Origin of the sequence: Pseudoteredinibacter isoporae, from assembly GCF_011602085.1 — a bacterium.
Taxonomy (GTDB): Bacteria; Pseudomonadota; Gammaproteobacteria; order Pseudomonadales; family Cellvibrionaceae; genus Pseudoteredinibacter; species Pseudoteredinibacter isoporae.
The window spans coordinates 1,727,623-1,784,714 of sequence record NZ_JAAONY010000002.1 but is presented as its reverse complement, the minus strand read 5'-3'; the positions used below and the strand labels follow the sequence as shown (position 1 = coordinate 1,784,714).

The 57,092-nt window shown below is 50.3% G+C and carries 53 protein-coding genes and 2 tRNA genes (2 of these 55 only partly in view); 32 read left to right on the top strand and 23 right to left on the bottom strand.

Going from position 1 to position 57,092, the window contains the following annotated elements:
- Both G8768_RS16285 and G8768_RS16280 read left to right on the top strand, forming a co-directional pair.
- Nucleotides 1–233, top strand: partial view of an alpha/beta fold hydrolase gene (locus G8768_RS16285; protein ID WP_166843188.1) — the 3' portion only. It extends 181 nt beyond the left edge of the window; 233 of the gene's 414 nt are visible here — the last part of the coding sequence; its start codon lies beyond the left edge, outside the window; the stop codon is at nucleotides 231–233.
- A gap of 13 nt (nucleotides 234–246) precedes the next feature.
- Nucleotides 247–1,839, top strand: a complete 1,593-nt coding sequence (locus tag G8768_RS16280; protein WP_166843189.1) for a serine/threonine protein kinase — start codon at nucleotides 247–249, stop codon at nucleotides 1,837–1,839.
- A 64-nt stretch (nucleotides 1,840–1,903) separates the two neighbouring features.
- Here G8768_RS16280 and G8768_RS16275 read toward each other — a convergent pair whose 3' ends face one another.
- From G8768_RS16275 to G8768_RS16260, 4 genes are all read right to left on the bottom strand, one after another.
- Nucleotides 1,904–3,130, bottom strand: coding sequence for a hypothetical protein (locus tag G8768_RS16275; RefSeq protein WP_166843190.1), 1,227 nt, complete (start codon nucleotides 3,128–3,130; stop codon nucleotides 1,904–1,906).
- Nucleotides 3,130–3,732, bottom strand: coding sequence for a hypothetical protein (locus G8768_RS16270; protein ID WP_166843191.1), 603 nt, complete (start codon nucleotides 3,730–3,732; stop codon nucleotides 3,130–3,132). Before G8768_RS16270 ends, G8768_RS16275 begins: the two co-directional genes overlap by 1 nt.
- Before the next feature lie 33 nt (nucleotides 3,733–3,765).
- Nucleotides 3,766–4,929: a matrixin family metalloprotease gene (locus tag G8768_RS16265; RefSeq protein ID WP_166843192.1), complete on the bottom strand. Its 1,164-nt coding sequence runs from the start codon at nucleotides 4,927–4,929 to the stop codon at nucleotides 3,766–3,768.
- A gap of 351 nt (nucleotides 4,930–5,280) precedes the next feature.
- Nucleotides 5,281–6,402 carry a matrixin family metalloprotease gene (locus G8768_RS16260; protein ID WP_166843193.1) on the bottom strand — a complete coding sequence of 374 codons (1,122 nt, stop codon included), beginning with the start codon at nucleotides 6,400–6,402 and terminating at the stop codon, nucleotides 5,281–5,283.
- Between the two features lie 284 nt (nucleotides 6,403–6,686).
- On the opposite strand from G8768_RS16260, the gene G8768_RS16255 reads away from it, so the two are divergent.
- The 10 genes from G8768_RS16255 (at nucleotide 6,687) to G8768_RS16210 (ending at nucleotide 18,407) form a co-directional block, all read left to right on the top strand.
- Nucleotides 6,687–6,763: transfer RNA gene (locus G8768_RS16255), tRNA-Met, on the top strand.
- A gap of 176 nt (nucleotides 6,764–6,939) precedes the next feature.
- On the top strand, nucleotides 6,940–7,392 hold the full coding sequence (rimP, locus tag G8768_RS16250; RefSeq protein WP_166843194.1) for a ribosome maturation factor RimP: 453 nt from the start codon (nucleotides 6,940–6,942) through the stop codon (nucleotides 7,390–7,392).
- Between the two features lie 56 nt (nucleotides 7,393–7,448).
- The gene (gene nusA, locus G8768_RS16245) at nucleotides 7,449–8,942 is read left to right on the top strand and encodes a transcription termination factor NusA (protein ID WP_166843195.1); all 1,494 of its coding nucleotides are present in this window, start codon (nucleotides 7,449–7,451) and stop codon (nucleotides 8,940–8,942) included.
- 21 nt (nucleotides 8,943–8,963) lie between these two features.
- The gene (gene infB, locus G8768_RS16240; RefSeq protein ID WP_166843196.1) at nucleotides 8,964–11,645 is read left to right on the top strand and encodes a translation initiation factor IF-2; all 2,682 of its coding nucleotides are present in this window, start codon (nucleotides 8,964–8,966) and stop codon (nucleotides 11,643–11,645) included.
- Nucleotides 11,646–11,660: 15 nt separating this feature from the next.
- The gene (rbfA, locus tag G8768_RS16235) at nucleotides 11,661–12,056 is read left to right on the top strand and encodes a 30S ribosome-binding factor RbfA (protein ID WP_166843197.1); all 396 of its coding nucleotides are present in this window, start codon (nucleotides 11,661–11,663) and stop codon (nucleotides 12,054–12,056) included.
- Between the two features lie 2 nt (nucleotides 12,057–12,058).
- Entirely contained in the window at nucleotides 12,059–13,012 is a 954-nt protein-coding gene (truB, locus tag G8768_RS16230) for a tRNA pseudouridine(55) synthase TruB (RefSeq protein WP_166843198.1), read from the top strand.
- Between the two features lie 168 nt (nucleotides 13,013–13,180).
- Nucleotides 13,181–13,450, top strand: coding sequence for a 30S ribosomal protein S15 (gene rpsO, locus G8768_RS16225; RefSeq protein WP_166843199.1), 270 nt, complete (start codon nucleotides 13,181–13,183; stop codon nucleotides 13,448–13,450).
- 307 nt (nucleotides 13,451–13,757) lie between these two features.
- Nucleotides 13,758–15,893: a polyribonucleotide nucleotidyltransferase gene (gene pnp / locus G8768_RS16220; protein ID WP_166843200.1), complete on the top strand. Its 2,136-nt coding sequence runs from the start codon at nucleotides 13,758–13,760 to the stop codon at nucleotides 15,891–15,893.
- A 109-nt stretch (nucleotides 15,894–16,002) separates the two neighbouring features.
- Nucleotides 16,003–16,359, top strand: coding sequence for an SPOR domain-containing protein (locus tag G8768_RS16215; protein ID WP_166843201.1), 357 nt, complete (start codon nucleotides 16,003–16,005; stop codon nucleotides 16,357–16,359).
- A 95-nt stretch (nucleotides 16,360–16,454) separates the two neighbouring features.
- Nucleotides 16,455–18,407 (top strand): SPOR domain-containing protein, encoded by a 1,953-nt coding sequence (locus tag G8768_RS16210; protein WP_166843202.1) that lies wholly within the window; start codon nucleotides 16,455–16,457, stop codon nucleotides 18,405–18,407.
- Between the two features lie 19 nt (nucleotides 18,408–18,426).
- On the opposite strand, the gene panB is transcribed toward G8768_RS16210, so the two are convergent.
- The 9 genes from panB to dksA form a co-directional block, all read right to left on the bottom strand.
- Nucleotides 18,427–19,254, bottom strand: coding sequence for a 3-methyl-2-oxobutanoate hydroxymethyltransferase (gene panB, locus G8768_RS16205; protein WP_166843203.1), 828 nt, complete (start codon nucleotides 19,252–19,254; stop codon nucleotides 18,427–18,429).
- A 21-nt stretch (nucleotides 19,255–19,275) separates the two neighbouring features.
- Complete coding sequence (locus G8768_RS16200) at nucleotides 19,276–19,932, bottom strand: deoxynucleoside kinase (protein ID WP_166843204.1); 657 nt, start codon at nucleotides 19,930–19,932, stop codon at nucleotides 19,276–19,278.
- Nucleotides 19,929–20,426: a 2-amino-4-hydroxy-6-hydroxymethyldihydropteridine diphosphokinase gene (gene folK, locus G8768_RS16195; RefSeq protein ID WP_166843205.1), complete on the bottom strand. Its 498-nt coding sequence runs from the start codon at nucleotides 20,424–20,426 to the stop codon at nucleotides 19,929–19,931. The genes G8768_RS16200 and folK overlap by 4 nt, the downstream gene beginning before the upstream one ends.
- Nucleotides 20,423–21,784: a polynucleotide adenylyltransferase PcnB gene (gene pcnB, locus G8768_RS16190; protein WP_166843206.1), complete on the bottom strand. Its 1,362-nt coding sequence runs from the start codon at nucleotides 21,782–21,784 to the stop codon at nucleotides 20,423–20,425. Before pcnB ends, folK begins: the two co-directional genes overlap by 4 nt.
- A gap of 857 nt (nucleotides 21,785–22,641) precedes the next feature.
- Nucleotides 22,642–24,042: a sigma-54-dependent transcriptional regulator gene (locus G8768_RS16185; protein ID WP_166843207.1), complete on the bottom strand. Its 1,401-nt coding sequence runs from the start codon at nucleotides 24,040–24,042 to the stop codon at nucleotides 22,642–22,644.
- A 70-nt stretch (nucleotides 24,043–24,112) separates the two neighbouring features.
- Nucleotides 24,113–27,040: an ATP-binding protein gene (locus G8768_RS16180; protein WP_166843208.1), complete on the bottom strand. Its 2,928-nt coding sequence runs from the start codon at nucleotides 27,038–27,040 to the stop codon at nucleotides 24,113–24,115.
- Nucleotides 27,037–27,216, bottom strand: coding sequence for a hypothetical protein (locus tag G8768_RS16175; RefSeq protein WP_166843209.1), 180 nt, complete (start codon nucleotides 27,214–27,216; stop codon nucleotides 27,037–27,039). Before G8768_RS16175 ends, G8768_RS16180 begins: the two co-directional genes overlap by 4 nt.
- Before the next feature lie 122 nt (nucleotides 27,217–27,338).
- Nucleotides 27,339–28,226 (bottom strand): tRNA glutamyl-Q(34) synthetase GluQRS, encoded by an 888-nt coding sequence (gene gluQRS / locus G8768_RS16170; protein WP_166843210.1) that lies wholly within the window; start codon nucleotides 28,224–28,226, stop codon nucleotides 27,339–27,341.
- A gap of 41 nt (nucleotides 28,227–28,267) precedes the next feature.
- A complete protein-coding gene (gene dksA / locus G8768_RS16165) occupies nucleotides 28,268–28,714 on the bottom strand; it encodes an RNA polymerase-binding protein DksA (protein WP_166843211.1) in 447 nt (148 codons plus the stop codon).
- Nucleotides 28,715–28,934: 220 nt separating this feature from the next.
- On the opposite strand from dksA, the gene sfsA reads away from it, so the two are divergent.
- A complete protein-coding gene (sfsA, locus tag G8768_RS16160) occupies nucleotides 28,935–29,648 on the top strand; it encodes a DNA/RNA nuclease SfsA (RefSeq protein WP_166843212.1) in 714 nt (237 codons plus the stop codon).
- 27 nt (nucleotides 29,649–29,675) lie between these two features.
- On the opposite strand, the gene G8768_RS16155 is transcribed toward sfsA, so the two are convergent.
- The 3 genes from G8768_RS16155 to G8768_RS16145 all read right to left on the bottom strand — a co-directional run bounded on the left by G8768_RS16155 (nucleotide 29,676) and on the right by G8768_RS16145 (nucleotide 31,708).
- Complete coding sequence (locus G8768_RS16155) at nucleotides 29,676–30,581, bottom strand: hypothetical protein (protein ID WP_166843213.1); 906 nt, start codon at nucleotides 30,579–30,581, stop codon at nucleotides 29,676–29,678.
- A gap of 154 nt (nucleotides 30,582–30,735) precedes the next feature.
- Nucleotides 30,736–31,071 (bottom strand): Rieske (2Fe-2S) protein, encoded by a 336-nt coding sequence (locus G8768_RS16150; RefSeq protein WP_166843214.1) that lies wholly within the window; start codon nucleotides 31,069–31,071, stop codon nucleotides 30,736–30,738.
- A 349-nt stretch (nucleotides 31,072–31,420) separates the two neighbouring features.
- Entirely contained in the window at nucleotides 31,421–31,708 is a 288-nt protein-coding gene (locus G8768_RS16145) for a TfoX/Sxy family protein (RefSeq protein WP_166843215.1), read from the bottom strand.
- Nucleotides 31,709–31,921: 213 nt separating this feature from the next.
- Between G8768_RS16145 and G8768_RS16140 the strand changes: the two genes are divergently transcribed.
- From G8768_RS16140 to G8768_RS16130, 3 genes are all read left to right on the top strand, one after another.
- Nucleotides 31,922–32,575, top strand: a complete 654-nt coding sequence (locus G8768_RS16140; protein WP_166843216.1) for an HAD family hydrolase — start codon at nucleotides 31,922–31,924, stop codon at nucleotides 32,573–32,575.
- 8 nt (nucleotides 32,576–32,583) lie between these two features.
- Nucleotides 32,584–33,411, top strand: coding sequence for a serine O-acetyltransferase (gene cysE / locus G8768_RS16135; protein ID WP_243749513.1), 828 nt, complete (start codon nucleotides 32,584–32,586; stop codon nucleotides 33,409–33,411).
- A gap of 114 nt (nucleotides 33,412–33,525) precedes the next feature.
- Nucleotides 33,526–34,287, top strand: a complete 762-nt coding sequence (locus tag G8768_RS16130; RefSeq protein WP_166843217.1) for a hypothetical protein — start codon at nucleotides 33,526–33,528, stop codon at nucleotides 34,285–34,287.
- Nucleotides 34,288–34,382: 95 nt separating this feature from the next.
- Here the strand turns inward: G8768_RS16130 and G8768_RS16125 are convergent.
- A tRNA-Asn gene (locus G8768_RS16125) sits at nucleotides 34,383–34,457 on the bottom strand.
- Between the two features lie 157 nt (nucleotides 34,458–34,614).
- Nucleotides 34,615–35,151 carry an inorganic diphosphatase gene (gene ppa, locus G8768_RS16120; RefSeq protein ID WP_166843218.1) on the bottom strand — a complete coding sequence of 179 codons (537 nt, stop codon included), beginning with the start codon at nucleotides 35,149–35,151 and terminating at the stop codon, nucleotides 34,615–34,617.
- 271 nt (nucleotides 35,152–35,422) lie between these two features.
- On the opposite strand from ppa, the gene msrA reads away from it, so the two are divergent.
- The 4 genes from msrA to G8768_RS16100 all read left to right on the top strand — a co-directional run bounded on the left by msrA (nucleotide 35,423) and on the right by G8768_RS16100 (nucleotide 38,061).
- The gene (msrA, locus tag G8768_RS16115; RefSeq protein WP_243749512.1) at nucleotides 35,423–36,109 is read left to right on the top strand and encodes a peptide-methionine (S)-S-oxide reductase MsrA; all 687 of its coding nucleotides are present in this window, start codon (nucleotides 35,423–35,425) and stop codon (nucleotides 36,107–36,109) included.
- Between the two features lie 556 nt (nucleotides 36,110–36,665).
- The gene (locus G8768_RS16110; protein WP_166843219.1) at nucleotides 36,666–36,974 is read left to right on the top strand and encodes a hypothetical protein; all 309 of its coding nucleotides are present in this window, start codon (nucleotides 36,666–36,668) and stop codon (nucleotides 36,972–36,974) included.
- A 139-nt stretch (nucleotides 36,975–37,113) separates the two neighbouring features.
- The gene (locus tag G8768_RS16105; RefSeq protein WP_166843220.1) at nucleotides 37,114–37,383 is read left to right on the top strand and encodes a hypothetical protein; all 270 of its coding nucleotides are present in this window, start codon (nucleotides 37,114–37,116) and stop codon (nucleotides 37,381–37,383) included.
- Nucleotides 37,384–37,494: 111 nt separating this feature from the next.
- The gene (locus tag G8768_RS16100) at nucleotides 37,495–38,061 is read left to right on the top strand and encodes a hypothetical protein (protein ID WP_167202788.1); all 567 of its coding nucleotides are present in this window, start codon (nucleotides 37,495–37,497) and stop codon (nucleotides 38,059–38,061) included.
- Between the two features lie 380 nt (nucleotides 38,062–38,441).
- Here G8768_RS16100 and G8768_RS16095 read toward each other — a convergent pair whose 3' ends face one another.
- A complete protein-coding gene (locus G8768_RS16095; protein WP_166843222.1) occupies nucleotides 38,442–39,701 on the bottom strand; it encodes a 6-phosphofructokinase in 1,260 nt (419 codons plus the stop codon).
- Between the two features lie 221 nt (nucleotides 39,702–39,922).
- On the opposite strand from G8768_RS16095, the gene mpl reads away from it, so the two are divergent.
- Nucleotides 39,923–41,281, top strand: coding sequence for a UDP-N-acetylmuramate:L-alanyl-gamma-D-glutamyl-meso-diaminopimelate ligase (gene mpl, locus G8768_RS16090; protein WP_166843256.1), 1,359 nt, complete (start codon nucleotides 39,923–39,925; stop codon nucleotides 41,279–41,281).
- A gap of 1 nt (nucleotide 41,282) precedes the next feature.
- A complete protein-coding gene (locus tag G8768_RS16085) occupies nucleotides 41,283–41,882 on the top strand; it encodes a flavin prenyltransferase UbiX (protein ID WP_166843223.1) in 600 nt (199 codons plus the stop codon).
- Nucleotides 41,883–41,922: 40 nt separating this feature from the next.
- Here G8768_RS16085 and G8768_RS16080 read toward each other — a convergent pair whose 3' ends face one another.
- A complete protein-coding gene (locus G8768_RS16080; RefSeq protein ID WP_208020192.1) occupies nucleotides 41,923–42,888 on the bottom strand; it encodes a D-2-hydroxyacid dehydrogenase in 966 nt (321 codons plus the stop codon).
- Between the two features lie 310 nt (nucleotides 42,889–43,198).
- Between G8768_RS16080 and G8768_RS16075 the strand changes: the two genes are divergently transcribed.
- The 3 genes from G8768_RS16075 to G8768_RS16065 are packed head-to-tail and all read left to right on the top strand — an operon-like array spanning nucleotide 43,199 to nucleotide 46,905.
- Nucleotides 43,199–45,709, top strand: coding sequence for an efflux RND transporter permease subunit (locus G8768_RS16075; RefSeq protein WP_166843225.1), 2,511 nt, complete (start codon nucleotides 43,199–43,201; stop codon nucleotides 45,707–45,709).
- Between the two features lie 33 nt (nucleotides 45,710–45,742).
- Nucleotides 45,743–46,258: an exosortase H gene (xrtH, locus tag G8768_RS16070; protein ID WP_166843226.1), complete on the top strand. Its 516-nt coding sequence runs from the start codon at nucleotides 45,743–45,745 to the stop codon at nucleotides 46,256–46,258.
- Entirely contained in the window at nucleotides 46,255–46,905 is a 651-nt protein-coding gene (locus tag G8768_RS16065; RefSeq protein ID WP_166843227.1) for an exosortase H-associated membrane protein, read from the top strand. The genes xrtH and G8768_RS16065 overlap by 4 nt, the downstream gene beginning before the upstream one ends.
- On the opposite strand, the gene G8768_RS16060 is transcribed toward G8768_RS16065, so the two are convergent.
- The 3 genes from G8768_RS16060 to G8768_RS16050 all read right to left on the bottom strand — a co-directional run bounded on the left by G8768_RS16060 (nucleotide 46,877) and on the right by G8768_RS16050 (nucleotide 49,329).
- Complete coding sequence (locus tag G8768_RS16060) at nucleotides 46,877–48,220, bottom strand: ATP-binding protein (protein WP_166843228.1); 1,344 nt, start codon at nucleotides 48,218–48,220, stop codon at nucleotides 46,877–46,879. The two genes, G8768_RS16065 and G8768_RS16060, sit on opposite strands and share 29 nt — an antisense overlap.
- Before the next feature lie 12 nt (nucleotides 48,221–48,232).
- Nucleotides 48,233–48,913 carry a response regulator transcription factor gene (locus G8768_RS16055; protein WP_166843229.1) on the bottom strand — a complete coding sequence of 227 codons (681 nt, stop codon included), beginning with the start codon at nucleotides 48,911–48,913 and terminating at the stop codon, nucleotides 48,233–48,235.
- 80 nt (nucleotides 48,914–48,993) lie between these two features.
- Nucleotides 48,994–49,329 (bottom strand): hypothetical protein, encoded by a 336-nt coding sequence (locus G8768_RS16050; RefSeq protein WP_166843230.1) that lies wholly within the window; start codon nucleotides 49,327–49,329, stop codon nucleotides 48,994–48,996.
- A 670-nt stretch (nucleotides 49,330–49,999) separates the two neighbouring features.
- On the opposite strand from G8768_RS16050, the gene G8768_RS16045 reads away from it, so the two are divergent.
- From G8768_RS16045 to mltB, 7 genes are all read left to right on the top strand, one after another.
- Nucleotides 50,000–51,277 carry a glutamate-5-semialdehyde dehydrogenase gene (locus G8768_RS16045; protein ID WP_166843231.1) on the top strand — a complete coding sequence of 426 codons (1,278 nt, stop codon included), beginning with the start codon at nucleotides 50,000–50,002 and terminating at the stop codon, nucleotides 51,275–51,277.
- Nucleotides 51,258–51,968, top strand: a complete 711-nt coding sequence (nadD, locus tag G8768_RS16040) for a nicotinate-nucleotide adenylyltransferase (protein ID WP_166843232.1) — start codon at nucleotides 51,258–51,260, stop codon at nucleotides 51,966–51,968. Before G8768_RS16045 ends, nadD begins: the two co-directional genes overlap by 20 nt.
- 18 nt (nucleotides 51,969–51,986) lie before the next feature.
- A complete protein-coding gene (rsfS, locus tag G8768_RS16035; protein ID WP_166843233.1) occupies nucleotides 51,987–52,343 on the top strand; it encodes a ribosome silencing factor in 357 nt (118 codons plus the stop codon).
- A gap of 7 nt (nucleotides 52,344–52,350) precedes the next feature.
- On the top strand, nucleotides 52,351–52,818 hold the full coding sequence (gene rlmH, locus G8768_RS16030; protein WP_166843234.1) for a 23S rRNA (pseudouridine(1915)-N(3))-methyltransferase RlmH: 468 nt from the start codon (nucleotides 52,351–52,353) through the stop codon (nucleotides 52,816–52,818).
- A 115-nt stretch (nucleotides 52,819–52,933) separates the two neighbouring features.
- On the top strand, nucleotides 52,934–54,841 hold the full coding sequence (gene mrdA / locus G8768_RS16025) for a penicillin-binding protein 2 (RefSeq protein WP_166843235.1): 1,908 nt from the start codon (nucleotides 52,934–52,936) through the stop codon (nucleotides 54,839–54,841).
- Nucleotides 54,841–55,986 carry a rod shape-determining protein RodA gene (gene rodA / locus G8768_RS16020; protein WP_166843236.1) on the top strand — a complete coding sequence of 382 codons (1,146 nt, stop codon included), beginning with the start codon at nucleotides 54,841–54,843 and terminating at the stop codon, nucleotides 55,984–55,986. The genes mrdA and rodA overlap by 1 nt, the downstream gene beginning before the upstream one ends.
- A gap of 112 nt (nucleotides 55,987–56,098) precedes the next feature.
- Nucleotides 56,099–57,092, top strand: the 5' portion of a protein-coding gene (mltB, locus tag G8768_RS16015; protein WP_166843237.1) for a lytic murein transglycosylase B. 23 nt of this gene lie beyond the right edge of the window; the window shows 994 of its 1,017 coding nt (coding positions 1–994); the start codon lies at nucleotides 56,099–56,101; the stop codon falls past the right edge of the window.

The window sequence follows — 57,092 nt, the reverse complement described above, 5'->3', positions numbered from 1 at the left end:
TTGGCTATCTACCTCTTTTCCAGTCTTTAAATCCTATTCGTGACGCAAGACTTGGAAAGTTACCAGCCTTACATATTGCTGGGGCCGACGACGAGAACATCAAGCCGGAAATCATTAAGTCTTTTGTGGCAAAGCATGGGGGCGAGTTAGTATTGCTCGAAGGGGTTGATCATAACTGCTGTTGGCTGGAATACTGGCCTGAATTGCTCACAAGAATAGAGCGTTTACATTAGAGATCATGTCAATATGAGCGACGATAAAACAAAAATTACAAACGAGACGGTAGTCTCCAGCGATTCTGACAAAACACGTATAGTTGAAAAGCCTGATGATAAAACGGTTGTGCTTTCCAAAAGCGATAGTGAGGCTGAAGAAAAGACACGTATTGTCGGTGATGAAACGACAATTTTAGCTGAAGGCCCATCTGGGACTGAGGAAACCACTGTGGTGGTTTCAAATCCAGAGAGTGAAGCGACAGTGATCGCTGATCAGCAGGCAACGGTCTTGAGTGATGATTCTACCGTGGTTGGTACTTCTGCTCAGACTCTTGTGTCCGACGGCACACGTGCGCCAGGCGTGCATGGTTCTGCGCCTTCAGTCTCGCCATTGGCAAAGATGGTGAAAGGCTATGTGATCAAAGATCGTTTTGTGCTGGAGCGCAAGCTGGGCGAAGGCGGGATGGGTGCTGTGTTTCACGCGAGGGACCTGCGAAAAGAGGAAGCCCGGGACCCGAACCCTTATGTGGCTATTAAAGTTATCACAGGGCTTTTGCAAAAAAATTCCAAGGCCGTCATCGCGCTTCAAAGGGAAACCAAAAAGTCCCAGACTCTGGCGCACCCGAATATCATCACTGTATACGACTTCGACCGGGATGATGATATCTACTATATGACCATGGAGTCGTTAAAAGGGCAGACGCTCGATGATTATATCCAAGAGGGTAATGGCAAAGCGGAAGAAAAAATCCGCTTTATTAACGACATTGCCAATGGTGTTTCCTATGCCCACCAGCGAAATATTATTCATTCTGATTTGAAGCCGGAAAATGTTTTTGTCACCGAAGCCGGCGAAATAAAAATTCTTGATTTTGGTATCGCACGGGCTTTTGCCCAAGGCGAAGAACAGACAGCCGATCCCGATGAATTGGTAGGCCTGACACCGACCTATGCCAGTCATGAGATGTTTGGCGGTGAAGACCCACATCCCAGTGATGATGTCTATGCATTAGGCTTGATTGCATACGAGTTGCTTAGTGGGAGCCACCCATTTGGGCGTCGATCTGCTTTGGAAGCTGAAAAAGAAAAGCTTACGGCTAAAAAGCTTAAAAACCTGAAGAGTTATCAGTGGCAGGCGATTAGTGCGGCTTTGCAATTTAAACGCGGTGGGCGATTTGAAGATGCTATTGCGTTTCAGCGGAAGTTTTCCGGTGCAGGCCTTCTGGTTAAGCGCCTGAGCTTTGCCATGGTGGCAATGTTAGCTGGCTTTGCGGTTTATGTGGCTTTCTTCCAACCTGAAGCGGGGCCGGATATTCCATTTGCTGAGTTACCCGCCGCGCAGCAACAAAGTATTCTCGCAAAACTGGAGGAAGGACGCCAGGCGATGCAGTTTGGCGACATTAATGGTGCATTGTTTTATTTCGATGCAGCCTATCAGGAGCATCCAAGAAACAAGGAGGCGGTTACTGAGTTGCAGCGGGTAGTGGATAAATTAGTGGAGAATTTTTCGACTCTGGGCCTGTCAAAACAGGAGCAGATTGATGCCATTACCGAGTTGCTAAAGTACGAATCACTTTCCCAAAACAAGGGTCTAGTTGACTTAAAGAATGATCTGGAAAACTAGCTGATAGACGAGAAGAAAATAGAAGACTGGCGAATAAGGAGTGCTTATTCGCCAGAGAGCAGCATTACTCAGCCTGAGTGCTGACCACATTAAATTTTTGAGCGGCGTTGTCCCACTCTAATTTAACGGTGTAGTTAACGTTGTCGGCATTGACGTTATTCAGTGTCACAGTTTTCTGGTTACTGATAGAGCTGCTGCCTGCAATGTTTACGTTATCAATAAAACTATCGTTGAAGCGAGCAACGGTGAAGCTGCGATTGACGGTAACGACATTGTCATCGATGTCATGAGCTCGAACCGAGATCTGATGCTGGCCGTTGCTGAGCGAAGACCAGTTAAAGATCATGGAGAAGCCGGAGTTGCCAGATTTAGGATACTGGCTAAAGGTGCTCGCCACGTCAGAGCGTACGCTTCCATAAGGAATCGGCTGGAAGGCTCCACCATCAAGGCTAACTTCCACCAGTCGAATATCTTTCAGACCAATAGCCCAGCCACGAATGTTGCTAATGCCACTTTTAATTTGGCTATTGTTGGGCTCTTCCACTGCAAGACGAATATCCGGATCTGTACTGGCGACGGGATTAGGATACAGAATACGCATCCCTTGCAGATCGTCTGTTGTGGGGTTTGTTATGGAACGAGTCGCTGCATTGGGGTGCATGATAGAAGGGATGTTAGGTTCTTCTATCAAACCCAGAGCAAATCCGAGCTGCTTAATTGCTAGGCGTCTTGCATCAAGCGGTGTCGTAACTGAGCCAGGTGTCGCAGACGATGAGAAGCTGTTATTGTGAATGTCATACTGGAAGTTGCTATTAAAAATAATATCCGCTTCCTGATACAGGGCAGGTTGATTGGAGACACTTCTCAGTAGGGTTACTGCGTAGACATCGCTACCAAATGCGCTGCCGCAAACATCATCATCCAAGCCAATGCCATTTTGAACTGCGGTGGTGTCATCTCGAGTCGGGTTGCCAGCGTTGGGGTTAACTACCGGGCCACCAATTGTTACACCATCGGTGCCCGTATAGCCATCACAAGGGTTGCTGGTTTGGTCGACTACCGTAATTTCAAGGCCCTGTACTGGATTGTCCCAAGCGGCTACAGCTTGCTGAATAATAAAATTCCAAGTAATTGGATTATTATCTAGATCCAATGTTGGGACGGTTGCCGGAATGCCTACATACAATCTAAATTTGCCATCTTCCCACTTTGAGCCACTGACTTGATAGGCGCTAGCGGTAGAGGCAATTGCGGCACTGAGCGTGAATGCCGCTGCTTGCCAAATTTTCATTATTTCAAGCCTCGAATAGCATCCTTAAACGAATTCAGATCCATAACCTGTTTTGCACCGGCATCCATTGATACGCCGGCAGCGGTATGGTTATTGATTTTAAGTGGGCTACTGGTGTCCGCAGTTTTGCCGGTGCTAATTGACGTAATAGCCTGACCAAGGCTGTTATACATGCTATCACCAGCACTGCCGGGTTTGACGATAAAGTGCCCTTGGCCCCAGCCGCGCAGAGGGTGCACGGTATTGCCTGCCATTTTTTCAACAAAATAAACGCCGCGCTCACCAAAGGAAGGCAGTTTCATGTCGCCCACTCGCATGGTAACGCCGTTCGCGGTACCACCCAGGTAGCGCAACTCGACGGTATTTTGTGCATATTTGCCGCGAACCACATCGGCAACTTCAAAGGTCACATAGGTGAACACTTTTTTGCCAATGGTTTCAGACCGAATGCCAACAACCTGACCCTCAAAAATCATGTCGGAGGTCGAGGCCAATTCGCTAATGGATTTTTGAGCTACGCTGCTAGCAGAAGCATTAGTCGCAGGTAGGATCATGGCACATGCCAGTACGGCGGTTGCGAAAGTGCTGCGTAAAGTGTTCATTGCTTATACCTTTAATGTCCTGGAGCCTGGCTCTCAAAATAGTTTGATAATATTGATGACGTCGAACTGTTGGCTGGCAGTGTTCCATTTCAGGATTACCCGATAGGGCTTGCCTTCTACCATAACGTCGTCAAGGGTCACTTGATCTCCGGCGGTACTAACAGAGCCAGCCAGCTTCACAAGGTTCGATGAAGAAATAAAATTGGTGCCAAATTTCTTAACGATTGCCAGGCCGCTATCAGTAGCTATGTTGCCTAGCTTATCGATTGCTCTCGCAATAACAGTGTGAGGGCCTTCGTCGAATTCAGACCAGTTAACTGTCATAGAGAAACCTGAGTTACCTGCATTCGGGTAGCTTGGGTAGTTAGCTCCAACATCACTGCGAGCACTGCCGTATGGGCTATTCCCCTGAAGGTCGTTATCGATATAGATTTCTACTTCAGCGATCCCAGATGCAGCTACCGCCCAACCGCGAACATTACCAACTCCGGATGAGATTTGGTTGGTGCCAGGCTCTTCAAGATTTACGACGAGTGGGGAATTGGGCGTTGAGTAAAGAGCGTTTATACCTTCGAAATCATCGGGGGTTGGACGCTCCATATTGGCATCGTTGATGTTAATAGCATCATCGTAAAAAGGTGCCATGATGGAGAGATTGGTGGTTTCGTGGTCAAGACCAAACAAGTGCCCTAGCTCATGCACAGCGACGCGCTTAAAGTCGTAGATGTTGGTTCTAATCGGACCGCTGTACACGTCCCAGTTAACGCCTGAGTTAAACAGGATGTCGCTGTTGGTATAAAAACCGCCACTTGAGAATTGCACATTTACTGCCAGGGTGCCGGCATTCCATGCTGTAGAGCATACTGTGCCAGCAAAAGATACACCGGAAAGGTTGCCGTCATGGGGGGCCACAAAACCACCAGAACCGTTGGCAATGCCCGCGCATGGATCCGCTGTAGCGGCCACCTTGTTAATCTTGAGTCCAGATGAGCCTTGTGCCCAGGAATCAATTGCCTCTGACATGGCATCGTTCCATATGGTCAGTCCTTGGAGGGGAGCGCCTGGAACAATAGGTATATAGTTAATCGTTACTTCATTATCGCGCCAGCGAGGACCGATTAATTCGTAGGACTGGACAGGAAAAGCGATAGCGGCACCAAGTGCCCCTGCCAGCAAAACTCTAGCTGATTTCTTCATGGTCTCACGTTATCCATTTGAGCCTGAGTCAATTATAGACGTAGTTTGCAAACTTTGCTTTCTAAGCGCCTGATTTTGCGGGAGTTTCAGGGTCTGAAAATCCCAAAAAAACACAATGGTCGATTATTGGCCATCTATGCGGATAATGCAATCTTATCCAAGGCGAAAAGCGTATGTTAGTTCACTAAAAGGCCAAATTTTAATGTTTAAGTATCTATTTAGAGGGCCAATTTCGCGAAATTTGAGTCACTCTGTATTAGCACAAGCAAATTTAGCGAAATTTCAGGCCGGTTCCAGTAACTACTGATCATTGGCAGATAAATAGCCCTGGCCGGCTCGATAGGGGCATTATTAGTTAATTTCCGCGACATCCCACTTCTGGGTGGCTGTGTTCCAGCGCAACACAACCTTGTAGGTTTTACCGTCTGCCCGGACTTGGTCGAGGGTTATCGTGCGGGGGTCAGTAACCGTAGCAGAGCTGAGAATTTCAACTCGGTTGGGATCGCTGATAAAGGCGTTGTCAAAGGCATGTACTGTAAAGTTGGTGCTTTGTGATTCGACGCCGCCAGAGCTATCAAAGGCGCGAATTTCCATGGTGTGCTGCCCGGTGGACAGGTTGCCCCAGTTATAGATCATCGAAAAGCCTGACTTCGAAGCATTGGGATAATTGGAGAATGTTTGGCCCACGTCTGCACGTTCGCCTCCATAGGGGATGTCACTTACGTAACTGCCATCTATATAAAGGGCAATTCTTTGAATCGTGTTAAGGCCAACCGCCCAGCCGCGTATATTGGTGACGCCGTTGGCGGCCTGGCTAGCTGAAGGTTCTTCCAGGCTGGCTCGAATGGCTGGTGTGTTGCCACCGCCGCCTGTGGCCTGAGAATAGATGGTTCGGGCGCCAGTAAGATCATCGCTTGTTGGATCAAAAATGGAGCCAATAAAAGGAGCCATAATTGCAGCGTTGGTCTCTTCATGGTCAAGCCCAATTAAATGACCGAATTCATGTACTGCTACCCGGCGAAAATCCAGCGTTGAGCGGGTGCCGCCATCATAGACGCTCCAGGACTCATTGCTATTGAATACAATGTCAGATTCGCTATATCTCGAGCCTATGCTGCGGGAGAGGGTTACGGCGATAACGTCTGTGCCAAAGGCTTCCCCGCAGGAGTCGGTATAAAAGCCGCTCGCATTTTGGTTGTCTTCAGGGAATGCGGCGACATAGCCTGCGCAAGGATGGCCGCCATTTGTACTGTAGCTCAGATTCAAACCGTCCACTTGGTTGCCCCACTTATTGGCGGCTTCTCTCATTGCCGTTCCCCAGTTAAAGCCATTGGGGTTGTTATTGCCAGGGAATGAGGTATCAAAGCTGACATTGCCATCTTCCCATTTAGGGCCGATTAACTTGAAGGCAAAACTTGGAGTGCTGAGAGCAAGACAGCCAATAGTAAGGGGCAATAAGCAACGTTTTAACATAATTCGGATCCGCAAACTGACAAATAACCCCGGAATTGTACACCAGGGGAAAAGAATGAATCTGATAACTATATAATGATATCGTTACTTTGGCTTAATGCTTGACCGTGCGGCACCATCTATATGCCGTTAGGCGGAATTGGGCGCCCTTTTTTCACTTTGCCTTAATAATAGACAAGGCATTGAGAAATAAGACAAAACTGTCATAAAGGGCTTGACGCTACCCATGGGTCTCCCTATAATTCGCGGCCTTGGTTGAGGGCAAGCCCTTTAAACCATGTTGATGCGGGGTGGAGCAGCTTGGTAGCTCGTCGGGCTCATAACCCGAAGGTCGTTGGTTCAAATCCAGCCCCCGCTACCAAATTCAGCGCGTAGCATTACTCAATTTGGTAGTGTGGACGCCTTCGTTAGGCCCCTTATTAGGGGCTTTTTCGTATCTGAGCGTTGGCGAATTTTGCGCCAAATGATGGAAATGGGCTTTTAGGCCCATTTTTTGTAGCTGTCTTTAGGCGGTGATAGCCGCCAGGAAAAAGGTTTATGGCATCTAAACAGCAATTGGAGGAGCTGCTGCAGCCAGTGGTAGAATCCCTTGGTTGCCAGCTGTGGGGCCTGGAGTACTTGTCACAGGGTCGTCACACAACCTTAAGACTCTATATTGAGTCTCCCGATGGTGTTGGCCTGGAGCAATGCGAACAGGTTAGCCGTCAGGTGAGCGCAGTAATGGATGTGGAAGATCCCATTACTGGCGAATATACCCTGGAAGTTTCTTCTCCAGGTTTGGACCGTCCTTTATATACCTTAGAGCAGTTTCAGCAGTACGTTGGTGAAAAGGTCAGCCTGCGTTTGCGTCAAGCCTTTGAAGGCCGACGCAAGTTTCAGGGGCTGCTCAATGGCGTAGAAGGCGACGAGATTTTATTGGTAGTGGATAACGAAGAGTATGTACTGCCGATTGAGTGGATTGAAAAAGCCAATGTCGAGCCCAGTTTTTAACGGTTTCGATATTAACTAATGCGGATTGCAATTAAGTGGTGGATTAAGAGGCACTTATGAGTAAAGAAATTTTATTGGTCGCTGATGCGGTTTCCAATGAGAAAGGCGTCGACAGGGAAATCATTTTTGAAGCTATTGAACTGGCTCTGGCGACTGCGGCTAAAAAACGTTACGAAGAAGAATCCGATATCTATGTAGCGATTGATCGTCGCACGGGTGATTACGAGACTTTCCGTCGTTGGGAAGTGGTTGACGATGATACTTTGGCGATTCTGGGTACTCAGTTCACCACTGAAGAGGCGGCAGAAGTAAATCCGGAGTTGAAGATTGGCGATGTACACGAAGAGCAAATCGAAAACGTCGACTTCGGCCGTATTGCCGCACAGACTGCCAAGCAGGTCATTGTTCAAAAGGTTCGTGAAGCGGAGCGTGCTCAAATCGTGGATGAGTACCGCGATAAAGTGGGTGAGCTGATTAGCGGAACCGTTAAAAAAGTAACCCGTGACAACATCATTGTTGATTTGGGCAATAACGCTGAAGGTTTGTTGGCCCGTGATCAGCTGGTTGGTCGAGAAGTTTTCCGTATGGGTGACCGTGTACGTGCTTTCCTGATGGATGTGCGCCCTGAAGCTCGCGGTCCGCAACTCTACCTCAGCCGTTCGGCGCCGGGTATGCTGATCGAGTTGTTCAAAATCGAAGTGCCAGAAATTTCAGAAGAAGTTATCGATCTGAAAGGCGCGGCTCGCGATCCTGGTTCTCGTGCAAAAATTGCAGTGTCTACCAATGATGGTCGTATTGATCCTGTCGGTGCTTGCGTTGGCATGCGTGGCTCCCGAGTCCAGGCAGTATCGAATGAGCTGGGTAATGAGCGCATCGATATCGTCTTGTGGGATGACAACCCGGCTCAGTTTGTTATTAACGCTATGGCTCCGGCCGAAATTGAATCCATTGTGGTAGATGAGGATTCTTCTTCTATGGATGTAGCGGTTGAAGACGATAACCTGGCCCAGGCCATTGGTCGCGCAGGTCAGAATGTTCGTTTGGCATCTGAACTCACTGGCTGGGAAATCAACGTCATGAGCGTTGCCGAGTGGGAAGAGAAACAGCAGGCTGAAAGCGGGAACTACATGGAGCTCTTTATGGAAGCTCTGGATGTCGATGAAGATGTTGCCGGTGTTTTGGTTGAAGAGGGTTTCACTTCTTTGGAAGAGGTGGCTTATGTACCTCTGGAAGAAATGCTGAACATTGATGGCTTTGATGAAGATATTGCCGAAGAGCTCCGCGCTCGTGCGAAAGATGCCTTGTTAACTCAGGCTCTGGCAACAGAAGAAGCGATTGAGAGTGCCCAGCCTGCCGAAGATTTGTTGACGATGGAAGGCATGGACAAAGCTCTGGCGGTACAGTTAGCCAGCCGTGGTATTCCAACTATGGAAGATTTGGCCGAGCAATCTGTAGACGAGCTGATGGAAATTGATGGCATGGACGAAGAACGTGCCGCGGCCCTGATTTTGAAAGCGCGTGAACCCTGGTTTGCAGAAGACGCGGAATAATTGATTAACTGAGGAAAGATAATGGCTGAAGTAACAGTAAGCGAACTTGCCAAATCCGTAGGTGCCTCAGTTGAGAGGCTCCTCTCTCAAATGAAAGATGCAGGTTTGCAACAGACGTCTGCCGAGCAGACAGTGACTGATGAAGAAAAGCAGACCCTATTGGCTTTTTTAAAAAGCAGTCATGGTGATACCGGTGAAGCGCCAAAGAAAATTACTCTGAAGCGTAAAACGACCACCACTCTAAAAACCGGTAGTGGCGCTGCGCGCAAGACCGTTAACGTGGAAGTGCGTAAAAAACGCACCTATGTAAAACGTGATCCCGTTGAAGATCAGGAAGTGACCGAGCAGGCTCCTGCGGTTGAAGAAGTGGCCGTTGAAGCTGTTGAGCCTGAGTCAAAACCTGAGCCAGTTGCCGCTGCGGAACCTGAAACTCCAGAGCCGCTTGTAGAAGAGGCCCCTGTTGAAGAAGCGCCAAAGCAGGAAGAGCAAGCTTCCAGCTTTGTCGATGAAGCCGAGCAGAAACGCCTGGCAGCAATTGAGGCCCGTCGCAAAGCTGAGGAAGAAGCTCAGCGTAATAAGCAAGAGGCGGCCCAGAAGAAAAAACAAGACGGTGCTAAACAAGCGAAATCTGATTCCCAGCCCGCCGATCGCGCTGCGATTGAAGCGGCCAGTAAGGACGAAGAAAAAGGCAAGCACGGTCAGGCTCCCAAGAAGCGTGCGAAGCATGAAGAAGAGGAGCTGGAAGACATTGAAAAGCCCAAGAAGGTGGTTAAAAAGCCTACGGGCACCAAAAAGTCGCCCAAGGTTGATTTGTCGGTATTGGATGATGAGATTGAGCCGGTTCTGAAAGAATCTCCGCGCCGATCCAAGCCTGGCGGAAAGCCAGCGAAGCGCGCATCGATCAAGTTGGCGAGCAATAAACATGGCTTTAAAAGGCCAACAGGAAAAATTGTGCACGAAGTTGAAATTGGCGAGAACATCGTAGTTTCTGAGCTTGCTCAGCAAATGAAAGTGAAGGGCGCCGAAGTTGTTAAAGCGCTGATGAAAATGGGCGTGATGGCGACCTTGAACCAGTCCATCGATGGTGAGACCGCCACTTTGCTGGTAGAAGAGATGGGCCACAAGGCCGTTGAGAAAGTTGAGAACACGCTTGAAACCCAATTGGAGCAGAGTTTGTCGACCGACGATGGCGAAAAAGCGCCGCGTTCTCCTGTCGTTACTGTAATGGGGCACGTTGACCATGGTAAAACCTCTCTGCTGGATTACATCCGCAAGACCAAGGTGACCTCGGGCGAAGCCGGTGGTATTACCCAGCACATTGGCGCTTATCGTGTACCAACCAGTCACGGCGAAATTGCCTTTCTGGATACACCTGGCCACGCTGCGTTTACCGCAATGCGTGCTCGCGGTGCTCAGTGTACTGACGTTGTTATTCTGGTGGTTGCGGCTGATGATGGCGTGATGCCTCAAACCGAAGAAGCCATTCAGCACGCACGCGCTGCGGGTGTGCCTCTGGTTGTCGCAATCAACAAGATCGACAAAGAGACCGCTGACCCGGATCGAGTGAAGAATGAACTGGTTGCCAAAGAAGTGGTACCAGAGGATTGGGGTGGTGATACTCAGTTCATTAGTGTTTCTGCTCATACTGGTCAGGGTATTGACGAATTACTTGAAGCGGTTTCCTTGCAAGCTGAACTGCTTGAATTGGAAGCGCCAATTAATGTTCCAGCGCGCGGTGTGGTTGTTGAATCCCGCATGGAGAAAGGCCGCGGTGTTGTTGCAACCTTGCTGGTGCAAGGCGGTGGCCTAAAGCGTGGTGATGTGATTCTTGCCGGTCAAAGCTATGGTCGTGTTCGTGCCATGGTGAATGAGCACGGCAAACAGGTGAAAGAAGCGGGCCCATCGACTCCGGTTGAGATTCTGGGTCTGGACAGTGCACCGAACGCCGGTGATGAGTTCGCAGTTCTTGCCGATGAGCGTCAGGCTCGTGAGTTGGCCACTGAGCGTGCGGATAAAGCACAGCAAGAGCGTCAACAGCGACAGCAAGCAGCCAAGCTGGAAAATATGTTTGCCAACATGGGCGCCGCCGATAAGAAAATTTTGCCTGTGGTCTTGAAGACCGATGTGCGCGGTTCCCTAGAAGCTATTGCCGCTGCCTTGGCTGATGTGGGTAACGAAGAAGTTGAAGTGAATGTGGTTTCCTCGGGTGTAGGCGGAATCACTGAAAACGACGTTAACCTGGCTCTGACGACAGGTGCCATCATTATTGGTTTTAATGTTCGTGCCGCCGCTTCAACCCGTGCCCTGGCCGAAGCAGAGTCTATCGAAATTCGTTACTACAGCATTATTTATCAGCTGATTGACGAAGTGAAAGGCGCCCTGTCCGGTATGTTGGAGCCAGAGCGTGTTGAAGAAATCGTGGGTATCGCGGATGTGCGCGAAGTGTTCCGCTCGCCGAAATTCGGCCAGGTTGCTGGCTGTATGGTTACCGAAGGTACAGTTTATCGCAGCAAGCCTATTCGCGTATTGCGCGACAATGTTGTGATCTTTGAAGGCGAACTGGAATCCCTGCGTCGTTTTAAAGACGATGTGCAAGACGTGCGTAATGGCATGGAGTGCGGTATCGGCGTTAAAGATTACGACGTTAAAGTCGGTGATCAGATCGAAGTTTACGATGTGAAAGAGGTTGCGCGCGAGCTATAAGCTGGCGCTCTGATAATGGCAAGAGAATTTAAACGTACCGATCGGCTGGGTGATGCAATTCAGCGTAGCCTGGCTCAACTGATCCAGTTTGAAGTTCGCGACCCTCGCGTTCCCATGGTGAACGTAAACGATGTGCAAGTCAGTCGTGACCTTTCCATGGCCAAAGTCTATGTCGCCTTTGTCGGCGAAGATGATCCGGAAAAATGCGAAGAAGCCGCTACAGCGCTCAACAATGCCGCAGGCTTTTTGCGCAGCCAGCTCGCTCGCGAGTTGGATGTTCGTACTACTCCGCGTCTGCAATTTCATTACGATTCAACGGCTTTGAGCGGAAACCGTATGAGCAAGTTGATTGATGATGCGGTTGCTAAAGATCTCGCCAATAAAGGCGACGAGCCTGAAAGCGCAGAGTAGTTATGGGGCGTAAGCGATTTAAAGGGCGCGCGATTGATGGCGTGCTGGTGCTGCATAAAGATGGCGGCATGACCTCCAACGACGCCCTGCAAAAGGCGAAGCGCTTGTTCTTTGCTGCCAAAGCCGGGCATACCGGCGCCTTGGATCCACTGGCGACGGGTGTGCTGCCTCTGTGCTTTGGTGAGGCGACCAAATTTTCCCAATATCTGTTGGATGCTGATAAGCGCTACCGCAGTACATTTTGTCTGGGGGTCAGCACCGAGACTGGAGATTCGGACGGCGAAGTTCGCGCTCGTCATTCAGTATCGGGTCTGACCGAAGAGCAGATTGCCAAAGCTCTGGATAATTTCCGGGGTGATATCCAGCAGGTGCCGTCCATGTATTCGGCGCTCAAGCATCAGGGGCAGCCTTTATATAAACTTGCCCGCCAAGGCATTGTGGTTGAGCGCGAGCCACGTTCGGTCACGGTTTATGAATTGAAACTGCTGGATTACCGCAGTGCAGAACGTCTCGGTGAAGAATACGCCGAACTGGATGTTGAGGTGTTCTGTTCCAAAGGAACTTATATTCGCAGCATCGCCGAAGATTTAGGAGAATCGCTGGGTTGTGGAGCCCATGTCAGTGTTCTGCATCGTATGGCGGCGGGCCCGTTTGAAGAGACTCAGGCGATCAGCCTGGAAGCGCTTAGTGAGGAACGCGGTGAAGGTTTGGCTGAGCAGTTGGATCACCACTTGTTAAGAGTGGATGCTCCGGTGGCTCAATTACCGAGCCTGACCTTACCTGATGATTCGGCTTATTACTTCAAGCAGGGTAATGCGGTGATGGATGCCCAGGTCTACCGTCTGGGCGATGAAGGTGATATGGTGCGGGTTTTTGACTCTGCTGAGCGCTTTTTGGGCGTCGCTGAGTTAACAGATGATGGTCGAGTGGCGCCAAAGCGCTTATTGGCCAGCTAATTATTTAGGTTTAGTCGCTAAAAGCGGCTAAAATACAGAATCCAACCTCGTGTTGGTCGCCATGGCAGAGGTATCGTCAAGGCAATATGCCCTTATGGGCTTAGCCCCGCTGTAAATATGCACGGCTGGGCTGAATGACTTTTTTGCATATTAAACGAGGATATGACTATGGCACTAAGTGCTCAAGAAAAAGCTGCGATTGTTAAAGAACATGCTCGTGGTGAAGGTGACACTGGTTCTCCAGAAGTTCAAGTAGCTCTGTTGACTAGCAATATTAACAAGCTGCAAGGTCACTTTTCTGATCACAAGCAAGATCACCACTCTCGCCGCGGTCTGATCCGCATGGTAAACCAGCGTCGTAAGTTGCTGGATTACTTGAAGGGTAAGGACTTGAATCGTTACGCCGCCCTGATCAAGAAGTTGGGTCTGCGTCGATAAGACCTTCGGAAGTGCCCGCTTGCGGGCACTTTTTTATTTACCCCTCTGAAAATTGTGGCCACTAGGCCTCGTTTCGATAGAGTTGCTGAATCCTAGAGCGATCAGCAAGCTTTATCCTGAATTTCCCGACTGGGCAAAGTGCCTGGTTGGTTAATCCGACATAGTCGGTGTTCGGTGCTCAGAACTTATTTGCGGGAGGAGATATATTCCCGCCGATAAAAGCTGGTACTCGAATTGTATCAACCCCTCTGGCAATGGGGCCCGAGGGCAGAGAAGACATATATAGAAGATAAAAGAAGGAAACGTCGTGAATCCAGTAATCAAGACATTCCAATACGGTAATGAGACCGTAACTCTGGAAACCGGCCGAATCGCCCGTCAGGCGACAGGTGCGGTTATGGTAACCATTGGTGAAACCAGCGTATTGACCACCGTTGTTGGTGCTAAAAGCGCTCGTGAAGACCAGGACTTTTTCCCACTTTCAGTACACTACATTGAAAAGGCCTACGCGGCTGGCAAGATCCCTGGTGGATTCTTCAAGCGCGAAGGTCGTCCATCTGAAAAAGAGACTTTGACCTCTCGTTTGATCGACCGTCCAATTCGTCCGCTGTTCCCGAACGGCTTTATGAACGAAGTGCAGGTTGTGTGTACTGTGATGTCCACCGACAAGAAAACTGATCCGGATATTGCATCCATGATCGGTACGTCGGCTGCTTTGGCCATCTCCGGTATTCCTTTCGCAGGTCCAATCGGCGCAGCACGCGTTGGTTACAGCGAAGCAGATGGCTACCTGTTGAACCCAAGTTATGCCGATTTGGAAAGCTCCGAGTTGGACATGGTTGTGGCGGGTACCAAAGATGCTGTACTGATGGTGGAGTCTGAAGCGGCTGAATTGCCGGAAGACATCATGTTGGGCGCCGTACTGTACGCACACCAGGAACTGCAAGCCGTTATCCAAGCGGTTGCTGAGCTGGCGGCTGAAGCCGGTAAAGAAACCTGGGAGTGGACTGCTCCTGCAGTAAACGAAGAGCTGAGCGCCAAAGTGGCTGATCAGTTTGGTGGTGGTATCGGTGATGCTTACCGTATTACTGACAAGATGGAGCGTTACAACGCATTGGGCGCTCTACGCGATCAAGCGGCCGACACTCTGGCTGATGAAGAAGCTGGCGTGAGTGCTGATGAAGTTCGCTCTATTTTCAGCAAGCTGGAAAAGAAAACAGTACGTTCCCGCGTTGTTGCCGGTGAGCCTCGCATTGACGGCCGCGATAACAAAACCGTTCGTGCTATCGAAGTTGAGGTGGGCGTACTGCCTAAAGCTCACGGTTCTGCGTTGTTTACCCGTGGTGAAACCCAGGCAATTGTGGTGAGCACTTTGGGTTCCGCGCGCGATGCACAGATTATCGATGCCTTGGAAGGTGAGCGTCGTGACAACTTCATGTTGCACTACAACTTTCCTCCATACTCTGTTGGTGAAGCGGGTCGCATGGGCGGCACAGGTCGACGTGAAATCGGTCACGGCCGTTTGGCCCGTCGCGGTGTTGCTGCGGTTCTGCCAACCGAAGAAGCTTTCCCGTACACCATGCGCGTAGTGAGTGAAATTACCGAATCCAACGGCTCTTCCTCCATGGCCTCTGTATGTGGTTCCAGCTTGGCATTGATGGATGCTGGTGTACCTTTGAAAGCGCCTGTAGCTGGTATTGCTATGGGTCTGGTAAAAGAAGATGAAGGCTTTGCGGTTCTGACCGACATCCTGGGCGATGAAGATCACCTGGGTGATATGGACTTTAAAGTAGCTGGTACCTCTTCCGGTATTACTGCTCTGCAGATGGACATCAAGATCGAAGGTATCACCGAAGAGATCATGAGCATCGCGCTTGAGCAGGCTCTGGCAGCACGTTTGCACATTCTGGGTGAGATGAACAAAGTCATCGAAACTGCTCGTGAAGAAGTGAACGACAATGCACCTCGCTTTGAAACCATCAAAATTGATCCGGACAAGATTCGCGACATCATTGGTAAAGGCGGCGCGACTATTCGTGCGCTTACTGAAGAGACTGGCGCTTCTATCGATATCGAAGATGATGGCACCGTTAAGATCTACAGCGACGATGCAGATTCACTGAAAGCGGCTCTGGACAAGATTCAGGCTATTACAGCTGAAGCTGAAATCGGTGCTATCTACGAAGGTAAAGTGGTTCGCATTGTGGACTTCGGCGCATTCGTTAACTTCCTGCCGGGTAAAGATGGTTTGGTACACATCTCCCAGATCGCAGAAGAGCGTGTGAATGCTGTGACCGATTACCTTGAAGAAGGTCAAATGGTTAAGGTTAAATGCCTGGATGTTGACCAGCGTGGTCGCATCAAGCTGTCCATCAAGGAAGCGATGGCAGAAGCGGGCGAAGCCCAATCCGGTGATTCTGCCCCAGAGGCCGACGCCGAATAAGCCACTTTACCTAGCCAGTAAAGTAAAGCCCGCCGCTGGCGGGCTTTTTTATACCCCGCAGTTTTGGGACGCTTAACAATCACTGCCTGATAATCATTGAGGTTGTACGGTGCTGTTGAAAATAAACATAGGGCTCGCAGCGATACTGTTGGCATGTCTGATCAGTGTGGATCTGCAGGCCGCTCAGTATGATCGGGTTTTTACCATTCAGTTAGGTGCGTATCGTACGGCGGATGCCAGAGCTGAACTCATCGAAAAGTACCAGCAATTCCCTTTGTATTGTCGTCGAAATAGCCGAAATGCCTATGTGGTTTACTATGGGGTTTTTGAAAGCTACAAAGATGCGGCTCCACATTTGCAGGACCTGCCCGGGCAGGATAAATTAGGCGCTTATATCGTGAAATTGGATAATGTAAGCTTGAAACCCTGCATCAATTTGGAATCCAAACTCCAAAGTCTGATCTGAATCTGAGTTCTCCAAACAGCTCGGTTTGGTTCGAGGTTTCTCCATATCTGGGTCGATACCGGATGCAAGGGCTTACCAAAACATTAGGAAGGGCTATGGGGTTAGGGAAAGGCATCTGCCTGTTGGTGACAATGTTCTTTGGGCAGGCGCTTACGGGACAGGTTTTTGCTCAGCAAGATATTGAAACTGAAATCGCCCAACAGAGTGCCCCTTCACAAGAGGCCAATCAGGATCCTGAAAGCTTCTGCTTGAGTGCTGGCCTTTTGCAACATTATCGCTGCGACAGCAATTCCATCGAGGCCCAGATTGCTGCGGGCCAGCGTTATTCCATTCAACTTCTCAGTGTGAACGATGAAATGCCTGATTTGCCTGAGGCACTGTCGCTTTTCCATCGAACCCAGCTTTCGGGTGATCAGGCCTTTGTTTATGTTGGTGAGTTCACACAGCAACAGGAAGCTCTGGATACTATGACGGCTTTGGTGATGGTGGGTGCTCTCGACCCAGATCATTGGCGCCCCGGAGTTGTACAGATTGATAAAAGTCGACAAGTTCCAGGTGTCCGGCTGGTGCAAATGTACAAGGATAAAAGTTTCAGTCATCTGGCGGTTTCTGAAGTCGCCAGTGACCCGTTGAGTTTTGCAGGCGATAGCTTGGTAGAAGGCCGCTTTATGCCGAGTTATTACACGGTTCAGATTGCTAGTTTTGAAGAGCTGGGCGGGCAGAATGAATTTGTCGCCGAGCATTCAGTTGACGATATGTTGTGTCGCCAGCGTCGCAACGGTCGTTTTACGATATACAGTGGTGCCTTCAGCAGCGAATCGGAAGCAAGAAAGAGAAAACAAGAATTGGCCTCACGTTTTAATGACGCTTACGTGCTGCGTTTGAAGCAAGAAGATATGTTCAGCTGTGACGCCAGAAAAGAACGCCTTGTTCTGTCTCACCCGGATTCCATTTCAAAGGTAAAGCCTGATCATGTTGCTTATATGAGCAGCTACTTTACGGCTCAAATTGCCAGCTTTGCCAGTGCCGAAAAGCGTTTGGAGTTTATCCAGCGAGCGCCCAATGTGGATTTCATCTGCCGTACTCGTCGCAATGGCAAGCTTGTGGCATATAGCGGTGCCTTTTCGACTCGCAAAGAGTTGAGGTCCCATATTCAAGTGCTGGGCCGAAAAGGTGTGACCGCCTATGAGTTGCGGCTCAGTGAAGAGGATATGTATGACTGTGAGGATAAGCAGAAGATTGTTTTGTATTCCAAAACAAAGCCTGCGAAGATCCTGCCAGGTGAAAAACACGCTTCACCGATAAATCGGGTAGCGACCACAGTAAAGCCATTACCAGTGCAAGAAAATTCCGCCTCCAGTAAAGATGGGACAACAAAGACCGGTGTTAAACCTGGCGCTCGAATTTCAGGTTTGCAAAGCCTGGCCAATATTAATTTGGGGGATTCCTCGATCAGTCAGGCACTCTCGGCGATGGATAATTCCTCCTTTTCTGACACGGTGAGTGTGGACGAGCCAACACAGAGACGAAACAATGTCGTACAGCTGGATGTCATAGCTCCGGAGAAAAACCGTGAGAAACACTCATCCTCGGTGGTCGAAGAGGAGGCGACGGCATTACCGGCTTATTATCAGCGCCAGCAAAGCCAGCTCGCGCTGCGACAACAAAACCAACACACGGCTCAGGAACCTTCTTTAACCACAGAATTGAGCGGTGGGGCAAGTGAGGAATCAAGCGGGGAAAGTATCGCTCAGCCATCTCATGCTGAAGGACGTTTGCCCAATGATTGGCAACCCGAAGTGGGTGAAGTGTTTTACACAGTTCAGTTAGCTATTTTTAAAGAAGCCGTCAATGAAGGCCGTTTTGTGAAACAGAATCAGAACCTGGATTTGTTATGCAAACTTCGTGGTAATGGCCAGATGGCGATTTATTCCGGAAAGTTTTTGGAGTACGAACAGGCCAGAAATTACTTGCGCAGTTTGGAGCAAGATCTCGATGGCTATGTCGTGAAGCTGCAAGGGGAGTTACTGCCCCCTTGCAGTATTTGACGGGTTCCCCTATCTGGATTTACTTAAAACAATGCTCGTCAGCAGGGAAAATTTGAGCCTTCACGTCGGCTGCGTATTTGTTTAGCGCACTTGGGATATCGCCGGCTTCGATCAAAAAGTTCTTGGAAAATTTGGGCGGCTTTTCAGTCAGGCCCAAAATATCATTGATCACCAACACTTGTGCGTCGGTGTCGCGGCCCGCACCAATGCCAATCACCGGCATGGAAACGGCTTCGGTGATGCGTTTGGCCAATTCACTTGGCACACATTCCAGTACCAATAAATCGGCACCGGCTTCATCAAGCAGTTTGGCATCTTTTAATATGGCTTCCGCTTGATCGTCATTGCGCCCTTGGACTTTAAAGCCACCTAACTTATTGACTGATTGAGGCGTTAATCCCAGATGGGCGCAAACAGGGATGCCGCGTTCGCCGAGCATCTTCACTGTCGGCGCCAGCCATTCTCCACCCTCGATTTTCACCATATGGGCGCCGGCCTGCATAATGCGAGTTGCATTTTCCATGGCCAATTCCGGGGTCGAATACGTCATAAAAGGCATGTCGCCCATAATCAGCGATTTATCATTGCCACGTCTTACCGCTTCAACGTGGTAAATCATCTGTTCCATGGTGACAGGAATGGTACTGTCGTAACCTAAGACGGTCATTCCCAGGCTATCGCCAACCAACAGTACCTCAACACCACAACGCTGCGCCATCGCAGACATAGGGGCATCGTACAAGGCAACGGTAATAAATTTTTCGCCATCGGCTTTCATCTTGCGCAGCGTACTGGTGGTGACTGCCGAAGTCAGTTTGCTGTCGGCTTGGGGGCTGGCATAAGGCATGATTTACTCCTTAGCGATGTTCTACAAGGTAGGGTTCGGGTTGTAGTAATGTCGGCCTGAGTGAATGGTTTTCATGTACTCAAGCAGCTCGAAAAAGTGGTCGTCATTGTTCACCGGATCAATGTCACTGGCATTGACCATTAATAATGGTGAAGATTGATAATGGTGGAAAAACTGGGTGTAGGCGTCATTTAACTGTTGCAAATATTCCAGACTGATATTTTGTTCTTGTTCTATACCGCGCTGGTTAATGCGTTCGAACAACACCTCCGCTGGTGCTTGTAAGACCACAACCAAATCTGCAGTGGGTGCCTTGAATTTCAGGTGACTGAAAACTTGCTGATAAATCTTCAATTCATCTTCATCAAGTACCACATGGGCAAAAAGTTGGTCTTTATCGATAAGAAAATCGCAGATGGTGTTGCCTGTGAACAAATCATTTTGCTGCAAGCCTTCCAACTGACGAATGCGTTCGAACAAAAAGAAAAGCTGGGTTTGCAAGGCAAGTGATTTAGGATCGGAATAAAAGCGTGATAGAAAAGGATTGCTTTCGGTATTATCTAAAAGAGTACTTGCGCCCAAATGCTGAGCGAGTTTGCTGGCGAAGGCGGTTTTACCCACGCCAATTGGTCCTTCAATCGCGACTAGACGGCGAGAAATGTCGTCTGCATGACTCATAAAGTCTCCTCGTTCAGGCGTTGCAGCCCTTCCCAGCCTAATGCCTTTGCCAGGACTTTTAAAGATCCAATTGATGGAATTTCAAGTTCGCTGTTAATTTCCAGTAAAGGCAGTATGACAAAGTTTCGATGCTGCATCTGGGGGTGGGGGACGGTGAGACGTTCACTGTTTATATCGGTATTGCCATACAGCAGGATATCCAGATCGACGGTACGTGCGCCCCAGCGTTTCTCTCGTACCCGCCCAAGTTCGTGTTCTATGGATTGCAGCAGATCGAGAAGCGCTTCGGCGTCCAACTCTGTTGAAATTTCGCACACCGCATTTAAATAATCTGCCTGTTCCTCATCGTCGAGCGTCAGGGCTTTACTGCAATACCAGCTGGAACACTTGATGACTTTGCATTTCTGATTGTCATCGATCAATTTCAGGGCCATTCGCAGATTACTCTGCGTGTCTCCTTGATTGCCACCGAGTCCAATATAGGCTGCGATCATGAGGCAGGTTTGTCACTGTTGCCGCTGGGTTTGCGGCGCCTTCTTCTGGGGCGCTTGGGTTTGGGCAGCGCTTCAAGCATTTCGGTTTGGCGTTCTTCTGTCGCATCCTGGAATTCGGTCCACCAGCATCCCAGGCCCTGGCAGTCCTCTCCAGCGGCTTCCCTCAACAGCAGAAAGTCATAGGCGGCTCTGAAGCGTTTGTGTTCCATCAGGCGCAGCGCGCGTTTGCCGGAGCGCATAGGCAGGCGGCCCTGTAAGTCCCAGATTTCACGCATGGTAATCAAAAAGCGTTTCGGAATGGCGGTATGCTTCAACTGGGCATCAATAACTTGCTGGGATGCTTTGTGCATACGCATCGCCGGCGGGCTTTTGCTGTCCTGCTGTGCGAGTGCATCCTGGAGAGGGCCCCACAATAAGGCTGCCAGAATAAAGGCCGGTGTCACTCTTTGTTCATTGGCCAGACGACGGTCAGTGTTTTGCATCACTCTTTCGAGCAAGGCCTGGTCAATACTTTCACCATCCTGCAGGCGTTTGGCGGTTGCAGGAAACAAAGGCGTTAGAAGCTCGTATTCACACAGGCGCTTGAAGGTCGCTGTCGCGTAGCCACCTAAAAACAACTTCAGGCATTCATCAAACAAGCGGGCTGAGGAAATATTTTCCAATAGTGGCGCGAGTTCTTTAATAGGTGCGGCCGTATTGGGCTCAATATCAAAATCGAGCTTGGCGGCAAAACGGGCAGCCCTGAGTAAGCGAACCGGGTCTTCCTGATAACGAGTCTGAGGATCGCCAATCATTCGGATAAGGCGGTTTTCCAGATCGCTCATGCCATCGGTGTAATCGTGCAGCGTAAAGCCATCAAGGGAATAGTACAGCGCGTTAACGGTGAAATCCCGGCGCAGGGCATCCGAGCGTAAATCGCCGAAAACATTATCCCGCAACAACATGCCTTCTTTGGATTGGCGCGATTCAGTGCTGTTAGCGGCGCTATCATGATTGGCCCTGAAGGTGGTGACTTCAATGATTTCACGGCCAAAGCGAACATGAACAATACGGAATCGACGGCCGATAATGCGGGCACTGCGAAACAGTTTGCGAACCTGTTCAGGTGTCGCGTCTGTCGCCACATCAAAGTCTTTGGGATTGCCACCCAGTAGCGTATCGCGCACACCTCCGCCTACCAGATAAGCTTCAAAGCCGCCCTCGTTGAGGATTTTCATGACCTTCAGAGCGCTGCGGCTAATCTGCTTGCGTGAAATGCTGTGTTGATCGCGCGGGATAACCCGAGCCTCTTCAGGATATTCAAAATGATTGGGAGACTTGAAGAGATTATTAATAGAGCGGATAACGCGTGTAAACATAATGTCAGCAGGGCAGGGCCAGATTCTCGGCTATATTGGGCAATAAGGGGCTGCTCTCGGGCAAGCTTGATATTGCGTTTTTAGAATGGGGCGAAGTGTAACATGGTTATTCCGCCAGGCCCATTTTGGGGAATATCGGTAGCACCTGAAGAATTTGGGGTAAGTGGGAAATAAAACAAGCAGATAGCAAAACGGGAAGTAAAAACTTCCCGTTCAAGCAAGATGGTAATTGATTAACGAATACCTCGTTATTGTTATTAGCGGGGCTAATCCCTGCCCCCATTAGCAACTTGCTTTTCTGGCAAACCCTGTCCAGTGCAGTCAGTCAGTTTTACGCTTGTTATTGTTATTTTTTGTTGTTGTGCTTATTTTTAGAGGTCAGCAGTATCAATATGGTCACTACTGTAATTGTTTATGCATTAACCATGCATATTAACTATCGTTATTATTATTGTTGCTGTTGATTTATTTTTATTATTTGTTGTTGTTATGTGGCGACTATAAAAGCACTTACCGTGCCAAAAGTGAAAATTGCTTTTAAAACAACGGCTTAGGAAAATTCCTTGCAAAATTTAAATTGTTTGCTACTCGGATTCGTTACCTAAAGCCTCGTTGATTGTTACATCTCGGCGAAAACAGGTAACACTTTAGTCTAGTTCGGGGAACTTTTTCGTCAATTTCTGGTAGCGCTCAGAGGATTTGGCTGAAAAACGAGCGCTTCCCGGAATTTTATTGGGTCAATTGACTTAAAAATTGAGCAAGGGCATTCGTTTCCACATAAATGGAAAGGGCCAGGGTATGTGCCTGATAGATCCGATGAAATTGTTTTTAGGTGGCGCTTTTGGCAGGCGATCGTTTTACTTGGCAGCTTGCTGGTTGGCTTTTTTACGCGGAATGCCCAGGCGCTGACGTCGCTCCCATAGGCATTTGCGACTGACCCCAAGCTTACGTGCCAGTTCGGTTTCACTCATTGTATCTTGATGTTCGAGAACAAAGCGTTGGAAGTAGTCTTCCAGAGACAGGTCTTCAGCGGGTTCTTGCGATGGTTTGCGAGCTTGCAGGGTGGATTGGATGATTTTCAGATCGGTGGGGTCGTCAATTTCCACCAGATCGAGGTCAATGCCAAGCAGATCGTGGGAAATTTCGCTTTCATCTTCACAGAGAATCACACTGCGCTGAATCGCGTTTTCCATTTCACGCACATTGCCCGGCCAGGTGTAGGTTGTGATCGCCTGGATGGCTTCCGGGCTCAGGCGTAGCAATGGCTTTTTGAAAGACTCGCAATAGCGGCCCAGCATATGTTCTGCCAGTGCGACGACATCTTTACCACGCTCTCGCAGGGGCGGCAGGTTTAACTGCAACACGTTGATTCGAAAATACAGATCCTGTCGGAAGCGGCCTTCATCAGACAGCTTCCGCAGATCCCGGTGGGTAGCCGCAACGAGGCGAACATCCACCTTTTGGGACTCTATCGAGCCAATGGGCCGCACTTCACCTTCTTGTAAGACTCGGAGCAAGCGAGCCTGAGCTTCCAGGGGCAGCTCACCAATTTCATCCAGAAACAAAGTGCCGCCGTCGGCTGCTGCGATCAAGCCTTCTCGGTGGCTGTCTGCACCGGTAAAAGCGCCTTTCTCATGGCCAAACAGCTCGGATTCAATCAGCGTTTCAGGAATGGCTGCGCAATTCACGCTGATCAGCGGGTTTTGAGCGCGAGGGCTTTCCTGATGAATTGCCTTGGCGGCCAGTTCTTTACCGGTACCGGTTTCACCGTGCACCAAGACAGTGGCATCGGTGGGCGCGACTTTATGAATGCGGTTGTAGAGGGTTTTCATGACCTGGCTGTTGCCAATCATGCCGGCAATCGCCTGGCTGGATGATTTTGATTTGCTGAGGGCTTTGGCGGCGGCATTGGCCTTACCGATGGCTCGGCGAACCGAGGCCAGCATTTCATCGTGATCAAAGGGCTTGGCGATATAGTCCACGGCGCCCATTCGCATGGAATCGACCGCCGAGCGAAGGCTCGCATAGCTGGTCATAATCAGGACGGGAATATCTCCTGCCAGCTGAATCAAATCGGTACCCGGGCCACCGGGCAGGCGTAAGTCACTGATGATAAGTTCGAAGTTGGTGAGCTTGTATTTGGTCGTGGCTTCTTTGACTGAGCTGGCTTCGTTAACGGTATATTTATGGCGCTCCAGCAATTTGCGTAATGCGGTGCGGATGATGGCCTCATCTTCAACAATCAAAATGTTGCTCATAACTTAGCTGCTCGGTCGATCAGTGTTACTGTTACTTAATTCGCTAGTGTTACCTTCATGGCGCTCAGATTCAAGGCTTAAGAGGAAATTTTAAGATGAATTGCGCGCCTGAAGGGGTACTTTCCGGACCCAGATTGTGAATTTCCACGCTGCCAGAATGCTCTTCCATAATGCTGAAGACCATTGCCAGGCCTAGTCCTGTGCCCTCTCCGGGGTCTTTAGTGGTGAAGAAGGGCTCTAAAATGCGATCCATGATGGCGCTGGAAATACCTGGTCCCTGATCCGTTACCCTAAGTATCAGCTGTTGTTGGTTTTGTTCGGCATCAATAGTCACCACGCCGTCTTCCGGACTGGCATCGCGGGCATTGCTCAGCAGATTGATGAAGACTTGAATCAGTCTCTGGCTGTCCCCCTGAATTTGAGCGTCCTGTGGAACGGTATTCACAAATTGCAGGTCGGGCTTTTCCGTGTGGAGTTTCAGCAGATGAATGGCTTCTTCAACACATTCGTGAATATGGATGTTTTGCAGCTGGCTTTGATCGGCCTGGCCGGTATGGGAGAAGTTCACCAAAGATTGCACGATGCGGGTAATGCGGTCGGTTTGTGACAGAATCTGGTCGACTGTGTCCTGGGTATCTTCAGGCTCCGACTCATAACGCAGGTTTTGCGCGAGGCAGGCAATGCCCGTTACCGGGTTGCCGATTTCATGGGCAACACCTGCAGCAAGGCGCCCCACTGATGCCAGACGCTCATTGTGCATCAGCTCCTGTTCCAGTCGATGGGTTTCGGTAACGTCTTCCAACAGGATCACGGTACCTTGAGAGCGTCCCTCCATGGGGGTTTGTACCTTGGCTTTGTGAAGACTGATCCAGTGGGGGATATCACCAATTTGCACTTCCTGATTGGCCCAGTGCTCATCGCCACTGTGGTAAAAATTTCGAATCACTGGCCCCCAGGGAGGTGGCAGCTCATCCAGGTGAGAGCCATTAATCTGCTTGCCCGGCAGGCGAGTCAGGGCATCCATGGCTTTATTCCACAGAACGAATTCCAGATCCTGGCCAATGGAACAAACTGCCATGGGCAGTTCCTGCAAGGTCTGGCGATGGTAAAGCCTGAGCTTGTTGAGTTCGGCGGGCAAACCCAGCAACTCGTTTTGATTTTGGGCCAGACGTTCCTCCATCAGGGTGACGTCCGTCGAAGAGCTTTTGTGTTTTCTCAGGGGAATGTGCTTGTTGATAATGTCCTGGGCCATGTTAACCCCGAGAATGCCACTGAGGTTGGCTTCCAATTGATCGCGTAGTCGTCGAAGTGCATATGGGCGGCGTTCGTTGTCATCGATTTTGAGTTGCTGCAAGGCTTTGTTGATGGCATCTCGGCTTGGACCCCCGCCGAGTGCCAGGCTTAATCTCTTTTCAACATCGGGCACGGAAAACACATCCAGGCTGCTGCGCATAGGTTGGCTTAACTCATTTTCGGCACAGAGTTCAGCGCTGTAAATTTCTTCGGCGGTGGCTTGGCTACGCAGGGATACCCAGGCAAAAATAATGCTGTTGATGGTCAGCGACAGCAGTGCAACGGTATCCCAGTGTTCCAGTCCCAATTGCAAGTGGGGACCGTAGCCCAGGTTGATGCTTTTAATATTGAACAGGGTTGGCAGGGCCAGGCCAAATAACCAAATGGCCGCACCCGCACTTAAGCCGGCCAGAAAACCTTGACGATTGCCACTGGGCCAATAGCTAATGGCAATTAAGCCAGGAACAAATTGTGCGCCCGCAATAAAGCTTAGCAGGGCCATTTCGGTCAGGCTGTGCTGCCCCCGCCACAGACTATAAAGACCGAGAATCAACACCATCAAACCGACAATCGCCAACTGCTGCAAACGTTTTAACTGACGGCTCAGGCCGCTGCCTCTTCGGATGCCGGTTAAAGGCAGCAAGCAATGATTCACGACCATAGTACTTAAGCTGATAAGTATTGTGACCAAAGCCGTTGCCGACGCAGAAGCACCAGCGATAAACATAATCAGTGTCCAGCTTGGTCGCTCCATCGAGGCGGGTAGACCCAGGGCAAAATATTCCGGAGCCGTCAGTACTCCGCGTTCAAAGCCCGCCCATAAAATTGGAAAGATCGGTAGCGCCAACAGCAATAGCAGTGTGGGAAATGCCCAGGGCAGAATGCGTTTTATATTGCCTTTAGGTTGCTGAATTACCGCGCTGTGAAATAAATTAGGCGTAATCAGAGAGCTGGCGATAAAGACCAATAATAAGGTATGCGAAGAAGTTTCCCGCAAAGGTGAATACAGTAGTGCGACATTATCCGGGTGTTCCAGAAGCCAGGTGTCGAGCTGCTCCAAACCACCGAATACCGAAAAGATTGCGAGTAATCCAATGGCGTTAAAGGCAAAAACTTTAACGATTGTGTCAAAGGCCAGTACCAAAGGCAGTCGAGAATAATGCTGTTTGTTGGCGGCGATAAGACTAATGGCCAACACAAACGTAGCAAAGCCCAATGTCACTAGATCGTTGCTGCGCAAGCTGTCTTCATTGAAGTGTTGGCCTTGGGTAATCAGTTCGTAGCTGACTGACAAACTTTGAAGCTGTGCAGCCAGTAAGGGCATCAGTGCCAGTGCGAGAAAAATGGTGGCGAGTTGTCCGGCGCCATTACTGTGGTATCGAAAGACCAGCAAATCTGCCAGAGATTGCAATTGATAACGTCGACACAGTTCGGCAAGGGGCGCGAGGGCCAGAGGCGCAAATAAAAATAAGGTACCCGTTCCGAGGTAATACGCAAATGCACCATAGCCGTATTCCAACGCCAGTTGGCTTGAACCATACAGACTCCAGGCGCTGGCAAAAACGCCAAGTGCGAGGGTGTGAGTCAGTGGGTGCTGGCTTAAACGTTTTGCCCAGCGAAATTTTCCGGCGACAAAAAGCAGGCCCAATAAAAATAACAGGTAAGCGGCAGTAGCTGCGATAACCCAGGTTTCACTGAGAGTCATGGTTGATCGTCTTTCCGCCAGGGTTGATAAACAAATACGGCGGCCAGGATCATAAAGAACCATATGATATACGGCCTCAACCAGCTTCCTTCCGGGTTGATCATCCAGTTAAGCAGAGTGGGTGAAAACACGTAGGCAATAATGAGTACGGCGATTAAAAGTTGTTGATTGTTCATGCCGACAAAGCTCGTAGAATCGTAATCATATTTGCACTCGCCATTTTGCCTTCTTAAGGCGCAGACAGTGCTGGAATAGTACTGGATGCGGGCTGTTTTTTAAACACAACTTGGTGCAAGGTTTATGGGGCGCCAGCGCCTCTTGGCAGACTTTGTGGAACCTTGTGTATATCCCAGTGTTGTTCGGCCCAGGCCAACAATGTTTTACAGTTGGCATAGCGCAGATCTGAGGGTGGCTCTTGTCCAAGCATCTGTAGGCAGTCGTGAAGGTTTTCACTGGCTCGATTGAGTTCCAAAGCCGGCGCGTGATTTTGTTTACTGAGCTTTTGGCCCTGGTCATTCATGATGAGTGGCAGATGGCAGTATTCAACCGGGGCTTGCCCCAGACTTTGGTAGAGAAAAATTTGGCGAGCGGTGGAATCCATCAAATCGCTGCCACGCACGATGTGCGTTACACCGAAATCGATATCGTCGACCACCACAGCAAGTTGATAGGCGAACAAGCCGTCTTTGCGAAGTAATACAAAATCGCCAACGTCTTTTTTCAATGATTGCTGTTGTTCACCTTGCAAGGTATCGGAAAATTGGATCTGTCGATCTTCATAGGAGATCCGCCATGCCCAGTTTGGACTGTTCAGCGGGATATGGGCATGCTCGCAGCGACCGTTGTGAATGCCGCCATTGGCGCTGAGCATTTGACGGGAGCAGCGACAGGGAAAGAGCTTTTTCTGGTCCAGAAGTTGCTCAAGCACTTCGATGTAGCGTTCGCTTCGCTGGCTTTGAAAACAGATGTCACCATCGTGTTCCAGTCCATGCGCTTCAAGTGCACGAATAATGTCGTCTATCGCGCCGACTTGTTCTCGGGGAGGGTCGAGGTCTTCGATGCGCAGCAGCCATTGGCCTTGTTGTGATTTGGCTTCCAGAAAACTTGCCAATGCAGCGAGCAATGAGCCCATGTGCAGCGGGCCGGTGGGGGAGGGGGCGAAACGGCCGATGTATTGAGTAGGCATGGGGGTGATGCAGCCCGCAAGGGGCTGCACTGGAATTTGGCTTAACCGCCGATTTGTTTTTCTTTAATTTCGTCGAGAGTTTTGCAGTCGACACATAAAGTAGCGGTTGGGCGGGCTTCCAGACGACGAATGCCGATTTCTACGCCACATGCATCGCAAAAGCCGTAGTCATCATTCTCGATGCGCTCCATCGTGGAGTCGATCTTTTTGATCAATTTACGTTCACGATCACGGGTGCGCAGTTCCAGGCTGAATTCTTCTTCCTGGCTGGCGCGGTCGGCCGGGTCCGGGAAGTTGGCAGCTTCATCCTTCATGTGGCTCATGGTGCGATCAACTTCTTCCATGAGCTCGGTTTTCCACGCTTGCAGCAGGCCCTTAAAATGCTCGACCTGCTTGTCGTTCATGTATTCTTCGCCTTTCTTTTCTTTATAAGGCTCGAATCCTCTCAAGGTAAAGCCAGCTGTGGCCTCTTTTTTGTTACTGGGCATATCATGCGCCTCTACTTATTTCCACAGACCCGCATGTTGGGGCTGTTTTCCTTAATTCAAGGGTCCCTAAATCGAACGGTGCAAGCTACCAGAAGTCAATCCCGGGTGCCAGTAGTTTTTGGCTTAATCGGTGTTTTCTTGGTATGCATCACTACGTCGATTATGAGCCCTATGACAACAACGTTAAACTATCTACAGCCTAAACTATAGAGTGTTATTTATGTTGTTTTCTCCGCCGCTGATCCAGGGGCAGCTAATTCGCCGTTATAAACGCTTTCTTGCTGATGTTATCGGCCCAAGTGGCGAAGAATTAACCATTCACTGCCCAAATACGGGTTCCATGAAGCATTGTATGATGGAAGGTCGTCGGGTTTGGTACTCCACTTCTGACAACCCTAAGCGCAAATACCCGCATACCTGGGAGATTTCCGAGAATGAGCAGGGTGATCTTATCGGTGTGAACAGCGCCGCAGCCAATGGGCTTCTAGAGGAGGCCCTGAATGCTGGTATGGTTCAGGAATTGGCAGCCTATGGTGAATTTCGTCGAGAGGTGAAGTTGCCTGGCGGCAAGCGTTTGGATTTTCTCTTGGAAGGTAATCCAGATGATCCGCGTCCTTGTTATCTCGAGGTCAAAAGCATGACCTTGATGCGGGAGCCGGGTTTGGCTGAGTTTCCCGATGCGGTGACCAAGCGCGGTCGCGAACACGTGTTAGAGCTTAAGGGGCTGGTTGAAGGCGGAGCCAGGGCCATTCTGTTTTTTTGTGTCCAGCACAGTGCCGCCAAATGTTTTGATGTCGCGGCTGATATTGATCCAGATTATGCAGCGGCCTTGGAAGAGGCGCTGCAAGCAGGCGTTGAGCTGATCGCTTACAAGGCCGTATTCTCTGACAATGAAATTAAACTGAGCGCTGAGTCGCTACCAAGGTCTCGTTAAGCCTGAGAACAATTTGTTCACAAACCCCTAGTTTTTAGGCTTGAACTGAATCAGTAATTGCAGGGGAAGTTGCCATTGGGTGAGGATGTGTTGGGCTTCCTTCTGTTCGAGGAGTCCCTGATTGAACAGCAGGCAGCTATAGCTGGCAATCAAACATTCCTCTAATGTTTTTTCCAGTAGTGGATCTTTGTGGCTCGTTTTGTTGGGAATCAGTGCGTCGATAACCGTCGGTTGCAATTGCCAGTCTTTTGCGAACTTATGGGATAGCTCGGCAGCGTTTTGTTCAAGACAATCATAGGCCAGCCATTCAATTGCATCCGCCTGATCCGGGCGGCGTCCCAGGGAGGCGTGCAAAAATCGAAAGCAACTGATCACGCCGGCCAGTTTCATGCAGAGTATCGTGCACAGTGTGTGGCTTTCCCCCAGCTTGTGGGTGGCCAAGTGGCGACCGATACTGATTGCAAAATTTAAATATAACCAGTGTTGCTGATGCAGTTCGGGTGCAATACTTCGGCTTGTTTGAAAGCTGGTCTTCAAGGCGGGTAACAGTAATTTGCTGGCATGAAGGTCAATACTGTTTGCGCTCAGCCGGTTTGCCCCGAGCGGCGTTACTTTGCAGTTGGGATTGTAGGGTAGGATATCTTCATCAAGGCAGCGGTTTAGGCTTTCCACACGCTCTGCAAAACTCAAACGTTCCAATTGAAAAAGGACTTTGGGCCACAAAGGCTCGTAGGTTTTGCGTGCTTTGTTGGAACGCAATAGCAGATGCAAATCACGATTACTTTCTTCGATCCAGACATTGCTTTTAGCTGGAGCGGGTGGTCTGCCACGATAAAGAAAGGAACAAAAGCGCTCTTCCAGCTCCTGTTTCAGCTGTAAGCGAACTTGTCCGATAAAACTTGAAGGACTTGGATTCTGTGCATGCTGTGGCATCCTTGACTCCTGCTGCGTTACCCATCCTGGGTGAAATGTTGAAGCTCAATGGTTGAAACTCTATAGCTGAGCCTTGGCGTTAATGATTATTGTAGGGCGATGATTGCATTTGGGTAAATACTCATTTTTGCTTACAAAGTCGCCTATTATTGCTTTATCCACTTTCGACGCAGGCTTGCCACTGTTGATCTTGCTTTCGCAGCGTCAGTGCTTGCAATTGTTGGCCTGTACAGGGGCCGGCAACACATCGGCCATCCTTAATGGTAAACAGTGCACCGTGGCTGGCGCATTGAATCAGACTCTTGTCGACATCCAGAAAGGTATCAGCTTTCCATTCCAGATTGATTTGCTGATGGGGGCAGCGATTATGATAGGCATACAGTTGCCCGAACTTCTTCACTAGAAAATAGGGCGCGCCGGCCAGCTCAAAGCCTTTGCAGTCACCTTCATCAAGGGTTTCGGGATTAAAGGGGAGAGGGTGCCAGCTCATAATCGCGCTCAAAAGCCGAACTGTAACACATAAAAAAACGGCTACCCGAAGGTAGCCGACAACCGTGATTAGCCTGATAAGGAGAAGTGACTCGAAAAGCCGCTTCGTGTTGAACGTCGCCGTTCAACAGTGCTAATAATAATGATTATCACTTCTTTGTCAACTGCAAATAAGAATTATTTTTATTAAATTGATCTGGAGCAAACTGATGTGAGCGAAACCAGCAAAAAAGGCACGGTGTTGAGAGGCGTGGATACGGTATGTGGTCTAGGCGTGTGAACAAGGCGTGTAAAACGGTACCGCCTGAAACCCAAGGCGGTGCGTTGATTCTGACAGAGAAAGCGAGGCGTCAGTGGGGCGTATCTTCTTCCAAGCAAAAGTTATCCGCTTCCTGGACCAACTGATCTTTGGCTTCTTGACTGAGTTCGTTCCAGTGTCTGTCGTCTAAAGCCCCCTGGAGAGCGTAAAGCATGACTTTGGAAACGTGTATTCCACGTTGTTTTATGCGCACGTAGGCTTGCACAGGCCCCATCGCCTGCAGCTCATTTCGTGAGTGCACGCCAATGGCGTTGAGGATGTTGACCGTAGCAATCCCTAGATTTTTGAGCTGAAGTAGCTCACTATCGCGGTCGGACATAAGGCTAGATTCCCATTTTCGTTATATTTATTGTTAATAACCCAGCGGGTCTTAATGGAGAAAGCTAAGCCTTATAATACATCCTGTGCCCCAGAGCGCAAATTTTATCCTGCCGCTGATATTTGCATGGGATGACTGAGGTGTCACGGCTTGGCGCCTGTGCCTTCATGGGCTTTTCTGCAGGTGCTTCAAACGGAGAATTCGGATCTTTTTATGCTGGTGATATTTGATTGTGATGGTGTCATTGTCGACAGTGAGATTATTGCGGCTCAGGTTTTTGCTGAGCATCTACAGGGCCTGGACCTGAATGTCACGCCCGAAGAGTGTTTTGCCCGGTTTAAGGGCTATTCGATGAAAACCTGTATGAAGGAACTGGTGGAAATGCTGGGTGGGCCTATCCCGGAACACTTTCTTCGGGGTATGCAAGCCGAAACCTTCGCGCGATTTGAAAGTGAGCTGAAGGCAATTTCCGGGATAGAGCATGCCATTAGTGGTGTTGAGCGTGATGGCTGGCGTACTTGCATAGCCTCTGGAGGTAGCCATTCAAAAATGCGGGTTACCCTTGGCAAAGTGGGCCTGTGGGAGCACTTTGAAGGTCGTATCTACAGTGCTGTCGATGTGGTCAACGGCAAGCCAGCTCCCGATATCTTTCTTTATGCGGCCGAACAGGAAGCTGTTGCTCCGGAGCGCTGCGTGGTGATCGAAGATTCCCAGGCCGGGGTGGAAGCGGCGCTGGCGGCTGAAATGCCGGTGTTCTTTTACGATCCACAGGAAGAAGGGCTGAGAGACAAGGCTTTGCTGGCGCACGATAGGGTTTACCCATTTTGCCAAATGGCGCAACTCCCCGCCCTATTAAAGATGATGTAATGATTTAGATGACTGATGAGGATGGTGATTTGATGACAGCAGAGGCGACGGCCGAAGCGAGCCAAATTTGGTCCCAATTATTAAATGAAGCCCAGGCGGCCAGCGCTACGGAGCCCTGCCTGGCAAGTTACTACCATGGCGCGGTACTGAATCATCGAGATTTACCGGCGTCATTGAGTTTCCACCTTGCCAATAAGCTGGATTCCCACGCGGTACCGGCAATGATGTTGCGTGAAGTGATTGCTGGGGCTTATTGCGAAGAGCCCCGGATGATCTCGGCAGCGATTGCCGATATGAAAGCCTATTACGAACGTGATCCCGCCTGCGATCAATATCTGATGCCTTTCTTGTACTTCAAGGGCTTTCAGGCCGTGCAATCCTATCGAGTGGCCAATTATCTCTGGCGACAAGAGCGCAAAACCCTGGCTTTGTACTTCCAAAATCAAATTTCTCAGGAATTCGGTGTCGATATTCATCCTGCGGCCAGCCTGGGTAAGGGCATAATGATCGACCATGCGACGGGCGTTGTTATCGGTGAAACTGCGGTCATTCACAACGATGTGTCCATGTTGCATTCGGTGACATTGGGCGGTTCCGGCTGTGAGGGGGGTAAGCGCCACCCGACCGTTTGCGAGGGTGTGTTGATCAGTGCGGGTGCCAAGGTTTTGGGTAACATTTGCATTGGGCGACAGGCTAAAATCGGGGCGGGCAGTGTGGTTTTGTCTTCTGTGCCGGCGCACACCACAGTGGCGGGTGTACCCGCTAAACCTGTAGGAGCGTCATCCGGGCGCCCCGCTCTGGACATGGATCAGCAATTGGATGATTGTTGCGATTGAGTCTGGATGCCGACGATAAAGCGCAATTTATTGCGCTTTTGCTGAATAAGATCTAGCTTATATTTTAAGAGCAGTATAAAGCTTGTTAGAAAAGGGCTTTGTCCCAGGGTGTTTATGGCAAACGAACGATACAACTTGGTATTCCGTGGAGATATTGTGCTTGGGCATAAAATCGCCGATGTTAAGTTGCGCCTTGGAAAACTCTTTAAGGTGAATGACGCCCAGCTGGAACGCCTGTTTTCAGGCCGCCCGGTGGTAATCAAAAAGAGCCTTCCCAAAGCTGAAGCGGATCGCTATACCGAAGCCTTGCAGCAAGCTGGTGCGCAAGTTGAGATACAGGCTATCAACAAAGCAACTGCGACGCCCATTGAGCAGGCGACAGCCAAAAAGAAAAAGCCATTGGCTGAACGATTGGCTGAGCAGGCGGCTGCCGGTGATATGCAGGGGGCCAGTGGTGCTGCCGCTTTTGCACCCAAAAACATTCCTGTGCCGGTGGTCGAAGAATCTGAGCCGGAAGAAGAGGGTTTGGTGTTAGCGCCGGTAGGCAGCATTCTGTTGGCCGATCAGTACCGGGAGGATGAACCTGTTCCGGATATCCAGCCGGTCGAAACAGATCTCCGTCCCATGCAAGGCAATCTGCTGGACGCGGAGGAAATGAAAAAAGAGGTTCCGCCAATAGGCGTGGATTTGAGTGGCATCAGTCTTGCTGAGCCTGGAGAGGACCTTCTGGATGAGGCCCATAAGCCGTTGCCGGTTCCAGAAGTCGACGCCCCGGATATTGATTTGGCGCCGGTGGGTTCTGATCTTGGTGAAAAGAAGATTGAGGCGGCACCTCTGAATTTTGATCTCTCGGATATTCAGCTGATGGAGCGTTGATCCATCCGTACCCCTGGCGGGTGTTTCCCTGAATGACAAACATAAAAAAAGGCCATCCTGAGATGGCCTTTTTTCGTTGCCCGTTTGGGCTTGTATGGCTCCGGCACCTGGGATCGAACCAGGGACCAATAGATTAACAGTCTACTGCTCTACCGCTGAGCTATGCCGGATTTGCGTCTGTCTTCGTCGACAGCGGCGCGCATATTACCACAATGATGGCTTTTGAAAAGCTTTTTTTTCCAATTCACTCATTTTTTTTCAAGGCCGCTGAATGTTTATACAAATCGAGCGGCTTTGAAACTAAGTTACTGAGCTTAAAGCAAAAATTTACTTCTCTTCCTGCAAGTGGCGCTCGCGAGATTCCATGATTTCCTTGCGTGCTGCGTCCGCGTTGTCCCAACCGTCAACTTTTACCCACTTCTCTGGCTCAAGGGCTTTGTAGTTCTCGAAGTAGTGTTCGATTTGCTTGATCAGCAACTCAGGCAGGTCAGCAATTTCGTTTACGTCGTCGTACAGTTTAGTCAGCTTGCTGTGTGGTACGGCCAGCAACTTGGCGTCAGGACCGGATTCGTCGGTCATGTTCAAAACACCAATCGGGCGGCTGCGGATAACGGCACCAGGCATGACCGGATAAGGGCTAACAACCAATACATCCAGCGGGTCACCATCTTCAGACAGAGTTGCTGGAATATAGCCGTAGTTGGCTGGGTAGAACATCGGGGTCGCAACAAAGCGGTCGACATAAACGGCGTCAGCGTCTTTTTCAATCTCGTATTTAATAGGATCTGCGTTAGCAGGGATCTCGATGACTACATTGATGTCGTTAGGCAAATCGTTGCCAGCTGGGATCTTGTCGAAGCTCATGATGCTACTCTACTGGTTGGTTTGGCCCCGAAACGCTGGGGCGGTACATAAGTTGGGGGCGAATTATATACGTCCTGCGCGGGCTGTGGCTATATAGATTAAGGTTTAATCACTCGAGATAGGGTCTTGGCGAGGCCGAAAATAAAGATGTGAGAAATTCTGGATAACAAAGCGCCTGGAAGCAGGTACATTGCGGCTATGTCTATATCAGGGTGTCCTGAATCAAGGCGCAATACATCATTGAAAGGGCTATTAGTAAATGGGGGATGGAATGACGATAAACGGTAGTGATATGACAAAACGCGCGGGACTCAAGAGATGGGCGGTTTCCGCCTGCTTTGGAGTGGCAACGGTGCTGGGTGCAATGGGGGCCGCCGCTGAGGAACTGGCGACAGCCACGTTTGCTGGCGGGTGCTTTTGGTGTATGGAAAAACCCTTTGACCAGATTGAGGGGGTACACAGCACTGTTTCAGGGTATATCGGCGGTCATAAGGTGAATCCGACTTATCGTCAGATTTCTGGAGGAAAGACTGGCCACACAGAAGCCGTGGAAATTAAATACGACCCAGGCAAGGTCAGCTTTGAGGAACTGCTGCAGGTGTTTTGGCGAAACGTCGATCCTTTTGATGGTAAAGGTCAGTTCTGTGATAAGGGCAGTCAGTACCGCCCGGGCATTTTCTTTCACAGTGCAGCACAGGAAAAAAGTGCCATCGAGAGTTTGAATGCTCTGAAGCAGGGTGAGCTTAAAGGTGCCCTGGACGCTGGCGAAAAAGTTGAGGTTGAAATTACCGCGGCGAGTACATTTTATGATGCGGAAGATTATCATCAGAACTATTATCAAAAGAATCCCGTACGCTATCACTATTACCGCTATCGCTGCGGACGTGATGCACGTTTGGAAGCCATTTGGGGGCCAGCGGAAAAAGGCGAGAAAGTCGACAAACCCAAATTGGAATAGATGGAAAACGCAATCGAAGTAGATTGGTAAAAGGCGACTGAGGGGGCATATGAGAATTTGCATGTTTCTTCTGACAGAGTTAAAAATACCCTATAGGCTCAAATCTATAGGGTATTTTTTTGACTCATGTTTTCTTGCGAAGTGTGTAAATCTTATTTGTCGTCAATAAGGGGCATTGGACGGCCGCTAGACAATAGGGAGTTGTCGCCATTGGTAATAGAGTTAAACGGCTAGGGCTTCACTTTTTAAAGCGTTTCCTTTAACTTATTCATAGTTAACTCCATTCACTGACCGATGAGCTATATGGAAGTACTTATACGGGCCAGCTAAATCCGCACACTTTGTTTTCCCGTAATTGTTGTTGTAGCTTTGAGTTTTTTAATCGTTACAGTTGGTTTTTTGTGGATTCTTTTTCTAATGGATATAGGTAAAAATTTAGCTGTATCCATTTGGTCTCATGAAGGAGGTAAGTGATTGCGAATAGCTAGAACTTTAAAAATCTGCCATAGGGTTTAATTGAGTGTGGGGCGAGGTTGTCGATTAGCAAGGGGGTAAGATGAATAAAGAAGTGAGCGAAGAAAGTTGGTGGTTGATGTCTAGCTCCTTTCCGGACTTAAATTGGGCAAGGTTAAGAGTGACGTCGTATGGTGAAGCAGAAGTTCTGGACATGGACGGTGTTCTCCACAGGTTTTCAAGCCCTAATGCTGCCAAAGAATGGCTACTTGAAGATGAGTTTGTTTCATATTCTTCATTGGATGGCGAAGATGAAATGGAGTACGGAATCAATCTGGCTGAATTAGTGCTGCCATCTGCTAGTACCGCTAAAGAGCTTGTTAAATTAATGTATGTGCAATCCAATGTATAATAGAGTAGTTGATAATCGCTTTTAGTGCGTAATCTCGGGATGCTGTCATGAAACATCATGCTGCATTATTTTAGTTTGTTGTTGCGATGTGGATGTGATGTGGATGCTTTTAGATGTTAACTTAAATTGATTTTTACCTATGACTGTAACCGACAGAAATGGAATAAATATCGAAGTGGGCTTCTATGTGAAGGTGATTTCGTTGGATCCTGCTGATTTTGGACACTTGGAAAAAACCTCATTGTCCGAGGTCATGTCAATGATTGGGGAAGTTTTAGAGGTATACGAAGTGGATGAATATGGCCAGGCCTGGGTAACAAAGGAGTGGTGGTTGTCGGGGGATGAGATGATTGCGCACTCTGTCGGTTTAAGTAGTCATGAAATGGAAGTTCAAACTGGTTGTAGTTAACGCTCGACACCTAAGGAAAAAATTCCGTTGTTCTTTCTTATGCAAATTTTGAAAAAAGCTGGTGCGCAGCACTTTTAGCTGTGTCGGGTGTTAAGTTTAACTGAGAGGAAGTTGTTGTATCGATCCAGCTTAAACAAAGTAAAGATAATTGAGCTGTTTGACAGCCTGGTGGCGAAAAGCGAAGTGTTACCTCTGATTGGAGAAAAGGAGGAAGTAGCCGAATTGTTAGCTCAGGGACTATTTGATGCTGAAACTAGGTGTGTTGAACTATCAATAGCTTACGATTCAGATTCGACTTGTTGTCTAAAAGCTTATGCTGATATAGATGGATTTTCAGGTTATGGGGAGGGTTGGTTTAATGGCAGAGATTTATTTGGTTTTGTTGGCAAACTCGAAAATAGGGATTTCCCTGTTGTTATAGAAGGTGGATATTACGGGCCTGGCAGTAAATTGAGGCATGTTAATTTGGGCCTTAAATTTACAGAAGTTGGCTGTGGAGGAATATATCGTTTACATATAACGCTCAAAAACCATCCATACGCTGGTTGCGACCCTGAAGAAATAATGTGTTTTTCCTCGAAGTTGATGTTTGGTAAGGCGGAGTTAAATCATTTTGTTGATAGTTTTAAATCTATGATTAGTAATGGTGATCACTCATTTATAGCGTCGGGTAACTAACCCCTAATGTGCGCGTAGTAGACCTGTGCTGTGTCGTTATTGTAAATTGACAGTACTTTTTATAAGGGGGTAATTAGTGGCTGAGTAGGAAGGTGAGACATAAACGATTGTTTCAGAAAGTAAAATGTTAGGGTTGATAAATTTCCATTCTCCCTTGGTTTGTTTGAGCCAAGTATGCCTCTTAGGCCGTCAGGGTAATCTGTTTAAATAGTGCTGCGGTGTACGCATCGATAGAAGAGTGGGTGGCACATTGTAAGTCTCCTGATTGTTAGTCAAAACAACCCCCATATACAGAAGGTTGTTCTCAAAACTTTACAGCATGGGCTCTATATAAAGCCCATGCCTGCTTTTATGCACTACCTCTAAAACAGAAGTCGGACTTAGACCTTAAACTTCTTTTTCAGCTTTTTCTCGACCATCACTTTTTTCAGTTTGGCGTATTGCGGCAGGCCATTTTTAAAGGGTGGGAAGTCTTCGCCTTGAATCAAGGGCAGCAGGTAATCGCGTCCGGCTTCGCTGATGCCGAAGCCATCTTTGCTGATGTAATTGCGGGGCATCATTTTTTCGACGTTGGCGACTTGGTCCAGAGGTGCTTCGCTAATGCTCCAGGTGTATTTTTTACCCTTGCCGCGAACAATGGCGGGCATGACGGCGTTCTTGCCGTCAATGGCCATTTCTACTGCAGCTTGGCCTACCGCGTACGCTTGCTCAACGTCGGTTGCGGATGCGATATGGCGAGCGGCGCGTTGCAGGTAATCGGCAAGAGCCCAGTGATATTTATAGCCCAGCTCATCTTTCACCATATTGGCCAGTGTTGGGGCTACGCCGCCCAGTTGTTTGTGGCCAAAGGCGTCAGTGGTGCCAGCATCGGCCAGGAAGGTGCCGTCTTTATACTGTGCGCCTTCCGAGGCGACGATGGCGCAGAAACCGTATTTTTTAACGCACTGTTTCACACGCTTCAGGAATTTCTCTTTATTAAACGCGATTTCAGGAAACAGGATAATGTGAGGTGCGTCGCCTTCTTCCTGCGCGGCCAGTCCACCTGCGGCGGCAATCCAGCCCGCGTGACGACCCATAACTTCCATTATGAAAACCTTGGTGGAGCTTTCGCACATAGAGGCGATGTCCAGGCCGGCTTCTTTAATGGAAACAGAAACGTATTTGGCCACGGAGCCAAAGCCCGGGCAGTTGTCGGTGATCGGCAGATCATTGTCCACGGTTTTAGGAACATGGATGGCTTGAATCGGGTAGCCCATGGTCTGGGACAGCTGAGAGATTTTCAGACACGTGTCGGCGGAATCGCCACCACCGTTGTAAAAGAAGTAGCCAATATTATGCGCTTTGAAGACTTCGATCAGACGCTCGTATTCAGCGCGATTCTCTTCAATGCTCTTCAGCTTGTAGCGACAGGAGCCGAAAGCGCCAGAAGGCGTGTGACGCAAGGCGGCGATGTTTTTTGCACTTTCCTTGCTGGTATCGATGAGTTCTTCGCGCAGGGCTCCAATAATTCCATTATGTCCAGCGTACACCTTTCCAATTTTTTTGCTGGCACGGGCAGTTTCAATTACCCCGCAAGCACTGGCGTTAATAACGGCGGTAACACCGCCAGATTGGGCATAAAAGGCATTCTTTTTAGCCATTAGCTTCTCTCAAACTCGTTTTTAGTGAAAAATATGGAGCAGATACATCGTCCTGTGGAACTGGCCCGCTCTGTCAGCGTGCTCAGAGGCGCGCATCATACTGTAAACTGATCACAATTGCATCGATTATGAGCGCCATTACCGCGCTCGGAGATCCCCCTTTTGTGGGGTGTTTTGCGGTGAGTTTGACGGCCATTCCAGGGGAGAACTATGAGGAAGTTATGCATATCCATTTTCTAGGCATCTGTGGCACCTTTATGGGAAGTTTGGCGCAGTTGGCAAAAGCACTTGGTCATCAAGTCAGTGGCAGCGATGCCAATGTTTATCCGCCCATGAGCACCCAGTTGGAACAGGCAGGTATTGCTCTGCACGAAGGTTACAGCTCTGAAGCCCTGAGTCCTGAGCCGGACTTGGTCATTATTGGCAATGCCATGTCGCGAGGGAATCCGGCTGTGGAGTATGTGCTCGACAAACGAATGCCGTATTGCTCCGGGCCACAGTGGTTATGCGACCACGTTTTACAGAGTCGCTGGGTGTTGGCGGTGGCCGGGACACATGGCAAGACGACCACCAGTTCCATGCTGGCCTGGATTCTGGAATATGCTGGTATGTCACCGGGTTTTCTGATTGGTGGTGTGCCCGGTAATTTTCCGGTTTCGGCTCGACTGGGGGAATCGGATTTCTTTGTGATTGAGGCCGATGAGTACGACAGTGCTTTCTTCGACAAGCGTTCCAAGTTTGTTCACTATCGCCCGCAGACGCTGGTGATCAACAACCTCGAATTCGATCATGCGGATATCTTCGATAGCCTTGCCGATATTCAAAAGCAATTTCACCATGTGGTTCGAACCGTTCCGAGTGTTGGGCAAGTGATTTACCCGAGTCATGTTCCGGCCATTGATGAGGTTCTTGCCAAGGGGTGCTGGAGCCAAACGCAAAGTCTCGGGGGCGATTGGCAACTGCTGGAAGCCAATGCGGATGGCTCGGAGTTTGTGGTGCAAGATCCAAATGGCCAGCAAGCGCGTATTCATTGGGCGTTAAATGGTCAGCACAATGTCGCCAATGGCATGGCGGCCATAGCGGCTGCACGCCATGTTGGTGTGGAAGTGGCGCATGCCGCCGAGGCTCTCGGGCATTTCCAGGGTGTGAAGCGTCGTCTGGAAAACCTGGGCGAAGTGAGTGGGGTAACAGTGTATGACGATTTTGCCCATCACCCGACGGCCATTGCGACAACCCTGGAAGGGCTGCGCAATAAGGTTCAGAGTAAGCGCATTGTGGCGGTTCTTGAGCCTCGTTCGAACACCATGAAGCTGGGGGTGCACAAAGACACTCTGTTTGATGCCTGCGCGGAAGCCGACCTTGTGTTTTGCTTGCAACCTGAGGGGCTCGATTGGCGTTTGCAGGATTACGCCGGCGATCTGGCCGAAGTGTTGACCGTTTCGGAATCAGTGGATGAACTGTTGGAAGCACTGCTGGCCAAGGTTCAGCCGGAAGACCAGGTGGTTATTATGAGTAACGGTGGCTTTGCCGGTATTCACCAGCGTTTGCTGGAAAGATTGCGCGAAAGCGAGGAGCATTAAGATGCAAACAATCAGCTTGGCCATCACCGGTGGTTCCGGTGCGCAATATGCGTTGCGTTTATTGCAGTGTCTGCTGGCAGCGGGTTGCCAGGTAAATTTGATGGTATCTCGCGCCGCCGCAGTGGTGATCAACACAGAAACCGAATGGCAGTTGCCGGAAGATGAAACGGCTTGGGGTAGTTGGTTTTGTGAGCACTATAACGTGGATGCCGAGCGTTTGCGTTTTTACAGTCGCGAAGATTGGTTTTCACCGGTGGCATCGGGCTCCAGCCGTTGTGCGCCAATGGTGATCTGTCCGGCCAGTGGCGGAACGTTATCGGCCATTGCTTGCGGAGCGAGCAACAATTTAATTGAGCGCGCGGCGGATGTGGTGCTGAAAGAGCGCAAGCCGCTCTTGCTGGTGCCCAGGGAAATGCCGTATTCCGCGATTCACTTGGAGAATATGCTAAAGCTGACTCAGCTCGGGGCTATCGTCATGCCTGCCAGCCCGGGGTTCTATCACTCTCCGAATTCCATCGAAGATTTGATCGATTTTGTGGTTGCGAGAATTCTCGATCAATTGGGCATTGAGCAGGATATTATGCCGCGCTGGGGCGAGTGAGCCAGCGCGGGCTTCTTGACTTTGGGTGGCCAGCCACTGCTCAACAAAGTCGGTTTTGCGGTGTGCCTTTTAGAAAGCCCCCCAGATTTTCTGCCATGATATTCACCAGGCGCTGTCTGGCTTCGCGGCTGCCCCAGGCTGAGTGAGGGCTTAAAACAAGGTTCTGATTCTGTAAGGCCAGCAATGGGTGATCCTCCGCTGGAGGTTCCTGGCGTAGGGTGTCCAGTGCCGCGCCCGCAATCCAGCCTTCCTGGAGAGCAGTTTTCAGTGCGGTTTCATCGATCAGTCCACCGCGAGAAACGTTGATCAGCAGGGCGCCGTTTTTCATGGCGCGCAGTTCAGTTTCAGCAATCAGATTTTCTGTTTCGGCGGTCAGTGGGCAGTGCAGGCTGATTACGTCACTCTGTTCGATCAACTCCGGGAACGCGGTTCGGCTTGTATCTCCGGAGGTTGGGTCTTGCCCTTTGCGAGCCGCAATCAATACCTCCATGCCAAAGGCCTCGGCAATATTGGCTACGGCCTGGCCGATGCTGCCGTGCCCAATAAGGCCGAGGGTTTTACCTTGTAATTCAACAATGGGGTAATCCAAGAGGCAGAAGAACGGGCTTTTGCTCCACTGACCGTTTTTTGCTGCTTGATCGTAGCGTTGCAGTTGTGTAGCCAAATTGAGAATCATGGCCCAGCAGTGTTGAGCGACACTGGCAGTGCCGTAGCCGGCCACATTGCATACGGTCACGCCTTTGGCCGCAGCAGCTTTCAGATCAACATTATTGCTGCCGGTGGCAGCAATCAACACCAGTTTGATATTGGGGCAGGCATCGAGTAGTTCGGCGTCGATGATCACTTTGTTGCTCACAATCAGCTCGGCATTCCGGCAGCGTTCTATTCGCTCTTCCGGGTGGGTACTGCCGTGTATCTGCCAATGCTCGACTTGGTCGAGCAGGGGGCTGAGGTCCAGATCACTTGGCCCTAAACTGTCGGCGTCAAGAATTACGGCGTTTTGCATGCGTGTGTCCATAAAGTCGTCTAGTGTTTTAGTAGAGCCTGGGCTTTTTCTGGTCCCAGAGCCTTGGTCTGGAACCCTCGCGGCAAGCTGTGTTCAAAGAGCGGCAGTATACGCGAGTAAGGCCCTGTAATCGTCTAGTATAAGCATAATGACGTAAGCTAAGTTGCTGTTTTTACAGGTGTAAAGTTCAGTCAATTTCAGGCTTTTTCAGGTTATTACTGTCCCGATAGGATATTATTCGCCTTTTGTAATGAGAGTAGCCTCCACAGGGAAGGCTCATGTAAATGGTTAAGGTTTATTAGGGTTTATCATGCTAAGAGGTTTAGCGGCGTTCTACCAAGGAATTGTTATTCAGCGCCCTTGGTTTAGCCTGTTATTGGTGTTGGCATTAACGATTGCGGCTGCCGCTGGATTGCCAAATTTCAAGCTGGATGCTTCGTCCGAATCTCTAACCCTGGAAAACGACAAAGACCTGGATTACTTTCGCGAGATCTTTGGTCGCTATCAAAGTGGCGATTTCCTGGTGGTGACTTATCGCCCCAATGAGGATTTATTCTCTGATGAAGCGATCGAGGATCTGCGTAGCCTGTCTGATGACCTCGCAAAGGTCGAGGGCGTGGACTCTGTATTGGGCATGTTGGACGTGCCGCTGTTGTACAGCCCCAAGCTAAGCCTGACAGATCTCAGCGCAGAGCCTCGCACCTTGATGAGCGAAGGGGTTGATCGCGAACTGGCCAAACAGGAATTCTGGCAGAGCCCGATATACCGGGATATGTTGCTGAGCCCCGATGGTCGCACAACCGCCGTTCTGGCAAATCTGAAAGTTGATAACACCTATCTCAAGCTGGTGAAGCAGCGCGATGAACTCCGCTCGCTGTTCAAAAAGAATGCCCTCAGCCCTGAGCAGCAACTTGAGTATGAGCGAGTCAGCGCTGAGTTTCTGGCGTATCGCACCGAGGCCGCGATCAGAGACAAAGCCCGTGTGGCTGAGGTGCGTGAGATCGTTGCTTCCTATTCTGATCGCGCCGAAATGTTTGTTGGTGGCGTGACCATGATTACCGCCGACATGATCGACTTTATTCAAAGTGATCTGGTGGTGTTCGGCATAGGTATTGTGCTGTTTATTATTCTGTTGTTGGCGGTCATTTTCCGACAATGGCGTTTTATTATTCTGCCTCTGTCGACCTGTTTGATTACGGCTGTGTTGATGCTGGGCATGTTGAGCTGGCTGGATTGGCGTCTGACGGTGATCTCTTCCAACTTTGTGGCGTTGTTGTTGATTACTACGCTGGCGATCACCATTCATCTGGTGGTTCGATTCCGTGAGTCCTATGGCGAACATCCGCATTGGAGCAAAGATCAGCTGGTGATGGACATGGTCCACTACATGTTGCGCCCCTGCCTGTTTACGGCATTAACCACGGTGGTTGCTTTTGCTTCTCTGGTGGTCAGTGGTATTCGCCCGGTGATCGACTTTGGTTGGATGATGACCATGGGACTGGCCGTAGGGTTCTGCATCGCTTTTGTTTTGTTGCCGGCCGGTTTAATGGTTTGGCCGCTGGGCGATCCGAAAGACAATGGCGATCAATCCAAAGCGTTTACGCTGCGCTTTTCGCGCTTTGCGGAACAGCGAGGTACGTTGGTGATTGTGTTGTCGCTTGTCGCGGCGGCGGTTTCAGCTTATGGCTTAACTCTTCTGAAGGTCGACAACCGCTTTATCGATTACTTCCATAAAGACACCGAAATCTATCAGGGAATGGAAGCCATCGATCGACGTTTGGGTGGCACTATGCCGCTGGAGCTGATCATTGATGTGGTTCCCGAGTCGGAAGTTGCCACTGAGTCCTCTGCGGAAGAAGACGATGAGTTTGCGGATGAGTTCGGTGACGAATTTGGCGATGATCTATTTGCCGATGAGTCAGGCGAATCAGAATCCGTTTACTGGTTTACTACCGCCGGTTTGAGTAAGGTTGAAGGGCTTCACGATTATCTGGAGTCCCTGCCGGAAGTTGGCAAGGTGCAATCGCTGGCCATTGCCTACAAGGTTGCCAAGGACGTAAATGGCGGCAGCTTGAGCGACTTTGAGCTGGCCATTCTTCGCCAGGCGCTGCCTGACAGCATCAACGATGTTTTGGTCAAACCTTATCTGGCCATCGAGCAGGAACAAACTCGCATCGCGATGCGCCTGGTGGAGACCAGCCCCGATCTCGATCGCATGACGATCATGAACAAAATTCGGGACCATGCGATTAATGAGCTGGGTTTTGAACCGGAACAGATTCATTTCAGCGGTATGCTGGTGCTGTACAACAATATGCTCAACAGCTTGTTTGATTCTCAAATCATGACGCTGGGCGCGGTGTTTATCGCCATTATGATTATGTTTGTGGTTCTGTTCCGCTCACTTTCATTAGCGTTAGTGGCCATCGTGCCCAATATGCTGGCGGCGTTTATGGTGTTGGGCGGAATGGGGCTGGCAGGTATCCCTCTGGATATGATGACCATTACGATTGCCGCCATCACAGTGGGGATCGCAGTGGATCACGAGATTCACTACATCACTTGCTTCAAGCGGGAATTTGCTAAAGACGGCAATTATGTGGCTACGATGCATCGCTCGCACGGGACGATTGGTCGCGCGCTGTACTATACTGCGATTACGATTATTGTTGGCTTCTCTGTCTTGGCGCTCTCGGAGTTTATTCCTTCGATCTACTTTGGCTTGTTGACGGGCGGCTCAATGATAGCGGCAACTTTGGCTTCTTTGGTGCTGCTGCCAAAACTACTGCTGGTCTTTAAACCTCTCGGCCCTGAAGCTTAAGCGGGCCGAGCCAACGTCATCAAAGGAAAGTAGATGCTGCGCTACAGTGCCTGGTTTTTTGCCGTACTCGTCGTATTGTTTGGTCTCGAGATGCTGGGGCCTGTTCAGGAAAATGTGATTCTCCCTTTCACGGCGTTTATTGCCAAAGTTTGCGTTGCCATTATCACGCCCTTTGACGGGGATGTGCTCGCCTATGGGAAAATTCTGCAAAGCTCGGCAAATGGCTTCGCGGTGTCCATCGAGCCGGGTTGTAATGGGGTGGAAGCAACGATTATGTTGATTGCCGCCGCTGTGGCTTTTCCTGCGACCCTGAAACAGAAAGTTGCGGTGGTTGTGATTGGTTTTTTTGCCATTCAGGCCGCGAACATCCTGCGGATTATCAGTCTGTTTTATTTGGGGCAGTGGAACATGCAGGTGTTCGAGTGGGCGCATTTGTATTTGTGGCCCGTATTGATCATGGTGGATGTACTGGCGGTGTTTTTGGTCTGGCTGCGGGTGATCAATCGCCCTGTTGATGATGATGCGCCGGCTGGCGAGGCGGCCGCATGATTAAGCAGGCAGTCGACATTGGGCCGGGTGCTTTTTTTGTCCGTATTATTCTGGCGATGATTCCCTGTTTTGCTCTGTGGTGGTTTATTGGCGATTGGTGGCTGCAACCCGCAGCGGATATCGCCGAAGCGATTCTGAGCGGCTTGCTGCCGGATTCGGTAAACAGTCTGAAGCTGGCCGATGGCACATTGCAGATCGTCAGTAATTGGGGAGAAGTTCAGGGGCGTTTGGTGCCGGCCCGGGCGGCGGGTTATGCCCTGGCGTTCGAATCCAATGTGCGAGTGTTGAGCTATTCGGTACCCTTTTATTTTGCTCTGCAAGCAGCACTGTGGAATTGGAAGCCCCAAAAAAACATCGCCATTTCATTTGTGATTCTGTATTCAGTAATCACCCTCAGTATTGTTTTCCTGTGCGCAAAATCAGTGATGGTTGGTCTTGGTGCGGCCTTTATGGAGGCCAATCGCTATTGGTATGCATCAAGAGACTTTATTGCGTTGGGTTTTCAATTGGCGACGCTGATGTTGCCGGTACTGGTTCCGGTATTCTGCTGGATAGTGACCAATCAGTCTGAATTGCAGTCGCTGTTTTTGTCGCTGTCGTCGAAGCCGAAAGAAAACGCTAACGCTGAACAGGAAGTGTCAGAATAAAGGAAGCGCCGCCTAAAATGGGGGAGCGGCCAACTTCAACGCTGCCGCTGTAAGCACTGACGATATCAATTGCCACGGCGAGGCCGATACCTTGGCCTTTATTTGCGGTGTCGGCTCTTTGGCCTCGGGTCAAAATACTCTGGCGTTGATTGCCCGCTACGCCGGGGCCATCGTCTTCAACTCGAATAACCCACTGGCCATCCATTTCTTCGGCATCCACAAAAACCTGGCGGCGGCCGTATTTGCAGGCATTGTCGAGCAGGTTGCCCATCAATTCCATAAAATCAGCTTCTTCACCTTGTATCAGGCAGTCGGCAGGAATTAACAGGGAAAAATCTTTTTCATCGCGATCATACACCTTCCCGAGGGCGGCGATGAGGCGCTTACACAACTGGCGCAGATTGATGCTGCGATTGATATTCACTTTGGCGCCGAGGCTGGCGCGACTCAGCTGGTGGCTGACAATTTCATCCATGCGGCGCAGAGGGTCGGCCAGTTTCTTTTCCAGTTCCGGGTCTTGCTGGGCGAAACCGGAAATTACGGCCAGTGGGGTTTTCAGGCTGTGCGCCAAATCGTTGAGTGTATTTTTATAGCGCTCACTTTGCTGGGTCTGATTGGCGAGTACCTGATTGAGACTTTGGGTTACCGGAATAATCTCAGAGGGGTAGTTGCCCGGCAATTGCTCGTCTGGTGACTCGCGCAATTTATCGATGTCGGATTTCAAGCGCTTCAGGGGTTGTAGGCCCCAACGCATAATCAGCAGTTGGGCGAGAATGATAAAAACTCCGAGGCTGCCAAGCCATTGTCCCAATTGCTGGCGGTAGCTGCGCAGTTCAGCATCCCAGACTGTGCTGTCATGCCAGATGATCAGGCGCACCGGTAGATTGCCGTCGCTGCTTTCCCATTCCACATCAAAGCTTAAACTGAAGACGCGCCCCAGATCGCCAATCCGATCCTGAAAGTGTTCCTTGCCGGCATTAATGCGTTCCGGTTTTAAATCCGATGGCGTGGGGAAGAGTACCGAGGGGGACTGCCATTGCATACCTTCCGGCGTAAAGATCCAGGCATAAAGCCCGGAGCCTGGGCGGCTGAAACCCGGGTCGTGGAGTTCCTGGGAAAGTTTGGGTTGTCCATCACTGATATCGATAGACCCGAGCAGCATATACATCTGACTGCTCAGGCGATTCTTTTCTGCGGAGGTCAGGCTGCGCTGAAAGGCCTGATCCAGCATATAGCCGCTCAGACCAAGCACTGCTGGCAGTACCAGCAGTGAGGCCAGCGTAAAGCGCGAAGCGAGTGAGCGGAAGAGTCGCAAGTCGGATAGGCCTTAGCTCTGGGTTTCCAAAGCGAATCGATAGCCTTGCCCGCGAACCGTATCGATGGGTTTTAAATCGCTGTTCGGATCGATTTTTTTGCGAAGGCGGCCAATAAACACCTCGATCACATTGCTGTCGCGATCAAAATCCTGATCGTAGAGGTGCTCAGTAAGCTCGGTTTTTGACACCAGCTTGCCGGCGTTCAGGGCGAGATATTCCAAAGTGTTGTATTCGAAACTGGTCAGTTCCAGTTTCACACCATCGCGGCTGACGGTTTTCGCCGCGGTGTTGATCACCAGTGGGCCATAATCCAGGCTTGGGCTGGCGTGACCGGCGGCGCGACGTAGCAAAGCGTTAATACGCGCAAGCAATTCTTCGTTTTGGAAAGGCTTTACCACGTAGTCGTCAGCACCGGCTTCCAGGCCTTCCACTTTATCCTGCCAGTTACCGCGAGCCGTGAGAATCAGGATCGGGTATTTCTGGCCTTCGGCGCGCAATTGCTTAACCACTTCCAGACCGTCGACTTCGGGGAGGCCGAGATCGATAATCGCGAGGTCGTAGGGGTGTTCAGTGCCCAGAAAAATCGCTTCGCGGCCATCGCCACAGGCATCACTTACATAGCCAGCTGATTTTAATTGGGTACAAATTTGCTCACGAATATGAGGCTCATCTTCCACAACAAGTAAACGCATAGGAGGTCTCGTAATTATTTAATCCCAGGGCTATTTTCATCAGCTAGGGTGCCATAGCCGACAGTGCTTATGCTGTTATTCTAGTCTGCAATCCAGATTTGTTGAACTTTACCAGACCCGGTAAGTACTTTAACAGTGTAACCGCCCTCTCCGCGTTGAACTTTGAGAACTTTTCCCTTGGATTTCTTGAGTGCTTTCTGGGCAGCCTTGGCTTGGCCGGCGGGACTGGCTTTGCCGTCGTCTTTGCTGCCTGCTTTGGCTAATTGGTAAATGATTCGGCTTTGAGTGGGCGGGGTACTGTTGACGTCGGGGCTGTTCGCATTCGTTTTATTCTCTCCCAGTACGTTCATGCTGACCGTAGCGGTAGCCGCTAGAAAAGCGCAGAGCAGGCTTATAATGAGTCGATGCGTCGTCATGTAGTGTTATCCGGTTAGAGCCTTTCGGCCATGGCCTTTTTGTTGTTTTTAGAACAGTGCGTTTCCCGTAGATTTAAATCTGCCTTCCCTGAGCGTCGCTGTATTGCGGGGTAATCAGTCAGTGTTGTTGGCGTCATTCTTCATGCTTGACGTTTGTCACCACGAAGCCGTGGTATTTTACACTGGAATATCTGAAATGTCGGCCCGTTATGTGTGTCCTGTATCGAGCAGTGGCGGCAGCGTATTGTTTTGTGCAAGTGCGTTCACCGTAAGCTTCTCTCGAATCTGGTCAAAGGCCGGCATCTGAGCACCGTGCAAACCTGCGCTGCTTGATCAGCCCGATCAAATCTTGAGGCTAAAAGCGCTTGCCTGAACCTTGGCTGAAACCTTGTGGCCAATTATTTGCTCCAGAGGGTTAATTCGCGGGTCCAGAGCGCAGTCAGTGGGCTCGAAAAGCGCTATAATGCCCAGTTCTCCTGATCTTGAGTGAAAAATCCATTGGATGCCCTGGAGGGTATTTCGGGGGCTTATCTATTTGAGATCGGTATTGAGGCGCGGCAGACGCACAGAAGAGAAGCAGTACTGGCAGAAACACAGCCAGATAAACACAAGAAACGATAAGCCCAAGATCATGGGCCTAAAGCAATTTGACCTGGCATTTAGCAATACTATGAACATTGAAAACTATATGCGCGAGATCGGGCAAAACGCCCGGGCGGCCTCCCGGCTTTTGGCCGCGGCGGATAGCGGGCAAAAGAACAAAGCACTATTGGCGATTGCCGATGAGTTGAAAGCGTGCCAAGAACAGATATTGGCTGCCAATGCCTTGGACATGAGTGCTGGCCGTGAAAATGGCCTGGACGAGGCGCTTCTGGATCGTTTGGCGATCCGTGAGCAAACCATCGAGCAGATGGTCGAGGGGCTGGAGCAAATCTCCGCTCTGGCTGATCCCTGTGGAGAGATTAGCGACATGAGCTATCGCCCGAGTGGCATTCAGGTGGGGAAAATGCGAGTCCCTCTGGGTGTTGTGGGGATTATTTATGAGTCCAGGCCCAATGTGACCATCGATGCGGCGAGCCTGTGTTTGAAATCGGGTAACGCGACGATTCTGCGTGGCGGCAAAGAGGCTTTCCACTCGAATCAGGCGATTGCAAAGTGTATTGCGGCCGGTTTGAAATCAGCGGGTTTGCCAGAAGAGGCGGTTCAGGTAATTGAAACCACAGACCGTGCAGCGGTCTCCGCCATGATCACTATGCCAGAGTATGTTGATGTGATTGTGCCGCGTGGCGGTAAGGGCCTGATTGAGCGAATCAGTGCTGAAGCCAAGGTGAGCGTAATCAAGCATCTCGATGGCATTTGCCATGTGTATGTGGATGACAAGGCGGATCTGGAGAAGGCAAAGGCTATTGCCATCAACGCAAAAACCCACCGCTATGGTGTTTGCAATGCAATGGAGACTCTGTTGTTGCATGAGTCGCTGAAGGAGGAGTTTTTGAAGGCGCTGGCCGAAGTGTATTGGCAGAAAGGCGTGCAGCTTCGCGCTTGCGAGAAATCTTATGCCAGTTTGAAAGATGTTTGTTCCGATCCGGAGCGTCTCAAGCCAGCAGAAGATGCTGATTGGGATACGGAATATCTGGCGCCGATCCTGGCGGTGAAGCTGGTGGCGAATATGTCCGACGCCATGGATCACATCGCAGCGCACAGCTCCGGGCACACTGAAAGTATTGTTTCCGAAGATTACAGCCGTGTACGGCGTTTTCTGGCTCAGGTGGATTCGGCATCGGTAATGGCCAATGCATCCACCCGGTTTGCCGATGGTTTCGAGTATGGCCTGGGCGCTGAAATCGGTATTTCCACCGATAAGATTCACGCCAGAGGTCCAGTTGGCCTGCAAGGGCTGACCTCGCAAAAATGGATTGTGTTTGGCGATGGCCATATCCGAGACTAAATTGCCGGCCTACGGCTTGCTCGGCGGGAGCTTTGACCCGATTCATCAGGGGCATGTGACGCTCGCCGAAGAAGTTCGCCGGGCATTGGCGCTGGAGCAGATGGCTTTGCTGCCAGCCCATCGCCAACCCCTGAAAAATGGAGCGGGAGCGAGCAGTATCGAGCGGGCTGAAATGGCCCGTCTGGCTATTCAGGACTATCCTGAATTAACCATAGATACGCGAGAGTTGGAGCGGGAGGGCCCGTCTTATACGGTGGATACCTTGCGTGATTGGCGACGTTCATATGGGCACCACTGTTGCCTGTGTTTCTGCATGGGGCTGGACTCATTGTTGCAGCTTCACCGATGGAAGGCGTGGCCGGAATTGTTCGAGCTGGCCAATCTTGTGGTGTTTGCCCGCCCGGGCTGGGCCTGGGGCAATGCTCTGGCGCAGGACGCCACAAAAGAGACAAAGGACGCGCTGCCTGAGGTTTTAAAAACACAGTTATTGCAGCGTCGCTGCGAGAACAAAGAAGAACTTTTACAACACAGCAATGGCCGCTGGTTTGAGTTGGAGGCTCCCCTGATGGATATTTCCTCGACTCACATACGCCAACAGCTATCCGATGGTGCTCCTCCCCTGGAGGTGGCTCATTTACCGGAAGCAGTGGCGAAATATATTGATACGCATGGTTTATACTGTGCTCCTTAACACAAAGAGGTTGGTTTTTTGGATCTGAATCAAGTTGTCATCAATGCCCTGGAAGATGTCAAAGGGCAGGATATTGTAAGTTTGGACGTCGCTGAACTGAGCGATGTAATGGATACGCTGGTGATCGTAACTGGCACATCCAGTCGTCATGTAAAATCCCTGGCGAATAATGTCGTGCTCGACGTGAAGGCGGCGGGGGAGCAACCCCTGGGTGTCGAGGGTATGGAAAGCGGCGAGTGGGTACTGGTTGATCTGGGCGCTATCGTTGTGCACGTGATGCTGGAGCAAAGTCGACGCTTTTATGATTTGGAAAAGCTCTGGTCAATGGAGCCGGCCGGTCGCCAGGAAGAGAGTGACGACGGCGATCTGAACTAATTTAATTATGCGAACTCGAATCATTGCAGTCGGCACCAAAATGCCGGCCTGGGTTGAGACCGGCTTTAAAGATTACTCAAAGCGATTGCCACGCGATTTCCCGGTCGAGGTAGTGGAACTGCCTCTGGGGCCGCGCGGCAAAAATGCCTCTATCGAAAAGGCTATCGCGAAAGAAAGTGAGGCCATGCTGGCCGCCATTCCCGACGGGGATAAGGTCATCGCTTTGGATGTCAAAGGTAAGCCCTGGAGCACCGAGCAGCTTGCGGATAAATTGGCCGATTGGCGAATGGAAGGCGATAATTACAGCTTGCTTATCGGCGGTCCAGATGGCTTGTCAGCGGAATGCTTGCGCCGTGCTGATGCGCGATGGTCTTTGTCGGCTCTGACCCTGCCACACCCTTTGGTTCGAATTGTACTCATTGAGCAGTTGTACCGGGCGTGGACCATTTTAAATAATCACCCATATCATAAATAAATATCTGGGTGCTGTAGTGATAAAGCTTTTAGGGCAGCACTTTAGCTGCTTGGGGACGGCATGGACATAATCCTGGCGTGTGGAATGATCGCAAGCGCAGCGGGAACGGATGCGTATGTCTGAGCATCTGCGATTTAAAGACCACTACAATGAAGCTCGTATCTTCTTTCGTCGAGCCATTATCGTTGCCGGCTTGATCATCGCTCTGGTAATTGTATTGATCGCCAGACTCTACACCCTGCAAGTCGTTGAATACCAAACCTATGTTACCCAATCTGATCGCAACCGTGTTCAGGTGCAGCCTTTGCCGCCGACCCGGGGGCTTATCTATGATCGGCGCGGTGAATTGCTCGCGGAAAATCGCCCCAGTTACACCTTGTCGATTGTCAAAGAGCAAGTTGAATCTTTGGATACGACCCTGCGCTTGTTGGGGCAGTTGGTGGATATCAGCGAAGATGAGTTGGAAGACTTCGATAAGCGCCTGAAGCGCCCCAAGCGCCGACGCCGGCCTTATGAGCCCATTCCACTGCGCTACTTATTGGATGAAGAGGAAATCGCCAAGATTGCGGTGAATGAATATCGGCTCAAGGGTGTGGTGGTTGAGGCACAATTGGTCCGCTATTACCCCCAGAAGGATTTGTTTGCCCATAACGTGGGGTACGTGGGTCGTATCAATGAGCGTGAACTGAAGGCGCTGGATAGTGAAGAGTACTCTTTGTATAACGGCACCGATTCAATCGGCAAAATCGGCCTGGAAAAACAGTATGAAAAACTGCTGCTGGGCGAGGTCGGTTATCAGCAGGTGGAGACCAATGCCCGTGGTCGGGTATTGCGGGTACTGGAACGCACTGACCCGACACCGGGGGAGAACCTCAAGCTGTTTCTGGATGCCCAGTTGCAGCGCAAAGCGGTTGCTGCTTTGGGTGGGCGACGAGGCGCGGTAGTTGCCATCGAGATCGACAGTGGTGGTGTGTTGGCGATGGTCAGCGCTCCGAGTTATGACCCCAACCTGTTTGTTACCGGTATCAGTTTTAAAAACTATAAAGCTCTGAACGAGTCGCCTGATTTGCCTTTGTTTAATCGTGCCATTCAAGGGGGATACCCACCGGGTTCCACACTGAAGCCGATGCTGGCCCTGGGAGGGCTGGAAGCCAACATTATCGATGAGCATTATTCGGTGCGCGACCCGGGTTTTTATCAGCTGGAAGGTGAAGAGCGTCGCTACCGGGATTGGAAAAAGCGTGGCCATGGTCACCGTGTTGCTTTGAAGCAGGCGGTCGCAGAATCCTGTGACGTGTATTACTACGATCTCGCGTTCCGCATGGGGATTGATCGCATGCACAGCTTCGGAGACAAGTTTGGTTTGGGGGAGCGTACTGGTGTTGATGTGCCCAGTGAGCGTTCCGGTCTCTGGCCTTCCCGTCAGTGGAAACGTGGGGTGCGAGGGCTGCCCTGGTTCCCGGGCGACAGCCTGAATATGGGAATTGGTCAGGGCTTTGTATTAACGACGCCTTTGCAGCTGGCCTCAATGACGGCGACCATGGCATCGAAAGGTATTCGTCGACAGCCGAGGCTGGTGCAGAGAGTGGGTGAAGAGGAATTGCCGGATAAGGCTTCCCAGGTGGTAGAGGCCAGTGAAAAGAACTGGGCGCTGGTGATGGATGCGATGGAAGAAGTGGTGCATGGCCAGCGTGGAACCGCGAAGTCCATTGCTCGCAAAGCCCACTTCCGTATGGGAGGCAAAACCGGTACGGCACAGGTTGTCGGTATTGCACAGGATGCCGAATACGATTCCGAGGCCTTGGCTGAGCGACAGCGGGATCATGCCCTGTTTGTTGGTTACGCTCCTGCGGATGATCCCAAGATTGCGGTGGCGGTGATTGTGGAGAACGGTGAGAAGAGTTCATCGGCGGCCAAAATTGCCCGCGTATTGTTCGATGAATATTTGCTTCATGGCCAGCTCGATACCGAACCGTCTGAAAATGCCACCCCGGATGGCGATAGCACGGAGGTAGGACGCTGATGGTACAGCAAGATTTCCAACGTCGTATGCCCGAAGCGAGCCGAGATCTTCGTAAACCGGTAGGCTTTTGGCAGCGCATTCATATTGATATCCCTTTGCTGTTTGGCCTGCTTGCATTAACCGCCTATGGTTTGATCGTGCTGTACAGCGCCAGCGGTGAGACCAAGTTTTATGTGCAGCGCCAGGCGGTGTTTATCGCCCTGGGTTACGTTGCCATGTTTACCGCTGCGCAATTTAAAATGAGTTTTCTGCAGCGTTGGTCGCCCTGGTTTTATTTGGGAGGGGTGGGCTTGTTGGCCTTGGTTCTGGTGATGGGTTCAGGGGCAAAAGGCGCACAGCGCTGGCTGAGCCTGGGAGGCTTTCGCTTCCAACCTTCAGAAATTATTAAGCTGGCGGTTCCTATGATGGTGGCAGCCTACCTGGGCGCCCGGGTTTTGCCGCCAAGTTTTAAGCATATTGTTGTCAGCTTGATGATCGTCGGATTGCCGACAGTGCTGATTCTTGAGCAGCCCGATCTGGGCACCTCACTGCTGATTGCGGCGTCGGGTTTGATCGGTTTGTTTTTTTCAGGCTTGCGCTGGCGCTATATTTTGGGGGCCACTTTCCTCGCGCTGATGAGCGCTTGGCCTATGTGGCAGTTTGTGCTGCGGGATTACCAGAAGCAACGCATTCTCACCATGTTTAATCCAGAGGCCGATAAGCTGGGCGCGGGCTGGAACATCATTCAGTCGAAAACCGCCATCGGCTCCGGGGGGATTTACGGCAAAGGCTGGATGAATGGCACTCAGTCGCAGTTAAATTTCCTGCCGGAGAGCCATACCGATTTTATTATCGCGGTATTGGCTGAAGAGTTTGGCTTGTTGGGGGTGCTGCTCCTGCTCCTGATTTATCTGTTTATTCTCGGGCGGGGGCTGTTGATCGCCGCACGGGCTCAATCCAGCTTTAATCGTATTTTGGCGGGCTGTATTACGTTTACGTTTTTTGTTTATATTTTTGTGAACATCGGCATGGTTACAGGTCTATTACCGGTAGTGGGTGTGCCGTTGCCGCTGGTGAGTCATGGTGGTACAGCGATTGTGACCTTGTTAACCGGCTTTGGCTTGCTGATGGCAATCAGTACCGAGCGACGCAAGGTAAGCATTTAACGTCGGTGACTGAAACGTTCAATGCCCGGAGTTGCTGTGGCAGCACTGGGACTGATTGCAGAATATTGTTAACCTAGACCCGCTTAGGGTCTTGTTTAGAGAGTTTGTTTTGATGATGGAAAGATTTAAGAAAACGGCCAAGCTGAGCTTGGTGATGGGTGTGTCTTTGCTGTCTGCAGTGACAGCTCAGGCTAAAGGTTATGAACAGCATCCACTGGCACAAAAACTGATTGCCGAGATGGTTGCGGAAGACGATTTTTCCAAGGAAGAATTGAACGCTTTGTTTTCCCAGGCCGAGAAGAAGCAATCCATTCTGGATGCGATTTCCCGCCCGGCGGAAAGAACCTTGCAGTGGAAGTCTTACCGTAAGATTTTTCTCGACGGTAAGCGCGCAGGCAAGGGGGTAGAATTCTGGAAGGAAAATCAGGCCGCTTTGGAGGAAGCCTCCGAAAAATACGGTGTGCCACCTGAAATTATTGTCGCCATTATTGGTGTGGAAACCCGCTATGGTCGCATTATGGGTAGCTATCGAGTGCTGGACGCGCTGTCCACATTGGCGTTCGATTACCCCAAGCGCAGTAAGTTTTTTACCAAAGAGTTGAAACACTATTTGCGTTTAACTCGTGAGCAGCAACAAAACCCCTTGGCTTTAAAGGGGTCTTATGCCGGTGCTATGGGCTACGGACAATTTATGCCATCCAGCTTTCGAGCTTACGCGGTTGATTTTGACGGCGACGAAATTGCCGATATCTGGAAAAACAAACGCGATGCCATCGGCAGTGTTGCCAATTATTTTAAACGTCATGGCTGGCGTCAGGGCGAACCGGTGGTTGTAAGGGCCGGGTTGGAAAAGAATTTTCAGGGAGACTTGGCAAACCAGTCTCTGAAACCGAAATACACGGTGGGTTCATTACGCGAAGCAGGCTTTACTCCGTTGGTTGATGTGCCAGCTGAAAACTCCAGCAGCTTGGTGAAATTGGAAGGTGCCAAGGGAACAGAATATTGGTTGGGGCTGCATAATTTCTATGTGATTACCCGCTACAATCACAGTCGTATGTATGCCATGGCGGTTTATCAACTGGCGCAGAAAATTCGTCAACAGTACG

Coding starts and splice junctions, on each gene's coding strand:
- G8768_RS16280 (WP_166843189.1), top strand. CDS start 247: ATGAGCGACGATAAAACAAAAATTACAAACGAGACGGTAGTCTCCAGC.
- G8768_RS16275 (WP_166843190.1), bottom strand. CDS start 3,130: ATGAAAATTTGGCAAGCAGCGGCATTCACGCTCAGTGCCGCAATTGCC.
- G8768_RS16270 (WP_166843191.1), bottom strand. CDS start 3,732: ATGAACACTTTACGCAGCACTTTCGCAACCGCCGTACTGGCATGTGCC.
- G8768_RS16265 (WP_166843192.1), bottom strand. CDS start 4,929: ATGAAGAAATCAGCTAGAGTTTTGCTGGCAGGGGCACTTGGTGCCGCT.
- G8768_RS16260 (WP_166843193.1), bottom strand. CDS start 6,402: ATGTTAAAACGTTGCTTATTGCCCCTTACTATTGGCTGTCTTGCTCTC.
- rimP (WP_166843194.1), top strand. CDS start 6,940: ATGGCATCTAAACAGCAATTGGAGGAGCTGCTGCAGCCAGTGGTAGAA.
- nusA (WP_166843195.1), top strand. CDS start 7,449: ATGAGTAAAGAAATTTTATTGGTCGCTGATGCGGTTTCCAATGAGAAA.
- infB (WP_166843196.1), top strand. CDS start 8,964: ATGGCTGAAGTAACAGTAAGCGAACTTGCCAAATCCGTAGGTGCCTCA.
- rbfA (WP_166843197.1), top strand. CDS start 11,661: ATGGCAAGAGAATTTAAACGTACCGATCGGCTGGGTGATGCAATTCAG.
- truB (WP_166843198.1), top strand. CDS start 12,059: ATGGGGCGTAAGCGATTTAAAGGGCGCGCGATTGATGGCGTGCTGGTG.
- rpsO (WP_166843199.1), top strand. CDS start 13,181: ATGGCACTAAGTGCTCAAGAAAAAGCTGCGATTGTTAAAGAACATGCT.
- G8768_RS16210 (WP_166843202.1), top strand. CDS start 16,455: ATGGGGTTAGGGAAAGGCATCTGCCTGTTGGTGACAATGTTCTTTGGG.
- panB (WP_166843203.1), bottom strand. CDS start 19,254: ATGCCTTATGCCAGCCCCCAAGCCGACAGCAAACTGACTTCGGCAGTC.
- G8768_RS16200 (WP_166843204.1), bottom strand. CDS start 19,932: ATGAGTCATGCAGACGACATTTCTCGCCGTCTAGTCGCGATTGAAGGA.
- folK (WP_166843205.1), bottom strand. CDS start 20,426: ATGATCGCAGCCTATATTGGACTCGGTGGCAATCAAGGAGACACGCAG.
- pcnB (WP_166843206.1), bottom strand. CDS start 21,784: ATGTTTACACGCGTTATCCGCTCTATTAATAATCTCTTCAAGTCTCCC.
- G8768_RS16185 (WP_166843207.1), bottom strand. CDS start 24,042: ATGAGCAACATTTTGATTGTTGAAGATGAGGCCATCATCCGCACCGCA.
- G8768_RS16180 (WP_166843208.1), bottom strand. CDS start 27,040: ATGACTCTCAGTGAAACCTGGGTTATCGCAGCTACTGCCGCTTACCTG.
- G8768_RS16175 (WP_166843209.1), bottom strand. CDS start 27,216: ATGAACAATCAACAACTTTTAATCGCCGTACTCATTATTGCCTACGTG.
- gluQRS (WP_166843210.1), bottom strand. CDS start 28,226: ATGCCTACTCAATACATCGGCCGTTTCGCCCCCTCCCCCACCGGCCCG.
- dksA (WP_166843211.1), bottom strand. CDS start 28,714: ATGCCCAGTAACAAAAAAGAGGCCACAGCTGGCTTTACCTTGAGAGGA.
- sfsA (WP_166843212.1), top strand. CDS start 28,935: ATGTTGTTTTCTCCGCCGCTGATCCAGGGGCAGCTAATTCGCCGTTAT.
- G8768_RS16155 (WP_166843213.1), bottom strand. CDS start 30,581: ATGCCACAGCATGCACAGAATCCAAGTCCTTCAAGTTTTATCGGACAA.
- G8768_RS16150 (WP_166843214.1), bottom strand. CDS start 31,071: ATGAGCTGGCACCCTCTCCCCTTTAATCCCGAAACCCTTGATGAAGGT.
- G8768_RS16145 (WP_166843215.1), bottom strand. CDS start 31,708: ATGTCCGACCGCGATAGTGAGCTACTTCAGCTCAAAAATCTAGGGATT.
- G8768_RS16140 (WP_166843216.1), top strand. CDS start 31,922: ATGCTGGTGATATTTGATTGTGATGGTGTCATTGTCGACAGTGAGATT.
- cysE (WP_243749513.1), top strand. CDS start 32,584: ATGACTGATGAGGATGGTGATTTGATGACAGCAGAGGCGACGGCCGAA.
- G8768_RS16130 (WP_166843217.1), top strand. CDS start 33,526: ATGGCAAACGAACGATACAACTTGGTATTCCGTGGAGATATTGTGCTT.
- ppa (WP_166843218.1), bottom strand. CDS start 35,151: ATGAGCTTCGACAAGATCCCAGCTGGCAACGATTTGCCTAACGACATC.
- msrA (WP_243749512.1), top strand. CDS start 35,423: ATGACGATAAACGGTAGTGATATGACAAAACGCGCGGGACTCAAGAGA.
- G8768_RS16110 (WP_166843219.1), top strand. CDS start 36,666: ATGAATAAAGAAGTGAGCGAAGAAAGTTGGTGGTTGATGTCTAGCTCC.
- G8768_RS16105 (WP_166843220.1), top strand. CDS start 37,114: ATGACTGTAACCGACAGAAATGGAATAAATATCGAAGTGGGCTTCTAT.
- G8768_RS16095 (WP_166843222.1), bottom strand. CDS start 39,701: ATGGCTAAAAAGAATGCCTTTTATGCCCAATCTGGCGGTGTTACCGCC.
- mpl (WP_166843256.1), top strand. CDS start 39,923: ATGCATATCCATTTTCTAGGCATCTGTGGCACCTTTATGGGAAGTTTG.
- G8768_RS16085 (WP_166843223.1), top strand. CDS start 41,283: ATGCAAACAATCAGCTTGGCCATCACCGGTGGTTCCGGTGCGCAATAT.
- G8768_RS16080 (WP_208020192.1), bottom strand. CDS start 42,888: ATGCAAAACGCCGTAATTCTTGACGCCGACAGTTTAGGGCCAAGTGAT.
- G8768_RS16075 (WP_166843225.1), top strand. CDS start 43,199: ATGCTAAGAGGTTTAGCGGCGTTCTACCAAGGAATTGTTATTCAGCGC.
- xrtH (WP_166843226.1), top strand. CDS start 45,743: ATGCTGCGCTACAGTGCCTGGTTTTTTGCCGTACTCGTCGTATTGTTT.
- G8768_RS16065 (WP_166843227.1), top strand. CDS start 46,255: ATGATTAAGCAGGCAGTCGACATTGGGCCGGGTGCTTTTTTTGTCCGT.
- G8768_RS16055 (WP_166843229.1), bottom strand. CDS start 48,913: ATGCGTTTACTTGTTGTGGAAGATGAGCCTCATATTCGTGAGCAAATT.
- G8768_RS16050 (WP_166843230.1), bottom strand. CDS start 49,329: ATGACGACGCATCGACTCATTATAAGCCTGCTCTGCGCTTTTCTAGCG.
- G8768_RS16045 (WP_166843231.1), top strand. CDS start 50,000: ATGAACATTGAAAACTATATGCGCGAGATCGGGCAAAACGCCCGGGCG.
- nadD (WP_166843232.1), top strand. CDS start 51,258: ATGGCCATATCCGAGACTAAATTGCCGGCCTACGGCTTGCTCGGCGGG.
- rlmH (WP_166843234.1), top strand. CDS start 52,351: ATGCGAACTCGAATCATTGCAGTCGGCACCAAAATGCCGGCCTGGGTT.
- mrdA (WP_166843235.1), top strand. CDS start 52,934: ATGTCTGAGCATCTGCGATTTAAAGACCACTACAATGAAGCTCGTATC.
- rodA (WP_166843236.1), top strand. CDS start 54,841: ATGGTACAGCAAGATTTCCAACGTCGTATGCCCGAAGCGAGCCGAGAT.